The 54,049-nt window shown below is 70.2% G+C and carries 55 protein-coding genes, 1 tRNA gene and 1 pseudogene (1 of these 57 running past the window's edge); 25 read left to right on the top strand and 32 right to left on the bottom strand.

Annotated elements, in window-relative coordinates; translation table 11 throughout:
- The 5 genes from ACZ4EG_RS00765 to ACZ4EG_RS00745 form a co-directional block, all read left to right on the top strand.
- Window positions 1-1,806, top strand: the 3' portion of a protein-coding gene (locus ACZ4EG_RS00765) for a dynamin family protein (protein WP_467789045.1). It extends 75 nt beyond the left edge of the window; the window shows 1,806 of its 1,881 coding nt (coding positions 76-1,881); its start codon lies off the left edge, out of view; its stop codon occupies window positions 1,804-1,806.
- An 85-nt stretch (window positions 1,807-1,891) separates the two neighbouring features.
- Window positions 1,892-2,215, top strand: a complete 324-nt coding sequence (locus ACZ4EG_RS00760) for an antibiotic biosynthesis monooxygenase (protein ID WP_467789044.1) — start codon at window positions 1,892-1,894, stop codon at window positions 2,213-2,215.
- 142 nt (window positions 2,216-2,357) lie between these two features.
- Window positions 2,358-3,101: an SDR family oxidoreductase gene (locus ACZ4EG_RS00755; protein WP_467789043.1), complete on the top strand. Its 744-nt coding sequence runs from the start codon at window positions 2,358-2,360 to the stop codon at window positions 3,099-3,101.
- Window positions 3,102-3,112: 11 nt separating this feature from the next.
- Window positions 3,113-4,135: a sigma-70 family RNA polymerase sigma factor gene (locus ACZ4EG_RS00750; RefSeq protein ID WP_467789042.1), complete on the top strand. Its 1,023-nt coding sequence runs from the start codon at window positions 3,113-3,115 to the stop codon at window positions 4,133-4,135.
- A gap of 37 nt (window positions 4,136-4,172) precedes the next feature.
- A complete protein-coding gene (locus tag ACZ4EG_RS00745) occupies window positions 4,173-4,475 on the top strand; it encodes a hypothetical protein (RefSeq protein WP_467789041.1) in 303 nt (100 codons plus the stop codon).
- A 23-nt stretch (window positions 4,476-4,498) separates the two neighbouring features.
- On the opposite strand, the gene ACZ4EG_RS00740 is transcribed toward ACZ4EG_RS00745, so the two are convergent.
- Window positions 4,499-5,473, bottom strand: a complete 975-nt coding sequence (locus tag ACZ4EG_RS00740) for a GlxA family transcriptional regulator (RefSeq protein WP_467789040.1) — start codon at window positions 5,471-5,473, stop codon at window positions 4,499-4,501.
- A 154-nt stretch (window positions 5,474-5,627) separates the two neighbouring features.
- On the opposite strand from ACZ4EG_RS00740, the gene ACZ4EG_RS00735 reads away from it, so the two are divergent.
- Window positions 5,628-6,077: a hypothetical protein gene (locus tag ACZ4EG_RS00735; RefSeq protein WP_467789039.1), complete on the top strand. Its 450-nt coding sequence runs from the start codon at window positions 5,628-5,630 to the stop codon at window positions 6,075-6,077.
- 40 nt (window positions 6,078-6,117) lie between these two features.
- Complete coding sequence (locus ACZ4EG_RS00730; RefSeq protein ID WP_467789038.1) at window positions 6,118-7,590, top strand: alginate lyase family protein; 1,473 nt, start codon at window positions 6,118-6,120, stop codon at window positions 7,588-7,590.
- A gap of 222 nt (window positions 7,591-7,812) precedes the next feature.
- Here the strand turns inward: ACZ4EG_RS00730 and ACZ4EG_RS00725 are convergent, their stop codons facing one another.
- Window positions 7,813-9,075 (bottom strand): DUF445 domain-containing protein, encoded by a 1,263-nt coding sequence (locus ACZ4EG_RS00725; protein ID WP_467789037.1) that lies wholly within the window; start codon window positions 9,073-9,075, stop codon window positions 7,813-7,815.
- 266 nt (window positions 9,076-9,341) lie between these two features.
- Here ACZ4EG_RS00725 and ACZ4EG_RS00720 point away from each other — a divergent pair, with 266 nt between their 5' ends.
- Window positions 9,342-10,679 carry an SGNH/GDSL hydrolase family protein gene (locus ACZ4EG_RS00720; RefSeq protein ID WP_467789036.1) on the top strand — a complete coding sequence of 446 codons (1,338 nt, stop codon included), beginning with the start codon at window positions 9,342-9,344 and terminating at the stop codon, window positions 10,677-10,679.
- Window positions 10,680-10,748: 69 nt separating this feature from the next.
- On the opposite strand, the gene ACZ4EG_RS00715 is transcribed toward ACZ4EG_RS00720, so the two are convergent.
- Genes ACZ4EG_RS00715 through ACZ4EG_RS00700 form a run of 4 tightly spaced genes read right to left on the bottom strand, consistent with a single transcriptional unit; the run spans window position 10,749 to window position 14,236 of the window.
- Window positions 10,749-11,591, bottom strand: a complete 843-nt coding sequence (locus ACZ4EG_RS00715; RefSeq protein ID WP_467789035.1) for a DUF1707 SHOCT-like domain-containing protein — start codon at window positions 11,589-11,591, stop codon at window positions 10,749-10,751.
- A gap of 33 nt (window positions 11,592-11,624) precedes the next feature.
- A complete protein-coding gene (locus tag ACZ4EG_RS00710) occupies window positions 11,625-12,614 on the bottom strand; it encodes an ABC transporter ATP-binding protein (RefSeq protein ID WP_453557272.1) in 990 nt (329 codons plus the stop codon).
- A 7-nt stretch (window positions 12,615-12,621) separates the two neighbouring features.
- Complete coding sequence (locus tag ACZ4EG_RS00705) at window positions 12,622-13,413, bottom strand: ABC transporter permease (RefSeq protein ID WP_467789454.1); 792 nt, start codon at window positions 13,411-13,413, stop codon at window positions 12,622-12,624.
- 22 nt (window positions 13,414-13,435) lie between these two features.
- Window positions 13,436-14,236 carry an ABC transporter permease gene (locus ACZ4EG_RS00700; protein WP_467789034.1) on the bottom strand — a complete coding sequence of 267 codons (801 nt, stop codon included), beginning with the start codon at window positions 14,234-14,236 and terminating at the stop codon, window positions 13,436-13,438.
- 1,152 nt (window positions 14,237-15,388) lie between these two features.
- Between ACZ4EG_RS00700 and ACZ4EG_RS00695 the strand changes: the two genes are divergently transcribed.
- Window positions 15,389-17,647 (top strand): transglycosylase domain-containing protein, encoded by a 2,259-nt coding sequence (locus tag ACZ4EG_RS00695; protein ID WP_467789453.1) that lies wholly within the window; start codon window positions 15,389-15,391, stop codon window positions 17,645-17,647.
- A gap of 4 nt (window positions 17,648-17,651) precedes the next feature.
- On the opposite strand, the gene ACZ4EG_RS00690 is transcribed toward ACZ4EG_RS00695, so the two are convergent.
- The 3 genes from ACZ4EG_RS00690 to ACZ4EG_RS00680 all read right to left on the bottom strand — a co-directional run bounded on the left by ACZ4EG_RS00690 (window position 17,652) and on the right by ACZ4EG_RS00680 (window position 18,897).
- Window positions 17,652-17,972: a DMT family transporter gene (locus tag ACZ4EG_RS00690; protein WP_453557268.1), complete on the bottom strand. Its 321-nt coding sequence runs from the start codon at window positions 17,970-17,972 to the stop codon at window positions 17,652-17,654.
- Between the two features lie 194 nt (window positions 17,973-18,166).
- Window positions 18,167-18,469: a GroES family chaperonin gene (locus ACZ4EG_RS00685; RefSeq protein WP_467789452.1), complete on the bottom strand. Its 303-nt coding sequence runs from the start codon at window positions 18,467-18,469 to the stop codon at window positions 18,167-18,169.
- Between the two features lie 98 nt (window positions 18,470-18,567).
- Complete coding sequence (locus ACZ4EG_RS00680) at window positions 18,568-18,897, bottom strand: DUF3618 domain-containing protein (protein WP_263209192.1); 330 nt, start codon at window positions 18,895-18,897, stop codon at window positions 18,568-18,570.
- 92 nt (window positions 18,898-18,989) lie between these two features.
- Here ACZ4EG_RS00680 and bcp point away from each other — a divergent pair, with 92 nt between their 5' ends.
- Together bcp and ACZ4EG_RS00670 are read left to right on the top strand one after the other, a co-directional pair.
- The gene (gene bcp / locus ACZ4EG_RS00675; RefSeq protein ID WP_467789033.1) at window positions 18,990-19,457 is read left to right on the top strand and encodes a thioredoxin-dependent thiol peroxidase; all 468 of its coding nucleotides are present in this window, start codon (window positions 18,990-18,992) and stop codon (window positions 19,455-19,457) included.
- Between the two features lie 39 nt (window positions 19,458-19,496).
- Window positions 19,497-19,583 (top strand) — tRNA-Leu (locus tag ACZ4EG_RS00670).
- A gap of 5 nt (window positions 19,584-19,588) precedes the next feature.
- On the opposite strand, the gene rdgB is transcribed toward ACZ4EG_RS00670, so the two are convergent.
- From rdgB to ACZ4EG_RS00650, 4 genes are all read right to left on the bottom strand, one after another.
- Window positions 19,589-20,194, bottom strand: coding sequence for an RdgB/HAM1 family non-canonical purine NTP pyrophosphatase (rdgB, locus tag ACZ4EG_RS00665; protein WP_390706837.1), 606 nt, complete (start codon window positions 20,192-20,194; stop codon window positions 19,589-19,591).
- A gap of 78 nt (window positions 20,195-20,272) precedes the next feature.
- Entirely contained in the window at window positions 20,273-20,680 is a 408-nt protein-coding gene (locus ACZ4EG_RS00660) for a hypothetical protein (RefSeq protein WP_467789032.1), read from the bottom strand.
- A 145-nt stretch (window positions 20,681-20,825) separates the two neighbouring features.
- The gene (gene rph, locus ACZ4EG_RS00655) at window positions 20,826-21,584 is read right to left on the bottom strand and encodes a ribonuclease PH (protein WP_453557262.1); all 759 of its coding nucleotides are present in this window, start codon (window positions 21,582-21,584) and stop codon (window positions 20,826-20,828) included.
- A 78-nt stretch (window positions 21,585-21,662) separates the two neighbouring features.
- On the bottom strand, window positions 21,663-21,896 hold the full coding sequence (locus ACZ4EG_RS00650) for a PTS sugar transporter subunit IIB (RefSeq protein WP_067243776.1): 234 nt from the start codon (window positions 21,894-21,896) through the stop codon (window positions 21,663-21,665).
- A gap of 186 nt (window positions 21,897-22,082) precedes the next feature.
- Between ACZ4EG_RS00650 and ACZ4EG_RS00645 the strand changes: the two genes are divergently transcribed.
- Together ACZ4EG_RS00645 and ACZ4EG_RS00640 are read left to right on the top strand one after the other, a co-directional pair.
- The gene (locus tag ACZ4EG_RS00645) at window positions 22,083-23,381 is read left to right on the top strand and encodes a PTS transporter subunit EIIC (RefSeq protein WP_453557259.1); all 1,299 of its coding nucleotides are present in this window, start codon (window positions 22,083-22,085) and stop codon (window positions 23,379-23,381) included.
- Between the two features lie 111 nt (window positions 23,382-23,492).
- The gene (locus tag ACZ4EG_RS00640) at window positions 23,493-24,746 is read left to right on the top strand and encodes a PTS transporter subunit EIIC (RefSeq protein ID WP_453557257.1); all 1,254 of its coding nucleotides are present in this window, start codon (window positions 23,493-23,495) and stop codon (window positions 24,744-24,746) included.
- Between the two features lie 70 nt (window positions 24,747-24,816).
- On the opposite strand, the gene ACZ4EG_RS00635 is transcribed toward ACZ4EG_RS00640, so the two are convergent.
- The gene (locus tag ACZ4EG_RS00635; protein ID WP_467789031.1) at window positions 24,817-25,569 is read right to left on the bottom strand and encodes an MBL fold metallo-hydrolase; all 753 of its coding nucleotides are present in this window, start codon (window positions 25,567-25,569) and stop codon (window positions 24,817-24,819) included.
- 218 nt (window positions 25,570-25,787) lie between these two features.
- On the opposite strand from ACZ4EG_RS00635, the gene ACZ4EG_RS00630 reads away from it, so the two are divergent.
- Window positions 25,788-26,246 carry a type II toxin-antitoxin system PemK/MazF family toxin gene (locus tag ACZ4EG_RS00630; RefSeq protein ID WP_467789030.1) on the top strand — a complete coding sequence of 153 codons (459 nt, stop codon included), beginning with the start codon at window positions 25,788-25,790 and terminating at the stop codon, window positions 26,244-26,246.
- An 8-nt stretch (window positions 26,247-26,254) separates the two neighbouring features.
- Here ACZ4EG_RS00630 and ACZ4EG_RS00625 read toward each other — a convergent pair whose 3' ends face one another.
- The 9 genes from ACZ4EG_RS00625 to clpS all read right to left on the bottom strand — a co-directional run bounded on the left by ACZ4EG_RS00625 (window position 26,255) and on the right by clpS (window position 33,960).
- Entirely contained in the window at window positions 26,255-26,773 is a 519-nt protein-coding gene (locus ACZ4EG_RS00625; protein ID WP_467789029.1) for a hypothetical protein, read from the bottom strand.
- 124 nt (window positions 26,774-26,897) lie between these two features.
- The gene (locus tag ACZ4EG_RS00620; protein ID WP_467789028.1) at window positions 26,898-28,955 is read right to left on the bottom strand and encodes a putative Ig domain-containing protein; all 2,058 of its coding nucleotides are present in this window, start codon (window positions 28,953-28,955) and stop codon (window positions 26,898-26,900) included.
- Window positions 28,956-29,174: 219 nt separating this feature from the next.
- Window positions 29,175-30,125 carry a PLP-dependent cysteine synthase family protein gene (locus tag ACZ4EG_RS00615; RefSeq protein WP_467789027.1) on the bottom strand — a complete coding sequence of 317 codons (951 nt, stop codon included), beginning with the start codon at window positions 30,123-30,125 and terminating at the stop codon, window positions 29,175-29,177.
- A 17-nt stretch (window positions 30,126-30,142) separates the two neighbouring features.
- Complete coding sequence (locus ACZ4EG_RS00610; RefSeq protein WP_453557246.1) at window positions 30,143-30,421, bottom strand: MoaD/ThiS family protein; 279 nt, start codon at window positions 30,419-30,421, stop codon at window positions 30,143-30,145.
- Between the two features lie 120 nt (window positions 30,422-30,541).
- Complete coding sequence (locus ACZ4EG_RS00605) at window positions 30,542-30,637, bottom strand: putative leader peptide (RefSeq protein WP_312025360.1); 96 nt, start codon at window positions 30,635-30,637, stop codon at window positions 30,542-30,544.
- Between the two features lie 86 nt (window positions 30,638-30,723).
- Window positions 30,724-31,146, bottom strand: a complete 423-nt coding sequence (locus ACZ4EG_RS00600) for a M67 family metallopeptidase (protein WP_467789026.1) — start codon at window positions 31,144-31,146, stop codon at window positions 30,724-30,726.
- A gap of 132 nt (window positions 31,147-31,278) precedes the next feature.
- Window positions 31,279-32,703 (bottom strand): amino acid permease, encoded by a 1,425-nt coding sequence (locus ACZ4EG_RS00595; RefSeq protein WP_453557239.1) that lies wholly within the window; start codon window positions 32,701-32,703, stop codon window positions 31,279-31,281.
- A gap of 321 nt (window positions 32,704-33,024) precedes the next feature.
- On the bottom strand, window positions 33,025-33,630 hold the full coding sequence (locus ACZ4EG_RS00590) for a DUF2017 domain-containing protein (protein ID WP_467789025.1): 606 nt from the start codon (window positions 33,628-33,630) through the stop codon (window positions 33,025-33,027).
- A gap of 12 nt (window positions 33,631-33,642) precedes the next feature.
- Window positions 33,643-33,960, bottom strand: a complete 318-nt coding sequence (gene clpS, locus ACZ4EG_RS00585) for an ATP-dependent Clp protease adapter ClpS (protein WP_363295421.1) — start codon at window positions 33,958-33,960, stop codon at window positions 33,643-33,645.
- A gap of 57 nt (window positions 33,961-34,017) precedes the next feature.
- Between clpS and ACZ4EG_RS00580 the strand changes: the two genes are divergently transcribed.
- Both ACZ4EG_RS00580 and ACZ4EG_RS00575 read left to right on the top strand, forming a co-directional pair.
- Window positions 34,018-35,364 (top strand): nicotinate phosphoribosyltransferase, encoded by a 1,347-nt coding sequence (locus ACZ4EG_RS00580; RefSeq protein ID WP_467789024.1) that lies wholly within the window; start codon window positions 34,018-34,020, stop codon window positions 35,362-35,364.
- A gap of 103 nt (window positions 35,365-35,467) precedes the next feature.
- Window positions 35,468-36,052, top strand: a complete 585-nt coding sequence (locus ACZ4EG_RS00575; RefSeq protein ID WP_453557233.1) for an isochorismatase family protein — start codon at window positions 35,468-35,470, stop codon at window positions 36,050-36,052.
- Window positions 36,053-36,093: 41 nt separating this feature from the next.
- Here the strand turns inward: ACZ4EG_RS00575 and ACZ4EG_RS00570 are convergent, their stop codons facing one another.
- On the bottom strand, window positions 36,094-36,444 hold the full coding sequence (locus tag ACZ4EG_RS00570; RefSeq protein ID WP_467789023.1) for a hypothetical protein: 351 nt from the start codon (window positions 36,442-36,444) through the stop codon (window positions 36,094-36,096).
- Window positions 36,445-36,565: 121 nt separating this feature from the next.
- Entirely contained in the window at window positions 36,566-38,917 is a 2,352-nt protein-coding gene (locus tag ACZ4EG_RS00565; RefSeq protein ID WP_467789022.1) for an immune inhibitor A domain-containing protein, read from the bottom strand.
- 402 nt (window positions 38,918-39,319) lie between these two features.
- On the opposite strand from ACZ4EG_RS00565, the gene ACZ4EG_RS00560 reads away from it, so the two are divergent.
- Window positions 39,320-39,604 (top strand): hypothetical protein, encoded by a 285-nt coding sequence (locus ACZ4EG_RS00560; protein ID WP_467789021.1) that lies wholly within the window; start codon window positions 39,320-39,322, stop codon window positions 39,602-39,604.
- A gap of 60 nt (window positions 39,605-39,664) precedes the next feature.
- On the opposite strand, the gene ACZ4EG_RS00555 is transcribed toward ACZ4EG_RS00560, so the two are convergent.
- Window positions 39,665-40,411 carry an RDD family protein gene (locus ACZ4EG_RS00555; RefSeq protein ID WP_467789020.1) on the bottom strand — a complete coding sequence of 249 codons (747 nt, stop codon included), beginning with the start codon at window positions 40,409-40,411 and terminating at the stop codon, window positions 39,665-39,667.
- Between the two features lie 63 nt (window positions 40,412-40,474).
- The gene (locus ACZ4EG_RS00550) at window positions 40,475-41,860 is read right to left on the bottom strand and encodes an RDD family protein (RefSeq protein WP_467789019.1); all 1,386 of its coding nucleotides are present in this window, start codon (window positions 41,858-41,860) and stop codon (window positions 40,475-40,477) included.
- 240 nt (window positions 41,861-42,100) lie between these two features.
- On the opposite strand from ACZ4EG_RS00550, the gene ACZ4EG_RS00545 reads away from it, so the two are divergent.
- Window positions 42,101-42,514, top strand: a complete 414-nt coding sequence (locus ACZ4EG_RS00545; protein ID WP_453557221.1) for an SsgA family sporulation/cell division regulator — start codon at window positions 42,101-42,103, stop codon at window positions 42,512-42,514.
- Between the two features lie 16 nt (window positions 42,515-42,530).
- Here the strand turns inward: ACZ4EG_RS00545 and ACZ4EG_RS00540 are convergent, their stop codons facing one another.
- Window positions 42,531-43,937 carry an FAD-binding oxidoreductase gene (locus ACZ4EG_RS00540; protein WP_453557219.1) on the bottom strand — a complete coding sequence of 469 codons (1,407 nt, stop codon included), beginning with the start codon at window positions 43,935-43,937 and terminating at the stop codon, window positions 42,531-42,533.
- A gap of 92 nt (window positions 43,938-44,029) precedes the next feature.
- On the opposite strand from ACZ4EG_RS00540, the gene ACZ4EG_RS00535 reads away from it, so the two are divergent.
- Window positions 44,030-45,514: a tetratricopeptide repeat protein gene (locus tag ACZ4EG_RS00535; protein WP_467789018.1), complete on the top strand. Its 1,485-nt coding sequence runs from the start codon at window positions 44,030-44,032 to the stop codon at window positions 45,512-45,514.
- Window positions 45,515-45,568: 54 nt separating this feature from the next.
- Here the strand turns inward: ACZ4EG_RS00535 and hppD are convergent, their stop codons facing one another.
- Window positions 45,569-46,714: a 4-hydroxyphenylpyruvate dioxygenase gene (gene hppD / locus ACZ4EG_RS00530; RefSeq protein WP_467789017.1), complete on the bottom strand. Its 1,146-nt coding sequence runs from the start codon at window positions 46,712-46,714 to the stop codon at window positions 45,569-45,571.
- A 122-nt stretch (window positions 46,715-46,836) separates the two neighbouring features.
- Between hppD and ACZ4EG_RS00525 the strand changes: the two genes are divergently transcribed.
- The 6 genes and pseudogenes from ACZ4EG_RS00525 (at window position 46,837) to ACZ4EG_RS00500 (ending at window position 51,248) form a co-directional block, all read left to right on the top strand.
- Window positions 46,837-47,316, top strand: coding sequence for an Lrp/AsnC family transcriptional regulator (locus ACZ4EG_RS00525; RefSeq protein ID WP_467789016.1), 480 nt, complete (start codon window positions 46,837-46,839; stop codon window positions 47,314-47,316).
- A gap of 27 nt (window positions 47,317-47,343) precedes the next feature.
- The gene (locus ACZ4EG_RS00520; protein ID WP_453557213.1) at window positions 47,344-47,991 is read left to right on the top strand and encodes an ABC transporter permease; all 648 of its coding nucleotides are present in this window, start codon (window positions 47,344-47,346) and stop codon (window positions 47,989-47,991) included.
- Window positions 47,992-48,005: 14 nt separating this feature from the next.
- Complete coding sequence (locus ACZ4EG_RS00515) at window positions 48,006-49,217, top strand: betaine/proline/choline family ABC transporter ATP-binding protein (protein WP_467789015.1); 1,212 nt, start codon at window positions 48,006-48,008, stop codon at window positions 49,215-49,217.
- Window positions 49,214-50,077 (top strand): ABC transporter permease, encoded by an 864-nt coding sequence (locus tag ACZ4EG_RS00510; protein WP_453557209.1) that lies wholly within the window; start codon window positions 49,214-49,216, stop codon window positions 50,075-50,077. The genes ACZ4EG_RS00515 and ACZ4EG_RS00510 overlap by 4 nt, the downstream gene beginning before the upstream one ends.
- 14 nt (window positions 50,078-50,091) lie before the next feature.
- Window positions 50,092-50,280: pseudogene (locus tag ACZ4EG_RS00505) on the top strand (ABC transporter permease); the annotation flags it as partial.
- A gap of 86 nt (window positions 50,281-50,366) precedes the next feature.
- Window positions 50,367-51,248, top strand: coding sequence for a glycine betaine ABC transporter substrate-binding protein (locus ACZ4EG_RS00500; RefSeq protein WP_467789451.1), 882 nt, complete (start codon window positions 50,367-50,369; stop codon window positions 51,246-51,248).
- Window positions 51,249-51,252: 4 nt separating this feature from the next.
- Here the strand turns inward: ACZ4EG_RS00500 and ACZ4EG_RS00495 are convergent, their stop codons facing one another.
- Genes ACZ4EG_RS00495 through ACZ4EG_RS00485 form a run of 3 tightly spaced genes read right to left on the bottom strand, consistent with a single transcriptional unit; the run spans window position 51,253 to window position 53,992 of the window.
- Entirely contained in the window at window positions 51,253-52,044 is a 792-nt protein-coding gene (locus tag ACZ4EG_RS00495; RefSeq protein ID WP_467789014.1) for a S16 family serine protease, read from the bottom strand.
- A 53-nt stretch (window positions 52,045-52,097) separates the two neighbouring features.
- Complete coding sequence (gene menC, locus ACZ4EG_RS00490; protein WP_467789013.1) at window positions 52,098-53,234, bottom strand: o-succinylbenzoate synthase; 1,137 nt, start codon at window positions 53,232-53,234, stop codon at window positions 52,098-52,100.
- Entirely contained in the window at window positions 53,231-53,992 is a 762-nt protein-coding gene (locus ACZ4EG_RS00485; RefSeq protein WP_467789012.1) for a chorismate synthase, read from the bottom strand. Before ACZ4EG_RS00485 ends, menC begins: the two co-directional genes overlap by 4 nt.
- Window positions 53,993-54,049: the final 57 nt, after the last annotated feature.

Genomic DNA, 54,049 nt, shown 5'->3' with positions numbered 1-54,049 from the left:
GAGGTACCGACCGCCGACGGTCACACGGCGGACAAGTTCGTGGGCCTCCTGCCTTCATCCCCCGTCCCCACCACTGCGTGTCCCGCCAGTGTGGTTCCGGTGGACGACCAGTCCAGCTTCGACGCCTCGGGCACTGGCTATCTGCGGGTGCGTTTCACGGATTCCGGCGAGGACAGGTGGGAGGAGGTGGGGAACTCCCCGGCCCCCTCTGTGGTCGCGGCGTATGCGATGCAGGATGCGGATGTGACCGACCGGCTCAGGCCTCACCGCGGACGCGAGGTGGCCGAACTCGAGATCATGCTCGCCAGCGCCAAGCTTCCGGCGAAGCTCTACGACCTGCCCGGCTATGGTTCCCCGAATCCGGTCCACGACATGATCGTCCGGACCGCGATGGCCGACGCGGACTGCTTCATGTACGTGTCGCATGCCAGCCGCACCCTCTCGGAACGTGACCTTGATCTGATCCGCTTCCTGTACGACCACTACCTGTTGTCGGGGAAACGGGTGGTGTGGGTGGTCACCGCCATCGACGCGGCAGCCAATCTCGACCTCCGGAACATCCCGGAGTGGAAGGCGACGATCGCCCGCAACAACACTTACCTGCGAGACAATTTCACGCTGCCGAACGGCCAGCCGGATCTCGGCTTCATCGGTGAAGGCTTCCTGCCTGTCTCCCCCGCTTTGGAAGCACGTGCGGACAAACTCGGCGCAGAGGGAGCGGAGGCCGCGGCACAGCGGCAGCGTGCCGAAAGCCGCATGGAGACACTGCGCCAGGCGATCGAGGACCTGATCAGTACCGGGACCGGCGCCCGGCACATCGCCGCGGTGGCGACGGAGGCCCGGATCCTCATGACCCCGCGGCACCAGGCGCTTGCCGTGCGGCTGCGCGACGAACGCCTTGAGATCGACGAGCTCAAAGAGTTGCTGAAGAGCGAGCGGCAGCGACTGGAGCTCCTCGACACTGCATTGCCGCGCATGCGCGAGGACCTTGAGCGCAAACTCCACAACCGCATCGCGCGGACCGTTCGCCCCTTCACCCGCCTGTCCGCCCATCTCCACGCCGAGCTGGACGATGTCATCAGGGCCACGGACCTCAACAAGCCCACCAAAGCGAACCAGATTCAGGTGTCGAAGGCCCAGGCGCTCCGTACATGGATCGAAGGGCCGGCCGGTCCGGCGACGCTCTGGACCGAGGAGTTCGAGGGCTTCAAGAAGGACCTGGTCCAAGCGGTGGACCAGGTCTTCGGCGACAAGGATCTCGCGGGACGGCTTCCGGACTTCACTCTTGATGTGAACAGCCTCTCGCTTCCCCAGCAAAGCCGGCGTTCGACCACCCGCCACGACGTGGTGCAGCGGGCAGCGGCGCTGGTCGGCATCGTCACACCCGTCGCAGCCAGCGGGGGCTGGCTGTACGGTCTGGCCGCGGCCGGCACGCTCTTCCCGCCCGCCGGCCTTGTCGCCGGAGTCGCCGCTCTGGTCTTCATCGGTGTCCAGCGCCGGAAGGGCCGGATCAGTTCCCTGCAAGTTCTCCAGGACGAGTGGATCAGCGCGATGGATGCCGAAGTCGCCGCGATCAAGGAGCAGTTCACGCTTGCAACAGGTGTTCAGGGAACCGATGTCGTCGATCATCTGATGGATAATTTGGCGCAATACCGGGAGCAGCTCGAACAGTCCCGCGATCGCATCAAAGAGCGCATCACGAACCCTGAGAACCAGGTCCGGCAGGAACTCATCGACCAGCTCGAACCGCTTTGCGCCGAAGCGCACATTCTCGTCGAGTCCCTCCGGGTTTTGGAGGCGCTCTGACCGGACGGCGACATGCGCGTCGCGACGACCCCGGCCCGGGCCGAATCCCGAACAGGGCGTCGCGAGTTCGCCCTGGACTCCGCCCGTGATCTGTCGTCCGTGGCGTGGCTGGGCCACGGGGGCGGGCGCCGAGGCGTACGAGCGCATCGTCCGGGCGCAGGTCATCCCCGGAATCGAAGAGCGGCGCATCCCGGGGTTCCAGTCGATCGACCTGATCCGGCGCGAGCGCGAAGGCGAGGTCGAGTTCATGACCCTGATGTGGTTCGACGGCCTGGCCTCTGTAGAGCCGTTCATGGGAGCGGACTACGAGAAGGCGCACGTGCCGGCGGCCGCCCAGGCCGTGCTCTCGGACTTCGAAGAGCGGTCAGCCCACTGTGAGGTACTCGACCACCGCCAGCAGTCACACTGAGCAGATCCTGCGCACCGACACCCGGAGCGGGTTGGTCCTTGCAGCAGAGCTGCACCCAATCTCTTTGGGGTTCGGCGACGGATTTTCCGGTGGCGGCTGGTCTTGATGTGGAACGCACGCTGCTACCCACTGGGAGTGCCCGATGTCCGAGACAACCTTTGAGACCGCCGTCGTCACCGGTGCCAGCCGTGGCTTCGGGCGGGCCATTGCCGCCGCCCTCGTTGCCGGGGGGACCCGTGTCGTCGGTGTCGCCCGTGACGAGGGGGAGCTGGGTGCCGTACGTGAGGCGCTTGGTGAGGGGTTCACGGCCGTCGTCGGCGATGCCACCGATGAGGGTCTCGTGCGGGACGTGATCCGTGAGTACCGGCCCGGGCTGCTCGTGCTCAATGCCGGGGCCACCCCGCACATGGCTCCCCTGCAGGAGCAGACCTGGGAGACGTTCAGTCGGAACTGGCACGTCGATGCCCGGCATGCGTTCCTCTGGATGCGGGCCGCGCTGCTGGAGCCGCTGGCGTCGGGGAGTGTCGTCGTCGCCATGTCGAGTGGGGCCGCTCTGGCCGGGTCTCCGCTGAGTGGTGGGTACGCCAGTGCCAAGCAGGCCATCCGGTACATGCGGGGGTATGCGGCGGAGGAGTCGGAGAAAGGTGGGCTTGGTATTCGGTTCGTTGCGCTGCTTCCGCAGCTGACGCCGGCCACCGGGCTCGGCTCCGTCGGGGTCGCGGGGTATGCCGCCCGGCAGGGGGTCGACCCGGACACCTTTGTAGAAGGGCTTGAGTCGATTCTCAGTCCTGAGCAGGTTGCCAAGGCCGTCATCCACGTCGCCGGGGACTCCGGCAGCGCTGCGGAGTACCGGGTCAGCGGTGCCGGGCTGCGCCCGCTCGACTGAATCGCGTGACAATGGAATTCGCCGCACCACGGGGAGTGGCCGCGATGCCGTCCCACACCGACTTCGCCACCCTGGCCGAGCCCTATCGGCCCGAGCTGCTCGCGCACTGCTACCGGATGCTTGGGTCGATTCATGACGCCGAGGACGTGGTGCAGGAGACCTATCTGCGGGCCTGGCGGGGGTACGGGCGGTTCGAGGGGCGCTCCTCGGTGCGGCGGTGGCTTTACAAGATCGCGACCATGGCCTGTCTCACGGCCCTGGAAACACGGTCCCGGCGGCCACTCCCGTCAGGGCTGGGTACGCCCTCGGACGATCACCGGGTTGCCGTGGCCGACCGTGATCCTTCGGTGCCATGGCTCCAGCCGGCGCCCGACTCGCTGTTCGGCGCCGGAGACCCGGCCGCCGTCGTGGCCGGGCGGAGCGGAGTGCGGCTCGCCTTCATCGCCGCGCTTCAGCTGCTGAGCGCGCGGCAGCGGGCCGTGCTGACCCTGCGCGACGTGCTGGCCTTCCGGACGGTCGAGGTCGCCGAGATTCTCGATACGACGACCGCCGCCGTTGACAGTGCGCTGCGTCGGGCTCGAGCCCGGCTGGCCGAGGCCGGGCCGGTCGAGGATGACTTGGGCGAGCCTGATGAGGGGGCGCTACGGGAGCTGCTCGACCGTTATGTCGATGCGTTCACCCGCGCCGACGCCGACGCGCTGGTGGAGCTGTTGCGGGCCGACGTCGAGATGGAGATGCCGCCGATCCCTACCTGGTTCACCGGGCGGCAGGCCGTCATCGGCTTCCTGAGCGGTCGGGTCCTGCGCGCGGGCCGGTGGCGGATGGTGCCCACCCAGGCCAACGGGCAGCCCGCCCTCGTCGTCCACAAGCATGTGGGTGGCGGTCTGTACGAGGCTTACGGTGTCCAGGTTCTGACCCTGATCGGGGGGCGGATCGCTCGTATCACGGCCTTCAACGATCCAAGTCTGGTGCGCGTCTTTGCCCGGTCCGGTCCGTCCGCGCCCGTGGACGGTGCGGCCCCGCGTCGGCGTTAGCCTCGGGGCACCGGAACAAGGACAGAAGGAGGCAGGCATGGCTAAGGTTGCCAGCTCGGTGATTGCCGCGGGCGGGCTCGTCGGTGGGTACGGTGTCGCCCGCTGGACCAAGAAGCGGCCGCTGGGCGGGGTCGTACTGGCCGTCGCCGGGGCGGCCGCCGCTCAGCAGTGGCGGGCGCAGGCCGGTGCGAAGGCCGCGGGGGCGCTGAGCGCCGCCTATGTCGCCGCCTTCGCCGGGTCGCACCCGCTGGCCAAGAAGGTCGGCGCCTGGCCGTCCGTCCTCGGCGTCGCGAGCGCCGTCGCCCTGGCCTCCTGGGCCGTCGCCGACCGACGGGCCTGACAGCAAGGCGTGACAACAGGGGCTCAGGCGGTCGGTAGCGGCTCGCCCTCCGTCCGCTTGAACGCCCGTCGGTACGCCTGCGGGCTCGTTCCCACCACCCGTCGGAACCGTTCCCGGAAGGCCGTCGGGGAGCCGAAGCCCGCCTGGGCGGCGATGCGTTCGACGGGGTGCGCGGTGCTCTCCAGCAGGTACTGCGCACGCCGCACCCGCGCCCGGTGCAGCCACTGCAAGGGCGTCGTGCCGGTCTGTTCTCGGAAGCGGCGGTTGAGGGTACGGGTGCTCATGCCCGCCCGAGCGGCGATCTCGTCCAGGGTGAAGTCCCGGTCGCAGTTGTCCTCCAGCCAGCCCAGCAGCGGCTCCAGGGTCGCGCCGGCCGGGGCCGGGGGCTGGTCGTGGACGATGAACTGGGCCTGCCCGCCCTCCCGTTCGAGGGGCATGACGCACATGCGGGCGGCGTGCGCGGCGACCGCCGAGCCATGGTCCGTACGGATCATGTGCAGACACATGTCCATCGCGGCGGCCGCGCCCGCCGAGGTGAGGAACTGACCGTTGTCGACGTACAGGACGTTCGGGTCGACGGTCACCTCCGGGTGCATCGCGGCCAGGTCCCGGGCCGCGGCCCAGTGCGTCGTCGCGCGCAGTCCGTCCAGCAGGCCCGTCGCCGCGAAGACGAACGCGCCCACGCAGATCGAGGCGATGCGCGTGCCGTTCGCCGCCGCGGCGCGCACCGCCTGCGCGACCTCCGGCGGCAGCGGGACCGTGGGGTCGGCGACCCCGGGCAGGATGATCGTGTCGGCCTCGGCCAGCTCCTCCAGCCCGTACGGCGCCCGCACCGTGAACGCCCCGGCCGCCGCGCTCACCTCCTCCGCGGGCGAGCACACCCGCACCCGGTAGGCGGGCCGGCCGTCCGGCAGCCGGGCCCAGCCGAAGGCGTCGATCGCGGCGGTGAGGTCGAACGGGATGACCTGGTCCAGCGCCAGTACGGCCACGGTGTGCATGGCAAGAAGTTAGCCCTACGACGGATTGTCGCCAAGTGGGACGGCCTCAGGACGGCCTCTGCCTTGGTCCGGGACCGTCAGGGTGGCGAGAATCCGTTGGCCCCTGGCAGTACTGCCACTTCTGCAAGATCCACGTGCCGCCTAGCGTCACCCCGTGACCAAGTTCCTCCTCGCCGTGCACGTGCTCGCAGCCATCGTCGCCGTCGGACCCGTCACCGTCGCGGCCGGCATGTTCCCGCCCGCCGCCCGCCGTGCCCTGGAGTCCCCGGACGATCCCCGGGCGGCGGAGACCGTCGGGCTGCTGCACCGGATATGCCAGGTGTACGGCGTCGTCGGCGTCGTCGTTCCCGTCTTCGGGTTCGCCACCGCGAGCAATATGGGTGTGCTCGGCGATGCCTGGCTGATCGTGTCGATCGCGCTGACCGCCCTCGCCGCGCTCGTGCTGGTGGCGCTGGTGCTGCCCCGGCAGAGCGCGCTCGTCGAGGGCGGCGGCACGCGGGGGGCGACCGTACGGCTCGCGATGTTCACGGGGCTGTTCAACCTGCTGTGGGCCACGGTCACGATCCTGATGATCGTGCGGCCGGGGTCGACCACGGGCGCCTGAGTTTCCGTTATCGGCTCCCGCCCCGGCCCGTCTCCCCGGCATGCACGTGACTCGAGAGATCAGCCGCCGGAGCATGCTGAAGGCCACGGGAGCCGGGGCAGCCGCCATGGGTGTCACGGCCGGTGCGGCCAGTGTGACCGCCACCCCTGCCGCGGCCGCGAACGCCGGGAGCGCCTTCGCACACCCCGGCCTGCTGCACACCCGTACCGATCTGGACCGCATGGCCGCCAAGGTGAAGGCGGGAGCCGCGCCCTACACGGCGGGCTTCGCCAAGCTGACCGCCAACCGGCATGCGCAGAGCGGCCGGCGGGCCAATCCGCAGGCGACGGTGTACCGGGGAGCGGGCAGCCCGCAGAACTACGCGATCCTCTACAACGACATCCACGCTGCCTACCAGAACGCCCTCCGCCACCACGTCAGCGGCGACAGCGCGCATGCCGACACCGCCGTTGCGATCCTCAACGCCTGGTCGGCGAAGCTGACTTCGATCGGCGGGTCCGCGGACCGGTTCCTCGCGGCGGGACTGTACGGCTACCAGTTCGCCAACGCCGCCGAACTCGTCCGCGACCACCCGGACTTCGACCTCGGCGCGGCGAAGAAGGTGCTGCTCGACGTCTTCCATCCGCTCAGTGAGTCCTTCCTCGCCCGGCACAACGACGCCGTCGTCACCAACTACTGGCCCAACTGGGACCTCACCGCCCTCGCCTGCGTACTGGCCGTCGGCATCTTCTGCGACGACCACGCCAAGGTGGAGCGGGCGGTGGAGTACTTCAAACACGGTGCGGGGATGGGGTCCGTCCGCAACGCGATTCCGGTCGTGTACGACGACGGGCTCGCCGAGTGGGTGGAGGCCGGGCGTGACCAGGGGCATGCGCTGCTGGGTGTTGGGCTGATGGGCACCGTGTGCGAGATGGCCTGGAATCAGGGGATCGATCTGTACGGCTATGACGACAGCCGGTTCCTCAAGGGGGCGCAGTACGTGGCCAAGTGGAGTCTTGGTGGCGATGTGCCGTATACGCCCAACACGCGGAAGAAGGGGGCCCTGCATGGGTGGTCGGGGACTGAGAGCGCCGGTGCGGCGGCGGGTGTGGATCCGGCGATGACTCGGCCCATCTGGGCCATGATCGCCAACCATTACGCGAAGCGGCGAGGGGTGTCCGCGTCGTATGTCACCCGGATCGCGGCCAAGGCTTCGCCCGAGGGTGGGGGTGGGGACTATGGGCCCAACAGCGGGGGGTACGACCAGCTTGGCTTTGGGACGTTGGCGTTCTCGCGGGATCGGGGGGCGGTGGCGGCGGGGGAGGCTTCGGGGGGTGGCTCGGGGGGTGGTGCTCGGGCGCAGTCGGGGGGTACTCCGTCGGCTGCCGCGGCCGGAAGCGGTGGTGGACGTGACCTTGCCGCCACCGGGTCCGGGGGCGGCTTGGGCTGGACCGCCGCGGCGGGGGTCACCGCCGTTGCTGGAGGGCTGCTTCTGCTGCGGCGGCGGGGGCGGGGTGGGCGCTCGGCTGAGTAGGTGCCCTGTGCTGGTGCCGGGCGGGGGTGGGTCGCGCAGCCCGGCGCTGTCGGGGTGCCTCCCCCAAGCTCTCGGCTTCGCTCGAGCAGGGGGACCCCCATCGCCCACCCGTGCCGCCTGGGGGTCCCCCTGCTCGAAGAGCTTGGGGGAGGCACGACTGCCCGCAGTCGGGCGGTCCAGGCCGCCGCAGTTCGGCGGCGTTGGTCACCGCAGCTGGGAGCCCTATGCCCCTAGGCCCCGCGAGATCGTGTAGATCAGCAGGCCCGCCAGTGAGCCGACCACCGTGCCGTTGATTCGGATGAACTGGAGGTCGCGGCCGATGTGGGCCTCGATCTTGCGGGTGGTGTGTTCGGCGTCCCAGCTCGCCACCGTGTCGGTGATCAGGGAGGTGATCTCCTTGCGGTAGGTCTTCACGACGTGTACCGCTGCGCCCTCGACCCAGCTGTCGACCTTGTCATGAACCTTGGGTTCGGTGGCCATCCGGGCGCCCAGGGACAGGAGGGAGGCGCGGACTCGTAGGCGCAGCTCGCTGCGCTCGTCCTCGGCCGCGGAGACGATCATGGATCGTACGGCCGTCCAGGCGGACGCGATCAGGTCCTGGACCTCGCCGCGGCCCAGCACCTCGCCCTTGAGCCGCTCGACGCGCGCGCGGGTGTCGGTGTCGGACTGGAGGTCGAAGGCGAAGTCGGTGAGGAAGCGGTCGAGGGCGCCGCGGGCGGGGTGGGAGGGCATGTCGCGCATCTCGGCGCAGAAGCGGAGCAGCTCCTTGTAGACGCGTTCGCCGACCTTCTTGTCGACGAAGCGCGGGGTCCAGCCGGGGGCGCCGCCCTGGACGGCGTCCATGACCTGGTCGTCGTGCAGGACGAGCCAGTCGTGGGCCCGGGTGACGACGAGATCGACGAACCGTTTGTGGCCGCCGTCGGCGACGACCTTCTCCAGCATCTTCCCTATGCCGGGCGCGATCTCCTGGGCGTCGGCGCGGCGGGTGATCGCCTCGCCGACCACCGCCTGGACGTCGGAGTCGCGCATGACCGTGAGAGCGCCGCGCAGGGCCGTGGCCAGCTCGGCCGTCACCCGGTCGGCGTGCTCCGGTTCCGCCAGCCAGGCGCCCAGGCGGCTGCCGATGCCGACGGCGCGCAGCCGCTGCCGTACGACGTCCTCGGAGAGGAAGTTCTCGCCGACGAATTCGCCCAGGGAGACGCCCAGCTGATCCTTCTTGTTGGGGATGATCGCGGTGTGCGGAATGGGCACGCCGAGGGGGTGGCGGAAGAGCGCGGTGACCGCGAACCAGTCCGCCAGGGCGCCGACCATGCCGGCCTCGGCGGCCGCGGCCACGTAGTCCGCCCAGGGGCCGGCGCCCCGGCCGGAAGCCCATTTGGCGAGGGCGTACACCACCGCCACGAACAGCAGCATCCCGGTCGCCGTGAGTTTCATGCGCCGTACCCCGCGCTGCCGCTCCTCGTCGGCGGGGGTGAAGGCGCTCATGGATTTGTAGGACGGGGCGCTGGTGCGTGGTGCCGTTGCCACTTCCGTTTCCGTCGTTTCCGTACGTTCCATCTGCTCCACCCGTTCGGTGATCCCTCACACATTGTCCCTTCCTGACCGACTCCTGGAACGGAACAGGAGTTCCCGGCGTCTGTCAGAAAGGGGGTTTGGACAGGGTCCTGTCAGTTCTCCCGGACCCATGTCGCATCATGGACACAACAGATCGGAGCCCCGGGCTCCCAGTGCCCGAGGAGAACAACACCAGCATGACCAGGCGTCATGGCTATGCCCTGCTCAGTGCCGTGCTAGCGCTGGTCGTGGCCCTGTGCGCCGCCATCTTCGTCACGGTCGCGGCCGACGACGGCGTCCCGCCCGCCGGCGCCGGCGCGGGCCGCCCGCACCACGACGCCTCGGCCGCTCCCGCCTCCACCGGCACCTGGGTCGGCTCCTGGTCCACCTCCCCGGCCGGCGCCGAGCCGGGCACCGAGACCGACGGACTGGCGGGGCGTTCGGTGCGCAACGTCGTGCACGCGAGCGCCGGGGGTACGAGTGCCCGGATCACGCTGTCCAATCTCTACGGCCAGGCGCCGCTGACCGTCAGCCACGCCTCGATCGCGGTCGCGGCCGGCGACGACACCGCGGCGGCCGCGGCACAGACGATGCGCCGGCTCACCTTCGGCGGCAGCCCCGACGTGGTCATACCGGCGGGCGGGCAGGTGCTGAGCGACGCGGTGCGCATGGCGATACCGCGCGAGACGGACGTGCTGGTCACCACGTACTCCCCCGTCCCGTCGGGACCGGTCACCTACCACCCGCACGCGCGGCAGGTGTCGTACGTCGCGCAGGGCGACCACACGGAGGACCCGGCCGCCGCCCCGTACACCGAACAGACGCCGTACTGGCGCTATCTGACCGCCCTCGACGTGCTGAGCAACGAGTCCGACGGCACGGTCGTCGTGCTCGGCGACTCGATCACCGACGGGATCACCTCCACCGAGGGCGCCAACCACCGCTGGACGGACGTCCTTTCGGAGCGGCTGCGCACGGCGCTCGCCGACGGCCGCCGGGACCTGCCCCGCTACAGCGTCGTCAACCAGGGCATCAGCGGCAACCAGGTGCTCGCGAACGGACTCGGGCGGCCCGCCGACAACCAGAGCGGGCTCGGCCGCTTCGGCCGGGACGTGCTCTCCCGTACGAACGTCAAGGTCGTCGTCATCGAGCTGGGCGTCAACGACATCCTCAGGAACCCGCGCCTCGCCGACCCCGACCGGATCACCGACGGCCTGCGCACCCTCGTCCGCCAGGCCCACGCCCGCGGCCTCAAGGTCGTCGGTGCCACCCTGATGCCCTTCCAGGGCCACCGCGGGTACTCGCCGGCCCGGGAGGCGGTACGGCAGCAGGTCAACGCCCGGATCCGGGCCGGGCAGGTCTACGACGCGGTGGTCGACTTCGACCACGCCCTGCGTGACCCGTACAACCCGCGCAGGCTCCGCCCCGACTACGACTCGGGCGACCATCTCCACCCCAGCGACGAGGGCTTCCGGAAGATGGCGGAGGTCTTCGACCTGCGGGAGCTGAAGGGTGCGGGGCAGGCGGAGCTGTAGCCGGTACGGCGGCCCCGCTCAGCAGTCCCTTCGCGCCTGCGGCGCCTCGGTGGTCCCCGCGCCCGCCTCTCACCAGTCCCCGCGCCTGCGCCGCCGCTCCCGCTGGCGCTCACGGCGCTCCTCGTGCCGCTCGCGGCGCTCTTCATGGCGCTCCCGCAGCAGGTCACGGTGACCATCGAACATCCTGCGGTGGGCATCCTGGATGTCGTCCCGGAAGGAGTTCTCCAGTTCCTTGCGCGCCGTCTTGCGGTCCAGCTTCTCCTGGCGGCGCTCCTCCTTCAGCCGCTGCCGCTCGGCCCGCGTCACCTTGCGCTCCACCCCGACCCCGCCCCAGAAGGCGAAGCCGCTCACGATCACCCGCGGGGCGCCCGGCTCGCCCCCCACGCCCTCCTCGCGGTGGTCGAAGCCGCCCATGATGCCGATGCCCCGCACGACGACCTCGACCCCGGGCGGCACGATGACCTGCATCCCGCCCATGATCGCAACGCAGTTGATCTCCACCTCGCGGTCCGCGAAGTCCGCCTCCCGCAGATCGATCTCGCCGCCGCCCCAGAAGGCGAAGCAGTTGAGCCGCTTCGGCATGGTCCAGCGGCCCTTGCGCTGGAAGCCGGACATGATCGCGACCGCCCAGGCGGTCGAGCCCTCGCCGCCGGTGATCCGGCCCGCCCAACTCCCGCTCTCCACGGGGTCCTTGCGCAGGGACACCACGGGAGGGGCCGCCACGTCCGGACCCGGCAGGTCCCGGGTGATGGGCGCCAGCTCGCGGTAGGTCCGCGCCTTGTACGTCGCCTCCAGCCGCTCCTCGAACTCCTCCATGTCGAGCCGCCCTTCCGCGAGGGCGTCCCGCAGGACCTCGGCGACTCGTTCACGATCGGCGTCGGAGGCACGCAGTTCCGGGGCATCGTCGGTCATGGAGAGCAGCCTACGAGTTCCCCGCGCCGGGCACTATGCGGTGGCCTTGTCGGCGTACATCTTCGCGATCACCGCCTCGATGTCGGGCTCCCGCACCGACAGGTCCACCAGCGGATACTCCGCCGCCACCCGCGCCACCAGCGGCGCCGCCGACTCGGACGCCGGGAAGGCCAGCCACTGCCGCGGGCCCTCCACCTTCACCACGCGGGCCGGCGGCACCTCGACGGGCGGCAGCTCCCGCTCCAGGTCCACCACCAGCGTCCGCTCGCTCGCCCCCACCTCGTGCAGCCCGGCGAGCGGGCCGTCGTACATCAGCCGGCCGTGGTCGATGACCATCACCCGGGAGCAGAGCTGCTCGATGTCCTGGAGGTCGTGCGTGGTCAGCAGCACCGTGGTGTCGCGCTCGGCGTTCAACTCCCGCAGGAAGCCGCGGACCTTGGCCTTGGAGATGACGTCCAGGCCGATCGTCGGCTCGTCGAGGTAGAGCACCTCGGGGTCGTGCAGCAGCGCCGCCGCGATGTCGCCGCGCATGCGCTGGCCGAGGGAGAGCTGGCGGACGGGGACGTCCAACAGGTCGGCGAGTTCGAGGAGTTCGACACAGCGGTCCAGGTTCTCGCGGTAACGCCGGTCCGGGATCCGGTACATGCGGTGCACCAGCCGGTAGGAGTCGATCAGCGGCAGGTCCCACCACAGCGTGGTCCGCTGCCCGAACACCACGCCGATACGGTGCGCCAGGCGGGCGCGTTCACGGGAGGGGTCGATGCCGGCCACGCGCAGGCGGCCGCCGCTCGGGGTCAGGATGCCCGTGAGCATCTTGATCGTCGTCGACTTGCCCGCGCCGTTGGGGCCGATGTAGCCGACCATCTCGCCGCGCGCCACGGTGAAGGAGATCGAGTCGACCGCCCGCACCTCCCGGCGCTCCCGCTTGAGGAAGCCGGCCTTCTTCCGCACCTCGAAGACTTTCTCGACGCGGTCGAGTTCGATGAAGTTCACGATCGAGTCCTCGGTGAAGTCACTGTCCATGGTTCCCTCAGCTCCCCGTACTCCGATACGACCGAAGCCCCGCCCGCCATGCCGCTCCCGCCAGCGCGCAGCACCCCACCGCCACGAGCGGCGGCGCGAAGGCCGTCCACCGCGGCAGGTGCAGCGGATACGGCAGCCCCAGGACGTAGGTCGCGGGCAGCCAGTTGACGAAGGCCAGCGGCAGCACGAAGGTCACCCCGCGCACCAGGTCCTTCGCGAAGACGGTGGGCGGGTACTGCAGCAGCGTGGTGCCGCCGTAGGTGAACGCGTTCTGCACCTCGGAGGCGTCCTGCGCCGCGAACTGGAAGGCCGCGCCGGCCACGAACACCGCGCTGAAGATCGCGGCGCCGCTGATCACCATCACCGGCATCAGCAGCAGCTTCAGCGGGGTCCACTCGATGTCCACGGCCGTCAGCGCGTAGCCGAGCACCAGGGAGCCCTGCGTCACCCGGCCCAGGCGGCGCAGCGCGAACCGGTCGGCGGCCAGCTGCGCCAGCACCGGCGCCGGACGGACCAGGAGGGTGTCGAAGGTGCCGTCGCGCACCCGGCGCCCCAGCCGTTCCATCGAGCCGATCACCAGATCGGCCAGCCCGAAGGCCGTACTGGACAGCCCGTACAGGAAGGCGACCTCGGGCAGCGAGTAGCCGCCGAGCGCGTCCACGCGGGAGAACATCAGCAGGATCGCCACGAAGTCGAGGGCGGTCGCGGTGAAGTTGGCGACCGTCGTCATCACGAAGGACGTCCGGTACGCCATCGTGGAGCGGATCCACATCGCGGCGATCATCCGGTAGGCGCGCATCCCGTCGGCGACCCGGTTGATTTCAGCCACCCTGCACCACCACCCGCCGCGTCGCCATCGACTGCACGAGCCGCCCCAGCGCGAGCAGCGCCGCCGCCCAGGCCGCCTGGAAGAGGAAGACGCCCCAGGGATCGGCCTGCCCGAGCAGTACGTCGGCCGGGGCCTGCAGCAGCGAGGACCAGGGCAGGGTCCGTACGACCTCGCCGATCGCGCCCGGGAAGACGTTCAGCGGCAGCACCATCCCGGAGCAGAAGAAGCCCGTGATCCACGCCGCCTGCGCCACCCCGGTGCCGTCCAGCAGCCAGAACGCGCTCAGCCCCACCAGGAAGCGGATCCCGAAGCCGACCAGCATCGCCAGCAGGACGGCGACGAGGAAGGCGGCCCAGGTTCCCGCGTCCGAGGGCAGCGCCACCGGGAAGAACAGCGCGCCGAAGACGAAGGGGATCGCTCCCCGGCCCATGAGTTGGAACAGAGCCCTGCCCAAGTCTGCGGACAGCCACCACAGTTGCAGGTCGGCGGGGCGGTACAGGTCGATCGCGATGTCACCCGTACGAATGCGTTCCATGAGCTCGTCCTCGACGCCACCACCCCCGATCGCCAGCGTCGACAGCAGCGCCTGACCCAACCACACGTAGGTGATCGCCTGCGCCTGGTCATAGCCTCCCAGGTGCGGTTTCTCGTCCCACAGGGCGAGATAGGTGTAGACGAGGATCAGGCCGAAGACGGTGTTGGTGAACACCCCTGCCGCAGTGGCCGCCCGATACGTCGCGTACCGTCTGAAACCCCCCGCAGCGACGGCCCCGTACAACCGTCCCGCGCCCACGCCAGTCAACCTCCCCGACCGCACGACACCGAAGCGCAGGAGCCTAGTCCGGGACCGACGCGGCGTGCCACGCATTTTCTGTCCCGGACGCGTGCCGGAATCCGGGAACGGAACGCTTGGTGCGAGAGTCTTCATCCGGGGGCGCAGATGGCGTATGAGGGCGTACGGCAACGTACGAGGCGATAACAGGAGTCCGTGCACGACATGAGCGACGAGCCGCAGCCGCAGCCGCAACAGCCGAACGAAGGCGGTGCGACGACGCAGCCGACGGCGGCCGAAGAGCCCGCCGAGCAGGGGGGCAAGCCGGCCGAGGAGGCCGGTACGGTCCCGAAGGCACGGGCCGCGGAGCCCTCCGGGCCGGGCAACGTCGACACCAGCCGCCTCGCAAGGATCAAGGAGAACGCCCCGACAGCCCAGCCCCCACTGACGGACGAGACGACCCGGCTGACGCCGATCAAGGACGACCCGCCGTCCGCCAAGGCCCCCGGGGCTGCGGGCAACGCCGGCAACGCAGCGCGCGCAGCCGGCGCGGCAGGTGCTGCGGGCTCGGCAGGTGCTGCGGGCCCGGCGAGCGGCTCGGGCTCGGCAGGCGCACCGCGCGGCCCGGGCGCGGCAGGCGCGGCACACGGCGCTGGAGCGGCAGGCACAGCTGGCGCGACAAGCCCCGGCGCCGCCGACACCACCCAGCTCGCGCGGATCAAGGAAAGCGCCCCGACAGCCAAGCCGCCGCTGACGGACGAAACCACCCGGCTCACGCCGATCAAGGACACCCCGCCGACCGGCAAGGCCCCCGGTACCGCGGGCAACGCCGGCAACGCGGCGCGCGGCGCGGGCGCAGCCGGCGCGGCCGGCTCGGGCATCGTGGGCGAGGCAGGCGCAGCGCGCGCAGCCGGCGTGGCAGGCGGCGTGGCAGGCAGCGCGGCGCGCGGTGCGGCAGGCGCCGTCAACGCACGGTCCGGCGCCACCCCCGTGACCGCGGCAGGCGCACGGACCACCGCCAACCCCGCGACCGCGGCAGGCGCGGCGAATGCGCGGAGCGCCACCGCCCCCGCCGGCCCGGTGGCCCCGGTGGCCCCGGAGGCCCCCGGCAAGGGCAAGAAGCCCAAGCGGCCCAAGCGGACCGGGTGGCGGCGGATCATTCCCACCTGGCGGATGGTGCTCGGTACCTTCCTCATCGGTGTGCTGCTGATCATCGGGCTGTTCTTCCTCGGCTATTCGATGGTGAAGATCCCGCCCGCCAACGCGCTCGCCACCAAGCAGAGCAACGTCTACCTGTACGCGGACGGCTCCCAGCTGGCCCGTGACGGCGAGATCAACCGGGAGAACGTCACCCTCGCGCAGATCTCCAAGGACGCCCAGCACGCCGTACTGGCCGCCGAGGACCGCGACTTCTACACCGAGTCGGCCATCGACCCCAAGGCGATGATCCGCGCGGCCTGGAACACCGCGACCGGCAAGGGCAAGCAGTCCGGCTCGACGATCACCCAGCAGTACGTGAAGAACTACTACCTGGCCCAGGAACAGACGGTCACCCGTAAGGCCAAGGAGTTCTTCATCTCGATCAAGCTGGACCGCAACAAGTCGAAGGACGACATCCTCGAGGGCTACCTCAACACCAGCTACTTCGGCCGCAACGCCTACGGCATCCAGGCGGCGGCCCAGGCCTACTACGGCGTGGACGCCACCGACCTGGACCCGGCCCGCGCCGCCTACCTCGCCGCGCTCGTCAACGCGCCCAGCGAGTACGACGTCGTCGCGCACCCGGAGAACAAGTCCGCGGCCGTGGCCCGCTGGAACTACGTCCTGGACGGCATGGTCACCAAGGGCTGGCTCGGCAAGTCCGAGCGGGCCGGCATGAAGTTCCCGATGCCGAAGGAGCAGACCGTCTCCACCGGCCTGTCGGGCCAGCGCGGCTACATCGTGGACGCGATCAAGCACTACCTCACCGCGAACAAGATCATCGACGCGGACGCCCTGGAGGGCGGCGGCTACCGCATCACCACGACCCTGCAGAAGGACAAGCAGAACGCCTTCGTCAAGGCGGTCAACGACCAGCTGATGGACAAGCTGGACAAGAAGAACCGCAAGGTCGACAACTACGTCCGCGCGGGCGGCGCCTCCGTCGACCCGAAGACCGGCAAGGTCGTCGCGATGTACGGCGGCGTCGACTACGTGAAGCAGTACACGAACGGCGCGACCCGGGGCGACTTCCAGGTCGGCTCCACGTTCAAGCCCTTCGTGTTCACCTCGGCGGTGCAGAACGCCTCCACGACCCAGGACGGCCAGCCGATCTCGCCGAACACGTACTACGACGGCACCAACCAGCGGCCCGTCCAGGGCTGGAGCGGTGGCGCGTACGCCCCCGAGAACGAGGACTCCAAGTCGTACGGGCAGATCACGGTGCGGCAGGCCACCAACCTCTCGGTCAACTCGGTGTACGCGCAGATGGCCGTCGACGTGGGCCCCGCCAAGGTCAAGAAGACCGCGGTCGACCTCGGCATCCCGTCCGACACCAAGGACCTGAACCCCTACCCGTCCATCGCCCTGGGCACCGCCACCGCGAGCGTGCTGGACATGGCGGAGGCGTACGCCACGCTCGCCAACCACGGCAAGCACGGCACGTACACGATGATCGGGAAGATCACCAAGGACGGCAAGGACGAGGTCGAGCTGCCCGGGCAGGAGACCGGGCAGGGTGTCAGCCGTGAGGCCGCCGACACCACGACGTCGATCCTGCAGAGCGTGGTCCAGACGGGCACCGCGACCGCCGCGCAGAACGCCGGCCGCCCCGCGGCGGGCAAGACCGGCACCGCGGAGGAGGACACGGCGGCCTGGTTCGCGGGCTACACGCCCGATCTGGCCACGGTCGTCTCCGTGATGGGCCAGGACCCGGTGACGGCCGCCCACAGGTCGCTGTACGGCGTGATGGGGCTGCCGCGCATCAACGGCGGCGGGGCGCCCACCGACATCTGGGCCCAGTACACGAAGACCGCGCTGGAGGGGAAGCCCGCCACCGAGTTCGACCTCCAACTGCAGCAGGGCGCCGAGGTCCAGGCCCCGAGCTCGCAGGCGCCCACCCAGCCCGGCACCACCGGCAGCCAGGACAACGGCGGCACGACCGACGGCGGCCAGGACCAGGGGCAGACGCAGGGCCAGGACAACGGCGGCGCGACGGCGACCCCCACGGACGGCACGGCCACCGGCGGCACCACCACGACCGGCGGCGACACGACGGGAGGCACGGCCGACGGCGGGACGACCACCGGCGGCACGACCGGAGGCACGGCCGACGGCGGCACCACCACTGGCGGAACCACCGGCGGCACGGACGCGGGCACGACCGGCGGAACCCCGGGAGGCACCACGGGCGGCACCGTTGCGGGCCCGCAAGCCGCGACGAGGAGGCAGTGACCGGTCAGTGACCGGAGGTCGCCTTCAGCCCCACCACGGCGACCAGCAGCAGACACACGAAGAAGATCCGGGCGGCGGTCGCCGGCTCCCCCAGCACCACCATGCCGAGCACCGCCGCACCGGCCGCCCCGATGCCCACCCACACGCCGTAGGCGGTACCGATGGGCAGGGACCGGGCGGCGTGGGACAGCAGCAGCATGCTGGCGACGATGCCGGCGCCGGTGAGGACGCTGGGGACGGGCCGGGTGAAGCCGTCGGTGTACTTCATTCCGACCGACCAGCCGACCTCCAGCAGACCGGCGACGACGAGCAGGACCCAGGCCACGGGGGCACCTCCGGGGCGTACGTGCTGACGGACAGGGGGTGCGTCGTCTTTGCGTACATCCATCCCGGTACGGCGCGTCTCGTCGGGCTTCCTTTCGACGATAACAAGGGAACGAGAAGAGGGCTGGTGACCATGGTCACCAGCCCTCTTCGCCGTTGATTCAGAGGCTCAGGCCCGTCAGCGGCGCAGGTCCCTCAGAGATACAGACCCATGGAGTCCTCCGACCCCTCGAACCGGTCCGCCGCCACGGCATGCAGATCGCGTTCCCGCATGAGCACGTACGCGGTGCCGCGCACCTCGACCTCGGCCCGGTCCTCCGGGTCGTACAGGACGCGGTCGCCCGGCTCCACCGTCCGTACGTTCTGCCCGACCGCTACCACCTCGGCCCAGGCCAGCCGCCGCCCGACCGCCGCCGTGGCGGGGATCAGGATGCCGCCGCCCGACCGCCGCTCGCCCTCACTGGTGTCCTGCCGCACGAGCACGCGGTCGTGCAGCATGCGGATGGGCAGCTTGTCGTGGTGGGTGCTGGGGACATTTCTGTTGGCGCTCACGCCTTCGAACCTACCTGCCTTTTACGCCTGCGTGCGCGACCGGGTCAGCTCTTGCGGCGCCGGGTGCCGAACGCGAGCAGCCCCACGACCCCGACGGCAAGGAGCGCGACCGGCACGATGCGCTCGACCCGGGGCGCGCCCTCCTCGTCCACGAACTGCGCCCGCACCTCGCTCACCACGCGGTTGACCTGGACGTAGGCGCGGCCGAGGGTGTGGTCGACGTTCGCGACGACCTTCGCCTTGGCGTCGCCCACGATCGTCTTCGGGTGCACCCGCACCCCGATCTCGTCCAGCGTCTCCGCCAGCACCTCGCGACGGCGCTTGATGTCCGCCTCGATCTGCGCCGGGGTTCTGGTGTCCGACGTCTCCGCCACCGTACGGCCTCCGAAGTCTTCGATGCTGTTCTGGACAGTCTGTCAGCTTCACACGCCGCCGCACTGTCAGGACCCCCCGTTACTCTGGTCCGATGAGCGAGCGACTCCAGCCCGGGGACGTGGCCCCCGACTTCACCCTGCCCGACGCCGACGGCAACGAGGTGTCCCTGGCCGACCACAAGGGCCGCAAGGTCATCGTGTACTTCTACCCCGCGGCCCTCACTCCCGGCTGCACCAAGCAGGCCTGCGACTTCACGGACAACCTCGAGGTCCTGGCGGGCGCGGGCTACGACGTGATCGGCATCTCCCCCGACAAGCCGGAGAAGCTGGCCAAGTTCCGCGAGAAGGAGTCCCTGAAGGTGACCCTCCTCGCCGACCCCGACAAGCAGGTCCTGGAGTCCTACGGCGCCTTCGGCGAGAAGAAGCTGTACGGCAAGACGGTCGTCGGAGTCATCCGCTCCACGGTCGTCGTCGACGAGGAGGGCAAGGTCGAACACGCCCTGTACAACGTGAAGGCGACGGGCCACGTGGCGAAGATCATCAAGGATCTGGGCATCTGACCGCGCTGCCCGGCCGCTAGCATGGCCGGGCAGCACCGGGCGGCCGTGGTGGAATTGGCAGTCACGCTGGGTTTAGGTCCCAGTGGGGTAACTCCCGTGAGGGTTCGAGTCCCTCCGGCCGCACCAGCTCCTTACCGACCGAGCAACTCCCTTACGACGGGCACCAGGGCGCGGAACGCCTTGCCCCGGTGGCTGATCGCGTTCTTCTCCTCGGGGCTCAGCTCGGCGCACGTCCGCGACTCCCCCTCCGGCTGGAGGATCGGGTCGTATCCGAAGCCATTGGTGCCGCTCGGAGTGTGCCGCAGGGTCCCGGTCAACCGGCCCTCGACCACCCGCTCCGTCCCGTCCGGCAGTGCGAGAGCCGCGGCGCAGGCGAAGTGGGCGCCCCGGTGTTCGTCGGCGATGTCCGAGAGCTGGGCCAGCAGGAGGTCCAGATTGGCCTTGTCGTCGCCGTGGTTGCCGGCCCAGCGGGCGGAGAAGATGCCGGGGGCGCCGCCCAGGACGTCCACGCAGAGGCCGGAGTCGTCGGCCACCGCCGGCAGACCGGTGGCCCGGGCCAGGGCGTGGGCCTTGAGGAGGGCGTTCTCGGCGAACGTCACTCCCGTTTCCGGGACATCGGGGATGTCGGGGAACGCGTCGGCTCCGACCAGCTCGTGCGGCAGGCCTGCTGCGGCGAGGATCGAGCGGAGCTCGGTGATCTTTCCGGCGTTGCGGGTGGCGAGGATCAGGCGGGTCATGGGGTTCAGTATCCCTGGCCCCACGACCTGCCCTGCGGGGTGCAGACCTCTGGTGCCACGGCGTGCGGGTGTGTGGTGCTACGGGGTGCAGACCTTGGTCAGTTCGCCCGCCGCGTCCGTGACCGGGCCGATGTCCGGGGTCTCGTCGCCGTTCTTGATCGCCTGACGTACGTTGTCGACCGCCTTGCGGAGGTCGTCGACCGCCTTGTTGACATCGGCGTTGTCCGTCTTGTCGCCGATCTTGTCGAGGTTCTTCTGGATCGAGTTGAGGGACTCGTCGGCCTGCGCCGGATCGTTGGCCGCGTTCTCCACCGCCTGCTGGAGGTCGGTCACGCTGTCCGCGATGGAGTCGGCGGTCTGGACGCAGTCCAGGGCCTTGTTGACGGCGTCGCAGCCGGTGGTGAGGCCCGCGGTGAGCGCTACGGCGGCCACGGTGGCGGCGATGGCGGTGATACGGCCTCGACGTCGGTGTCGGCTCGCGCCCATGGTGTTGGTCCCTCTCCCTCGTCGGCCGAGCGCACGGCGGTGTGCCGTGCGCCCGTACCCATAGGGACGCCGGGGAGGCCGACCGGGTTGCCGTCCGCCGCCTCGTCTTTTGAGGCTCCCTTTACTTCTTCTCCAGGGGCTGCTTCTACTTCTTCCCCAGGGTCTGCTTCGTCTCCAGGGTCGCTTCCAGTGCCGCGCGCTGGAGGAGGGAGAGCTCCGTGCAGCCGGTCACGGCCAGGTCGAGCAGGGCGTCGAGCTCCTCGCGGGCGAAGGGCTCGGCCTCGGCGGTGCCCTGGACCTCGACGAAGCGTCCGTCGCCGGTGCAGACGACGTTCATGTCGGTCTCGGCCTTCACGTCCTCGTCGTAGCAGAGGTCGAGGAGGGGGACCCCGCCGACGATGCCGACCGAGACCGCGGAGACCGTGCCGGTCAGCGGCTGGCGGCCGGCCTTGATCAGCTTCTTGCCCTGGGCCCAGGTGACCGCGTCGGCCAGTGCCACATAGGCGCCGGTGATGGCCGCCGTACGCGTGCCGCCGTCGGCCTGGAGGACGTCGCAGTCCAGGACGATGGTGTTCTCGCCGAGCGCCTTGTAGTCGATGACCGCCCGCAGGGAGCGGCCGATGAGGCGGGAGATCTCATGCGTACGGCCGCCGATCCGGCCCTTGACGGACTCGCGGTCGCCGCGGGTGTTGGTGGCGCGGGGCAGCATGGCGTACTCCGCGGTGACCCAGCCCTCGCCGCTGCCCTTGCGCCAGCGGGGGACGCCTTCGGTGACCGAGGCTGTGCAGAAGACCTTGGTGTCGCCGAAGGAGACGAGGACGGAGCCCTCGGCGTGCTTGCTCCAGCCACGTTCGATGGTGACCGGGCGGAGCTGATCGGGGGTGCGGCCGTCGATTCGAGACATGGCGACGAGCCTAGCCGCACAGGAGGAAGGGGCCCCTCCCCCCATCGGAAAGAGCCCCTTCGAGGTGAGCGGCGCGGCTCACATCATGTCTTCGATCTCCGCGGCGATCGGGTCGGCGTCGGTGCCGATGACGACCTGGATGGCCGTGCCCATCTTGACGACGCCGTGGGCGCCGGCGGCCTTCAGGGCGGCGTCGTCGACCAGCGAGGGGTCGGAGACCTCGGTCCGCAGGCGGGTGATGCAGCCCTCGATCTCCTCGATGTTGTCGATGCCGCCGAGCCCGGCGACGATCTTCTCAGCCTTGGTGGCCATGATCCTTCTCCCTGATCCGAACCGCTTTGTCGCAGTAACCCACAGTTGGCCCATCTTTGCGAGCGGTCATGTCGTACGTCCCGAATGATGGCGTTCACGACAGCGGAACCGTCCGCCAACTGGTCTACACCACCCCGGGGACGGTCGCCAAACCCGCCTCTTCGCCGAGCGGCCCGGAGGACGCGCATGAGCGCCGACAGCAGCGCCGAAGGCACGGTCAGCCCCGGCCGCGCCCGCTGGAACACCCTGTTCCAGGGCCTGCAGAAGATGGGCCGCAGTCTCCAGCTCCCCATCGCGGTGCTGCCGGCCGCCGGCATCCTCAACCGGCTCGGCCAGCCCGATGTGTTCGGCAAGGACGGCCTGGGCTGGACCGCCGTCTCGAAGGTGATGATGGGCGCGGGCGGCGCACTGCTCGACGGCTCGCTCGGTCTTCCGCTGCTGTTCTGCGTCGGTGTCGCCATCGGGATGGCGAAGAAGGCGGACGGCTCGACCGCGTTGGCGGCGGTGGCGGGCTTTCTCGTCTACTACGGGGTGCTGCACCAGTTCCCCGAGCCCTGCCCGGAGGGCTCGAAACCGGTCTCCATCGGCTGCCAGGTGTCCGACGGGACGGTGTCGACCTTCACCTTCCAGAACCCGGGGGTCTTCGGCGGCATCGTCCTGGGTCTGATGGCAGCGTTCTTCTGGGCCCGCTACCACCGCACCCGGCTGGTGGACTGGCTGGGCTTCTTCAACGGGCGCCGGCTGGTGCCGATCATCATGGCGTTCGCCGCCATCGTGTTCGCGGCGCTGTGCCTGTGGGTCTGGCCGCCGATCGGCGGCGCGCTGGAGAGCTTCAGCAACTGGCTGAGCGACTTGGGCGCGTGGGGTGCGGGGGTCTTCGGTGTGGCGAACCGAGCGCTGCTGGTCGTGGGCCTGCACCAGTTCCTCAACGTGCCCATCTGGTTCCAGTTCGGCAGCTACACCAAGCCCGACGGGACGGTCGTGCACGGCGACATCAACATGTTCCTGGCGGGAGACCCGAACGCGGGTCAGTTCACCTCGGGCTTCTTCCCCATCATGATGTTCGCGCTGCCGGCCGCCGCGCTGGCGATCACCCACTGCGCCAAGCCGCATCGGCGCAAGGAGATCGGCGGGCTGATGCTCTCGGTGGCGCTGACCTCGTTCGTCACCGGGATCACCGAGCCCCTCGAGTACTCGTTCCTCTTCGTGGCCCCCCTTCTGTATGTGGTGCACGCGCTGCTCACCGGTGCCTCGATGGCGGTGACCTGGGGGCTCGGGGTGCACGACGGCTTCAGCTTCTCCGCGGGCCTCATCGACTACGTCATCAACTGGAACCTGGCCACCAAGCCGTGGGCGATCATCCCGATCGGCCTGTGCTTCGCCGCGGTGTACTACGTCGTCTTCCGCTTCGCCATCACGACGTTCGACCTGAAGACACCGGGACGGGAGCCGGAGGAGCAGGTGGAGGACACCACCAAGGCGTAACCGAACGCACTTCCTCCATCACGGGAATCGCGGGTTCCTTATCTCACCTTCATCGTGCTACAACAGGTCTACACCACTGAGTGGTGTAGACCACCACCCGATGGAGGAACCATGAGCACCGCCACCGCGTCCTCGGCGGCTCCCGCAAAGAAGCGGGGATCAGGTCTGTTCCAGGGCCTGCAGAAGGTCGGCCGCAGTCTGCAGCTTCCGATCGCCGTGCTTCCGGCGGCGGGCATTCTGCTTCGGCTGGGCCAGCCCGATGTGTTCGGCAAGGACGGCCTCGGCTGGAACAAGGTCGCGGCGGTGTTCGCCACCGCCGGCGACGCCGTCTTCAGCAACCTGCCCCTGCTGTTCTGCGTGGGCATCGCCATCGGCTTCGCGAAGAAGGCCGACGGCTCCACGGCGCTGGCGGCGCTGGTCGGCTTCCTGGTCTACAAGAACGTGCTGACCGCGTTCCCGATCACCGAAGCGAAGATCACCAAGGGCGCGGACGTCGCCGCCACGTACAACGACCCCAAGGTGCTCGGCGGCATCGTGATGGGCCTGATAGCCGCGGTCACCTGGCAGCGCTTCCACCGCACCAAGCTCCCCGACTGGCTGGGCTTCTTCAACGGCCGCCGACTGGTCCCGATCCTGATGGCCTTCATCGGCACCGGCGTCGGTGTGGTCTTCGGTCTGGTCTGGGAGCCCATCGGCAACGTCATCACCGACTTCGGCCAGTGGATGACCGGCCTCGGCGCCGTCGGCGCGGGCATCTTCGGCGCCATCAACCGTGCGCTGCTGCCGGTCGGCATGCACCAGTTCGTCAACACGGTTGCCTGGCAGGAGATCGGCTCCTTCAAGGACTCCTCCGGCACCGTCTGGCACGGTGACCTCCCGCGCTTCTTCCACGGCGACCCGACCGCAGGCCAGTTCATGACGGGCTTCTTCCCGATCATGATGTTCGCCCTGCCGGCCGCCGCGCTGGCGATCACCCACTGCGCCCGCCCCGAGCGCCGCAAGGCCGTCGGCGGCATGATGCTCTCGCTCGCGCTGACCTCGTTCGTCACCGGCATCACCGAGCCGATCGAGTTCGCGTTCATGTTCATCGCCCCGGTGCTCTACGTCATCCACGCGCTGCTCACCGCCCTCTCGATGGCGGTCACCTGGTCCCTGGGCGTGCATCACGGCTTCAGCTTCTCGGCCGGCGCGATCGACTACTTCCTCAACTGGGGCATGGCCACCAAGCCGTGGATGATCATCCCGATCGGCCTGGTCTTCGCCGCCCTCTACTACTCGGTCTTCCGCTTCGCCATCACCAAGTGGAACCTCCCCACCCCGGGCCGCGAGCCCGAGGAGGAGCTCGAGGACCTCACGAAGGCGTGAGTCCCCGTACGACATGACGAAGGCCCCGGAACCGAGCAGGTTCCGGGGCCTTCGTGTGTGTATGGGGGGTTCAGATCTGGTACGTCACCCTGGGCACCGCCAGTTCCACCGGGCCGTCGAAGACCTCGCGGGCGTCGGCGAGGTTGACCATCGGGTCGGTCCACGGGGGGATGTGGGTGAGGACCAGGCGGCGGGCGCCTGCCCGGGTCGCCGTCTCGCCCGCCTCGCGGCCGTTGAGGTGCAGGTCGGGGATCTTCTCCTTGCCGTGCGTGAACGCGGCCTCGCACAGGAACAGGTCGGTGTCCCGGGCCAGCGCGTCGAGCGCCTCGGTGACACCCGTGTCGCCGGAGTACGTCAGCGACGTCCCACCGTGCTCGATCCGGATGGCGTACGCCTCCACGGGATGGCGGACCCGCTCGGTGTGCACCGTGAACGGGCCGATGTCGAACGTCGACGGCTTGACCGTGTGGAAGTCGAAGACCTCGCTCATCGACGACGCGGTGGGGGTGTCGGCGTAGGCGGTGGTCAGCCGGTGCTCCGTGCCCTCGGGTCCGTAGACGGGGATCGGGTCGCAGCGGCCGCCCTCGTGGCGGTAGTAGCGGGCCACGAAGTACGCGAGCATGTCGATGCAGTGATCGGCGTGCAGATGGCTCAGGAAGATCGCGTCGAGGTCGTAAAGACCGCAGTGGCGCTGCAGCTCGCCCAGGGCGCCGTTGCCCATGTCGAGGAGCAGCCGGAAGCCGTCGGCCTCGACGAGGTAGCTCGAACAGGCCGATTCCGCGGACGGGAACGACCCCGAGCAGCCGACGACGGTGAGCTTCATGAAGCAGAAACCTCCGTTGGCGGGAAAAGAGTCGGGAAAGGGGCAGACGGGGGTCGTGCGGTTCGTTGAGCGTAAGGCGCAAAAGGGCCGGTCGCTCCTCCGCCAGGGGCCGTTGTGGGCGAACTCACCTGTGCTGTCACCGGTTCGGCTGGACCCGGGGCGCAATGGGCTTGGAAGAGGGCGCGCAATGGGGATCGCACGCCGGTAACGTCGTTCGTATGGACACGTCGTGGTGGCTTGCGCTGGTGGCGGTGGTGCTGCTCGCGCTGGTCGCCACGCTCGTCGACGGCTGGGGACGGGGACACCGTCCGGAGGGACGCAGGAAGCGGCCGCCGGGCCGTCCGGAAGGGCCCCGGGGCCGTGCGGAGCGGCCGCGGCCCGGGGACATCTGGTGGGCGAACGTGCCGTTCGAGAACGGTCCGGGCACCAAGGACCGGCCATGTCTGGTTCTCGCCGTGCGCGGCAAGCGGGCGACGGTCGCGAAGATCACCAGCAAGTACCACGACGAGCGCTCCGGGGTCATCCCGCTGCCGCCCGGCTCCGTCGGCGACGCCCACGGCCGCCCGAGCTTCCTGGAGACCGACGAACTGCGCCAGGTCTCGGTGTGGGACTTCCGCCGCCGGGTGGGCGTGGTCGACCCGGTCCTGTGGGACCAGGTACGGCATCTGGCGGGCTGAGGCCGGTCTCAGCGCACCTGGACGGTGACCGTCCACTCCTCGATGCCCTTGCAGGACACCCGACCCGGGCTCGGGCTCTCGGCGCAGAGCGGGCGGGACGAGGAGAGCTTCGCGGTTCCGGGGGCCACCGCGTCGTAGGCGGCGACGGCGTCGCCCGGCAGGATGACGATGCCCGGGTTCGCGGCCCTCAGCGTGTCGCCGGTCACGGTGACCGGCTTCCAGGGCCGCTCCTCGGTTCCGTCCAGGGTGAGCCGGACCTGGCCGCCCTTCGGCATACAGATGGTGCGGCCGTTGTCGGCGGCGGTGAGCTGGAAGTGGCGCGCGCAGTCCGCGGCGGTCGCGGTCGGGGACGGTGACCCGCTGGGGGACGGCGAGCCGCTCGGGGACGCCGTCGTGGTCGGGGACGGTGAGACCGTGCCGCCGTTGCCCGCGGCCGTCCCCCCGCCCTGCGAGCCGCAGCCCATGAGGAGGAGCGTCGCTGCCGCGACGGTGGTGACCGTCGTGTGGTGGAGCGTCGTACGGCGCATGGGGGGACCGCCTTTCCGCCGGGACCGGACCTGATGCAGATGTGACGTTCCACCTGCGCCCGCGGATCCCGGAAGGACCCCGGCCGACTCGCACGGCCGGGGTCCCCCGCTCAGCGGAACGTGATCAGCTGGTCGTCACGGCGGTGTCGTCCACGACGAAGCTGGTCTGCAGCGAGGAGTCCTCGACCCCGCTGAACTTGATCGTGACCGTCGAGCCCGCGAACGAGGACAGGTCGAAGGTCTTCTGGGAGTAGCCGGAGGCGGCGTTGAGGTTCGAGTACGTCGCCAGCGTCGTCGAACCAGCGGTCACCGTCAGCTTGTCGTACTGGGTACTGCTGGTGGTCTCCGCGGTGTCGACGTGCAGATAGAAGGTGAAGGACGCCTTGCAGCCGGACGGGACCGTCACCGACTGGGAGAGCGTGTCGGTGTGCGAGGAGCCGTAGCCGTCGAGCCAGGCCTTGTACGAGCCGCCGTGGGCCGCCTCACCGGTGTCGTTGGTGATGACACCACTGCTCGCGGTCCAGGTGGTGTTGCCCGATTCGAAGCCCGGGTTGCCGAGCAGCTGCGCGGACGAGCAGGTGCCGCCGGAGGAGCCGACGGTCCAGGTGAAGGACGCCGAGCCGGAGGCGCCGGTGGAGTCGGACGCGGTGACGGTCACGCTGTACGTCCCCGCGGTGGACGCCGTACCGGAGATCAGGCCGGTCGAGCTGTTGATGGACAGGCCGGTGGGCAGACCGGACGCGCTGTAGGTGAGGCTTGCGCCCGCGCTGTCGCTCGCCGATATCTGCAGGCTGACCGAGCCGCCGGTGGTGGTCGACTGGCTGCCGGGGTTGGTGACGGTCACCGTGTTGCCGCTGCTGGAGCCGGAGGTGAAGGCGGCGGTGCCGTTCGGGGTGCCCCAGCCGGTCGGGCCGTCGTAGCCGGTGCCGGCGGTGCAGAAGTACGAGGTGGAGCAGGAGCCGTTGTTGCCGCTGGTCACGTCGTACAGGTTGGAGGTGTGGGAGTAGGGGTACTTCGCCGGGTAGTCGCTGGAGCCCGGGGTGCCCGCGAGGGCGTAGACGCCGGCGACGATCGGGGCGGAGGCGCTGGTGCCGCCGTAGACCGCCCAGCCGGAGCCGCCGTAGGTGTCGTAGACCGCCACGCCGGTGGCCGGGTCGGCGACCGCGGAGACGTCGGCCTCCATGCGCTTGGAGCAGCCGCTGTCGGTCTGCCAGCTGGGCTTCGGGTCGTAGGCGGAGCAGCCGGAGCCGGTGCCCTCGGTGGAGCTGGTCTTCCAGACGGACTCGGTCCAGCCGCGCGAGTTCGACGACGTGGACAGCGCGGTGCCGCCGACGGCGGTCACGTACTGGGAGGTCGCCGGGTACTCGGCGCCGTAGGCGGAGTCGCCCGAGGAGACGGTGATCGCGACGCCCGGGTGCTTGAAGTACTGGGTGTCCTCGCTGGTCTGGGAGGAGGACTCGGAGCCGCCCCAGCTGTTGGAGACGAACTTGGCGCCGAGCGCGACGGCCTCGTTCTCGGCGGTGCCGAGGTCGGTGTCGTTCGCGGAGTTGGCCTCGACCAGGATGATGTTGCAGTTGGGGCAGACCGCGCTGACCATGTCGATGTCGAGCGCCTCTTCACCGGCCCAGCCGGTGTCGTTCGTGGGCAGCGAGGTGGTCGAACCGGTCTGGCTGACCTGCTTGAAGCAGCCGTTGGCCTTGGTGCAGGCGGACAGGCCGTACGTCGAGCGGTAAGTGGCCAGGTCCGACTCGGCGTTGGGGTCGTTGTAGGCGTCGACGACGGCGACGGTCAGGCCGGAACCGCCGGTCGAGGGCAGGTTGTAGGCGCTGTGCAGGTTGGCCGGGCCGAGGCCGGAGGGGGCGGCGGCGAGGGCCGCGGCCAGACGCTGCTTGATGTCGGTGCGGCGCTGGGCGAAGCAGGACGCGTGGCCCGGCTTCGCGGTGGCGCACAGGTGCTTGGTCGGCACCTTCTGACCGGCCTTGCCGGTGGTGTGGAAGGTCTGCCGGTGGGGGTCGGTCAGGGCCTTCGCGTTCTGGGTGGCCCGAGTGGTGTGGGTGGGGGGCTGTGCCCCGGCCGTCGGTGCCGCGACGAGTCCGGCGACGGTGAGGGCCAGGGCGGGAACGGCAACGGCCAGGAGTCTTCGCAGACTTCGGCGGCGCCTGCTCGGGCGTGAATCACGCATGGGGTACTGCCTCCATCGGTGGGGTCGAACTGGATGGGCAGGCCCGTGACGCGCGTAGCGGCGGGAAACCGCGCAGCCATGAGCATGACACTCAGGGGAGTGCGCGAGGACCGTAGCCCCGGCGTGAGGGCGCAGGCAGTACCGCAGGGAGATCTTTGCCGCTCCGTGGGCAGCGTTTAGCCCCCTCATGAGAGGGGGCTGGCGGCTGCTTGATGAGCCCTATGCCCAGAGCTGACCCTGGAGCGTCTCGATGGCCTCCTCGGTGGTGGCGGCCGTGTAGACGCCCGTCGAGAGGTACTTCCAGCCACCGTCGGCCACGATGAAGACGATGTCGGCGCTTTCGCCCGCCTTGACGGCCTTCCTGCCTACGCCGATCGCGGCGTGCAGCGCGGCGCCCGTGGAGACGCCCGCGAAGATGCCCTCCTGCTGGAGGAGTTCACGGGTGCGGGTGACCGCGTCGGCCGAGCCGACCGAGAAGCGGGTGGTGAGGACGGAGGCGTCGTAGAGCTCCGGTACGAAGCCCTCGTCGAGGTTGCGCAGGCCGTAGACCAGGTCGTCGTAGCGCGGTTCGGCGGCGACGATCTTCACGTCCGGCTTGTGCTCGCGCAGATAGCGGCCGACGCCCATCAGGGTGCCGGTGGTGCCGAGGCCCGCCACGAAGTGGGTGATCGACGGCAGGTCGGCGAGGATCTCCGGGCCGGTGGTCGCGTAGTGGGCGCCCGCGTTGTCCGGGTTGCCGTACTGGTACAGCATCACCCAGTCGGGGTGCTCGGCGGCCAGCTCCTTGGCCACGCGCACGGCGGTGTTGGAGCCGCCCGCGGCCGGCGAGGAGATGATCTCGGCGCCCCACATGCCGAGCAGGTCCCGGCGCTCCTGCGAGGTGTTCTCCGGCATCACGCACACCATGCGGTAGCCCTTGAGCTTGGCCGCCATGGCCAGCGAGATGCCGGTGTTGCCGGAGGTGGGCTCCAGGATGGTGCACCCGGGGGTCAGACGGCCGTCCTTCTCCGCCTGTTCGATCATGTGCAGCGCGGGACGGTCCTTGACCGAGCCCGTGGGGTTGCGGTCCTCCAGCTTGGCCCAGATCCGGACCTCGGGGGACGGCGACAGCCGCGGCAGACGCACCAGAGGTGTGTCGCCCACCGCGGCCAGCGGGGAGTCGTAGCGCATCGCTGATCAGCGGCCGATCAGGCCATGCCGCCGGCGACAGCGGGGAGGATCGTCACCGCGTCACCGTCGGACAGCTTGGTGTTGATGTTGTCGAGGAAGCGGACGTCCTCGTCGTTCAGGTAGACGTTGACGAAGCGGCGCAGCTTGCCTTCGTCGACGATGCGGGCCTGGATGCCCGTGTGCCGGGTCTCGAGGTCGGCGAGCAGCTCGGCGAGGGTCTCACCACTGCCCTCCACCGCCTTCTGACCGTCGGTGTACGTGCGGAGGATGGTGGGGATGCGGACCTCGATGGCCATGGGTGCGGGCTCCTGTCGGAAGTAGTCAGGTCGGTGGGCGCGCGGCGGCGCGGGGGGGGCGTACTCGTACGCGGGTCAAGAGCGCCGCGGCTCACGGCCGTACGGCGGCAGTGTTCGGCGTCAACAGATGGCGCTGGCGAGCCTGCACAGGTCGACGTGCAGCCGCGCCACGAGCAGCATGCCCGGCGTCTTTTCGCTCACGTCGTGGAGAACCATGGGCTCATCGTATCGATTCCCGGTCCGGATCCTGGAGTGTGATCTCGCATCGTGGATGAATTCTGACCGAACTGCGGGATTCCCCCTCAGTACGCCGCCACGACCTTGACCTCCTCCTCCGTGACCTCGCCGTCCTGGATGCGGAAGGAGCGGAACTGGAACTCGCCGAGGCCGTCGGTGTCGGCCGTGGAGACCAGCACGTAGTGGGCGCCGGGTTCGTTGGCGTAGGAGATGTCCGTGCGGGACGGGTACGCCTCGGTCGCCGTGTGGGAGTGGTAGATCACCACCGGCTCCTCGTCCCGGTCGTCCAGCTCTCGGTAGAGCTTGAGCAGGTCGCCCGAGTCGAACTCGTAGAAGGTGGGCGACATGGCCGCGTTCAGCATCGGGACGAAGCGCTCGGGGCGGTCCGAGCCCGCCGGGCCCGCAACGACGCCGCACGCCTCGTCGGGGTGGTCCTTGCGGGCGTGCGCGACGATCTGGTCGTGGAGGGCCTGGGTGATGGTCAGCATGTCGGTCAGGATAAGCAGAGGGCCGTCCCGTACCGAAGGCTGGTACGGGACGGCCCATATGCCGGACGCCCTGAGCGGCGGCCGCATGGAGCGCCACGAGTGCTCCCTGCGACGGGACGTCCTTCGGTGAGGTCAGCCGACCTTCTCCAACACCCGCTCGCGGCGCTCGGTGACCTGCGGGTTGCGGGCCTTGAGGACGACCCAGCCGACACCGAGGGCGGCGGCCCAGCCGGCCATCACGTACAGGCAGACGCGGGAGTCGGCGTCGTACGCGATCAGGCCCGTGACGAAGAGCAGGAACACGATGGCGATCCAGCTGCACACCGCGCCGCCCGGCGCCGGGAAGGCGGAGGCGGGCAGCCGGCCCGCGACGACCGCGCGGCGGTACCGCACATGGCTGATCAGGATCATCAGCCAGGTCCAGATGCCGGCCGCGGTGGCGACGGAGGTGACGTAGCCGAACGCCTTCTCCGGGACGATGTAGTTGAGGACCACGCCGATGCCCATGAAGAGCACCGAGACGGTGATGCCGAAGGCGGGCGTCTTGGTGGAAGACAGCTTGCTGAAGCCGCGCGGGGCCTCACCGTTGTCGGCCAGGGTGCGCAGCATGCGGCCCGTTGAGTACATGCCGGAATTGCAGGACGACAGGGCCGCGGTCAGCACCACGAAGTTGACGATGCCCGCGCCGGCCGGGATGCCGATCTTGGCGAAGGCGGCGACGAAGGGGCTCACGCCGGGCGCGAACTCGGTCCACTTCACCACGCACAGGATGACCGTGAGGGCGCCGACGTAGAAGAGGGCGATGCGCCAGGGCAGCGTGTTGATCGCCTTGGGGAGCGTCTTCTCCGGGTTCTCCGACTCGCCGGCCGTGACACCGACCAGCTCGACGGCGAGGTAGGCGAACATGACGCCCTGCAGGGTCATCAGGGACGAGCCGATGCCCTTGGGGAAGAAGCCGTCGAACTGCCAGAGGTTGGACACCGCGGCCGTGTCACCGGCGGAGCTGAAGCCGAAGGTCAGCACGCCCAGGCCGATCACGATCATGCCGATCAGGGCGGTGACCTTGACCATCGAGAACCAGAACTCCAGCTCGCCGAAGAGCTTCACGGAGATCAGGTTGACCCCGAAGAGGACCACCAGGAAGACCAGGGCGGTCACCCACTGCGGGACGGCCGGGAACCAGTAGTTGACGTAGATCGCGGCGGCCGTCAGCTCGGCCATGCCGGTCACGACCCACATCAGCCAGTACGTCCAGCCGGTGAAGTAGCCGAAGAAGGGGCCGAGGAACTCGCGGGAGTACTCCGCGAAGGAGCCCGAGACCGGGCGGTACAGCAAGAGCTCGCCGAGCGCCCGCATGATGAAGAAGACGATGGCGCCCGCGAGGGCGTACATCAGGATGAGGCTGGGGCCGGCCTTGGCGATGTTCGCCCCGGCTCCCAGGAACAGGCCGACGCCGATGGCGCCGCCGATGGCGATCATCTGGACCTGACGGCTGCCGAGTCCGCGCTCGTAACCCTCTTCGGAGGTCTTCTCCGTGTCGACCTGAGCGGAGGTCATGTGTCGTGTGCGCCTTTCTCCATGCCGACCCGGGCCTCTCGTCGGCCTCGGATCGGGTTTCGATCCCCCCGGATTGATGGAGCTGTTGCCTGGCCGGCGGTCGTCGGCTCGGTGGCGCACCCGGCCGAACATGGGTGGTGTTCGCCGGGCGGTCGTGAAGATCTATCACGGCCGCAACAATGATCAACTGTGCCCGCTGTGGCGCACGACACAGGAAGAAGCGGACAAAGAACACCCAGAGGGCGCATATCAGTCCGCAGTGGTAACGCGATCGTTATCCGGATTTGAGCGTCCTCTGAGCGAACGCGAAACCGGTGTGAATCAGGACATAAGGGTGGCTACCAGAGTCTCCTGGAGCCCGCCCAGCCACAGATACGCCATCACCATCGGCTTGCGCGGGTCCTCGTCGGGGAGCCGGTAGAGCAGATCGGTGTCGTCCTCGTCCGTGATCTCCAGCCGGGAGCCGATCGCAAGACGCAGGTCGTTGAGCGCGCCCAGCCACTGCCGGGACTCCTCGGGGGAGAGCTTGAGGACCGCCCCCTCCTCCCCCACCGGAGCGAGCGCGTCCAGCGAGCCGATCACCGCGAGCGCGCTCTCGCGCTTGCCGGCCCGCAGGTCGTTCTCGGTGTAGCGGCGGAACTCCGCGGAGTGGGCCCGCTGCTCCTCGGCGTCCTTCGGCGAGTCCGGGGCCAGCTCCGGGTCGCAGTAGGCGTCCGGGAAGAGCCGGCGCAGCACCGGGTCGGCGGGCGGCTCGCTCGGGCCCTCGGCGAACAGTTCGGCGAGCGGGTCCGCGGGGGCGTCCTCGCCGGGGCCGGGGCCGATGAGCTCCAGGAGCTGGACGGCCAGCGACCGGATGATGGAGATCTCGACATCGTCGAGCGCGACGGCCGCGCCGCCGCCGGGGAGCGGTTCGAAGGTTCCGGGCATGGAGGAGATTCGCTACTTCCGGTCCTGCTGGAGGGTGGCCCACAGGCCGTAACCGTGCATCGCCTGCACGTCGCGTTCCATCTCCTCGCGACTGCCGCTGGAGACGACCGCCCGGCCCTTGTGGTGAACGTCGAGCATGAGCTTGGTTGCCTTGTCCTTCGTGTACCCGAAATACGCCTGGAAGACATAGGTCACGTAGCTCATGAGGTTGACCGGGTCGTTGTGGACGATCGTGACCCAGGGGACGTCGGGCTCGGGTACGGCGAAGGCCTCTTCCGCCGATTCGGTGCGTTCGATCTCTACGGGAGCGGGTGACGTCACAGGGCCCATGCTGCCACGCACACCACAAATCGTCACACTGACGAAATGGGGGTACCATCGGTTGCCATGAACACAGCGGACCTTGGGCTGCCGGTGGACGTTCCCTCAACGGCGCTTTTCACGGACCAGTACGAGCTGACGATGCTGCGGGCCGCCCTGAAGGCGGGTACCGCCGAACGGCGCAGCGTGTTCGAGGTCTTCACCCGGCGGCTGCCCGAGGGCCGCCGCTACGGCGTCGTGGCGGGCACCGGGCGCGTCCTGGACGCCGTCGAGAACTTCCGGTTCGACGCGGGGGTCCTCGGCTTCCTGCGCGAGCGGCAGATCGTCGACGAGGAGACCTTGGAGTGGCTGGCCGGCTACCGGTTCAGCGGTGACATCTGGGGCTACCCCGAGGGCGAGGTGTACTTCCCGGGCTCGCCGATCATGCGGGTGGAGGGCACCTTCGCCGAGTGCGTGCTCCTGGAGACCGTGATCCTGTCCATCCTCAACCACGACTCCGCGATCGCGGCCGCCGCCTCCCGTATGTCCTCGGCCGCCGGGAGCCGGCCGCTGATCGAGATGGGCGCCCGCCGCACCCACGAGCTGGCCGCCGTCGCCGCCTCACGGGCCGCCTACCTCGGCGGCTTCGCGAGCACCTCGGACCTGGCGGCCGGCTTCCGCTACGGCATTCCGACCGTCGGCACCTCCGCGCACGCCTTCACCCTGCTGCACGACCGCGAGCGGGACGCCTTCCGGGCCCAGGTCGACTCCCTGGGCCGGGGCACCACGCTGCTCGTGGACACGTACGACGTCACGGAAGCCGTCCGTACGGCCGTCGAGGTGGCCGGACCCGAGCTGGGCGCGGTGCGTATCGACTCCGGCGACCTGCTCCTCGTCGCGCACCGGGTGCGCCAGCAGCTGGACGAGCTGGGCGCCACCGGCACGAAGATCGTCGTGACCTCGGACCTCGACGAGTACGCCATCGCCTCGCTCGCCGCCGCGCCCGTGGACGCGTACGGCGTCGGTACGCAGCTGGTGACCGGTTCCGGGCATCCGACCTGCTCGATGGTCTACAAGCTGGTCGCCCGCGCCCAGTCCGCCGACCCCGGGGCACCGCTGGTACCGGTGGCGAAGAAGTCCACCGGCGGCAAGACCTCCATCGGTGGCCGCAAGTGGGCCGCGCGGCGGCTGGACGCGGACGGGGTGGCGGAGGCCGAGGTCCTCGGCACCGGGCCGATGCCCGCCGATCTGGTCGACCGGCAGCTGCTCGTCGAGCTGGTCAAGGGGGGCGAGGTCGTCGCCCGCGAGCCGCTGGACGCGGTCCGCGACCGGCACACGGCCGCCCGCGCCAACCTTCCGCTGTCCGCGACCCAGCTGTCCCGAGGGGAACCCGTCCTTCCGACGGAGTACGTCCACGGGGACTCGGGTAGCTAGAGCAGGTGCCCTCTCCCACACCGCCGCCGAAGTCTCTAGGCTCGTAAGTTCACTCTCCCCCGCGCTCCACGAGCGGGGGGACCCCAGTCGAAGGACACCGACCATGCGCCGCGCCTTGATCGTCGTTGACGTGCAGAACGACTTCTGTGAAGGGGGCAGCCTCGCGGTGGCCGGGGGTGCCGATGTGGCCGCCGCGATCACCGAGCTGATCGGGCAGGCCCCCGCCGGCTACCGGCACGTCGTGGCCACCCGCGACCACCACATCGCGCCCGGCGGCCACTTCGCCGACAACCCCGACTACGTCCGCTCCTGGCCGGCGCACTGCGTCGCGGGGACGGAGGGCGTGGGCTTCCATCCGAACTTCGCCCCGGCGGTCGCCTCCGGCGCGGTCGAGGCCGTCTTCGACAAGGGGGCGTACGCGGCCGCGTACAGCGGTTTCGAGGGCGTGGACGAGAACGGCGTCCCGCTGGCCGACTGGCTACGGGCCCGGGAGATCGACGAGGTGGACGTGGTCGGCATCGCCACGGACCACTGCGTACGCGCCACCGCGCTGGACGCCGTGCGGGAGGGGTTCCGCACGAACGTCCTGCTCGACCTCACCGCGGGAGTGGCCGAGGACACGACCGAGCGAGCCCTGGAGGAGCTGCGGGGGGCGGGCGTGGAGCTGTCGGGCAAGCCGGTCGTCTGAGCCCGCCGCCCCGTCGTCCGGGGCCCCAGCCCGTCGTGTGCCTAGGTCTGCGCCGGCGCCTGCCGTCTCAGCAGGGCTCTGATCGGGCGCCACAGCTCGGTCACCGGTTCGAGTTCGAGTGCCGGGACACCGTTGTCGGGAGCCGTGCGCCATATCAGGCCGTCCGGGTGGTGCAGGACCGCGGTGATCTCGTCCGGGGTCGGCGGCGCCGCGTTGCCCCGCAGGTAGACCGCGCGCATACCCAGATTGCGCAGTCGTGTCAGGGCGCGGGCGCGGTTGTGGGCATGGACGAGAACGCGCACGCTGCCGGAGCCGTCGGTGGTGGGACGGGGCAGGTTCAGTGCCACCACCACCGTTCCGTTCGGCAGCTTGCAGAAACCTCCTGCGGCCATGCGGTCACACCCCCGTGTGCGTCGGTGTCAATAAGAGGACCACAGGACGCACCTAAACACGATCGGCGGCGACCCGCCAGGGGGTCACCGCCGATACGCTTCTGACCTGCGAAAACGCGAACTACTTCACCGCGGGTCCAACCTGGAGCAAGATCGTGGAGCCATTCTTGGCCTCCTTGACGATCTTGATCTTGGTGTTGGTGTCAGTGATCTTGACGCCACCGGTCGGGTTCGACTCGTCGTAGTAGGTGCTCGTGTGGTCGTTGAAGACCGACACGCCCTTCGACGGCTTGATCTTGGTCGCGACGTCCGCCTTGTGCAGCGTGATGCCGTCCGTGCCGTACAGGCTGAACGGCGAGTCGTAGGCCTGCATGCGGTTGCGCATCAGCGTGCCGTCGGCCCACTTCAGCGCCTTCGGGTGCGCGTCGATCGGCAGGACCAGGCCGACGCCCGGGTGCTGGCTGGTGTTGTTGTCCGCCTGGGAGGTGTCCCACTTCCAGATCAGCAGACCGTTCTGGTACGGGTAGTGCTCCACCCAGTCCGGACGGGTCGTCGAGAAGCCGAAGTTGTACGGGCCGACCTTGAGGGTCTTGTCGTACGACACGTACTGGCGGTTCTCCGCGATGTAGTACTGCGCGTAGTCCTTGGTGAAGGACGCGCCGATGCGGGAGAAGCCGTTCGTGGTCCAAGCGGCGTCCGCGGACTCGGCGTTGTCGGAGAACACGGTCGCGCCGTCGGCGGTCAGCGTGATCTCGTCGGCCGCGAAGCCCTTCTGGGCCACGCCGCCGTCGGTCGCGTAGCGGAAGCGGACGTCGATCTTCTTGCCCGCGTAGGCGTCCAGCGAGTACGACAGCTTCTTGTAGCCGTCGACCGTGCCGGTCAGCGCCGGGGCGTTGCTGGCGTCGCGCGGGATGGCCTGGCCGTCCACCGTGCCGTCGAGCGCGGTCCAGTTGGCGCCGCCGTCGGTCGACACCTCGGTGTAGAGGTAGTCGTAGTTGGCCTCGATGTCGTACCAGCCGTCCATGCTCAGCGTGGCCGAGGATTTGCCGGTGAGATCGACGGAACGGGTCAGCGTGTTCTTGAGGTTGTCACCGCTGCCGCTCCACCACTGGGTCGCGCCCTCGGCCGGGGTCACGATGGTGGTGGTGACCGCCTTGTCGGGCAGGGAGACCACGAGGGCCTGCTTGTCCCAGGTGTTGTACTCGGCGACGCCCAGCTTGTGGGTGGACTGCTTGCCGGCCTTGGCCGTGTCGTAGTTCAGCCAGCCGAGCTGCAGCTTGTCCCAGGCGCTGAAGTCGCCCGGCAGGTCGCCGATGGAGTCCTTGCCCCGGCCGAGCCAGGAACCGGAGGACATCAGGGTCCAGAAACCGGTGGAGTTGTCGCCGCCGGTGGTGTCGTAGTGGTCCGGCAGACCGAGGTCGTGGCCGTACTCGTGGGCGAAGACGCCGAGTCCGCCGTTCTCCGGCTGGATGGTGTAGTCGCCGACCCAGACACCGGTGTCGCCGATCTGGGCCCCGCCCAGCTTGTTGCCCGTGGGGCCGGCGGCGCCGGCGTCGGTGCCGAAGGCGTACCAGCGGTGGGCCCAGATCGCGTCCTTGCCCTGGACGCCGCCGCCCGCGGACTCGTCCTCACCGGCGTGCACGATCTGGAAGTGGTCGATGTAGCCGTCGGGCTCGTTGAAGTTGCCGTCGCCGTCGTAGTCGTAGCGGTCCCACTGGTCGAACTTCGCCACGTCCGTCTTGATCTGCGCGTCGGTGCGGCTGGCCGCCTTCTGCTGGGCGACCCAGGCGTTCAGGCCGTCGCTGACGACGTTCCACACGCTCGGGCAGTTGGTGGAGCCGCAGGCGTTGTTGCCGTAACGAGCCTCGTTGTAGGGGACCTTGACCCAGTCGGCGACCTCGCCGTCGACCGAGTAGCGGCCCGAGGACTCCTTCTCGTAGAACTTCTTCATCGACTCGGTCTTCTTGCCGGTGCCGAAGTAGAGGTCCTGGAAGTGCTTCTGGTTGTAGTCCTTCTGCCAGGCCGTCGAGTTGTCCTTGGCCCGGTCCGGCGCGGCTATCTTGTTGTGCAGCGGGCCTGCCGTGCCGCCGTACTTCGGGTCGGTCTGGTCGCCGAACTCCACCAGGATCGTGAAGATCTTGTCGGTCTTCTCGCGGCCGAGCTCGACGTACTTGCTGTCGCCCTTCTTGCTCTTGAGCTGGACGACCTGCGAACCGTTACGGTTCTTGACCTTGGCCTCGCCGGATATGACCTGGTTCAGGGCCTCCTGGCGCTGGGCCTCCTGGGTCTTGCTGAGCGGACCGTCGAGGTTGTGCTCCTGCTGCTTCACCGGCGCCGGGTCGTGCCGGTTCGCGGCAGCGGACTTGGCCGTCGTGCCGGCCTCCGCCACGGCGAACGTCGAGAACGTGGCGGTGGCCGCCGCGAGTGCCACACCGATCGCGGCCGCTCTGAACGTCCAGGGTCTGCTGATCACTTGCTTCCTCCCCCGCGTCCGGGCACACGGAAGGGGGTCCTGGTCATGGAGAGGTCCGTGCGCGCCTGATCAACGCGTGTAGTCAAGTGACGACATTTGACTAGAGGTTTAAAAGAAAAGACAGACCTTGACTTGGACAGGACAAGTGCACTATGCGGAGCGGGAGTTCGCTTTACGAACGCCTCGCATACGACTTGACGGGCGCGCGAGTCCGTCCACTTGGCGGACCCCATGACTCCGTGCGCCCCCTGTGCACCGGTACCGTGGGTTAGGTCACGCTTACCGGCCGTTCCACTCGGGCATGCACGCGATTAGAGTCGAATGGTGGAACGCCCGGAAGTCGGCGGAAAGCCAGGCCGGTTACCCGTCTCACCCCCAATATCTTCCGAGGACACGATTGCCATGCCTCGTCCGACTGCCGCACAGCTCGCCTACGGTTCCTGCACCGTGATCTTCTCGACCCTCGCCATGCTGCTGCTGTCACAGACGAGTTCGGGTCTGGGGATCGCGGTCATCGCGTTCTCGGCCCTCGCCCTCGGGCTGCTGGTCGCCATGACGGTGCCACTGCCCAGGACGCGTACGGTCGCGGCACCGCAGCCCGCCCCGGTCGTCCAGCAGCGGGTGCCCGCACCGCGGGAGCCCGTGGCCGCCACGGCCGAGCCGATACGGGAGCCGAGCGCACCCTGACAGCCCAGAACGGCGGGTCCGTGAGACTTACGGGCCCGCCGCCTGCTGTGTGGTGCCTTCTCAGCCGGTGCTGACCACCACGGTCTTGGCGGCCTTGTCGTGCAGGCCCTGCTTGTAGGGCTTGTCGAAGAAGCTCCAGCCGCCGGCGATCGCGGTCCAGATGCACGCGCAGCAGAAGGCGAACGGGATCCACAGGACCAGCGCGCGGGTCAGCGACGTCTGGGTGGAGGGCGTGGAGCCGTCCTCCAGGTTGGCCACCCGCATGCCCAGCCACTTCTTGCCGAGGGTCTGTCCCGTCTTGGCGATCAGGAGCGTGTCGTAGGCCACATAGAGCACCGCGACGATGATCGACTGCGCGAACCCCTTGCCCACCTCGATCCGGTCGCTGCTCATCTGGAGCTCGTTCACCCGGAAGATCAGGGTGACCAGCCAGACAACGATGCCCACCAGGACCATGTCGATGATGCGGGCGAGCGTGCGCTTGCCGCTGTCCGCGAGCGGGGGCATGCCGGCCAGCGGGTCGGCGGGGGTGCCGCCGCTTCCGTAGGGGCCACCGCCGTAGGGCGGGGGCTGGCCGCCGGGCGGGACGTCGTACGGCGAACCCGGACCCGGCGGTCCCTGACCTGGCGGGGTGTCATAGGGCGAGCCCGAGCCCGAACCGGACCCCGGACCCGGCCCCTGACCCTCGCCCTGGCCCGGTGGGGTGTCGTACGGCGAGCCCGCCCCCCGGCCCGGTGGGGGCTGCTTCCTGAACGGGTCTTCTTCCGGTGGCTGCTGTCCTGAGCCGGGGGGCGGTTCGGTGCTCATGGCCCGAGTGGACCGCGAAGAACCCGGCACCGCATCCGGCGGGCCGCCGTACGGGGGACCGGCTCAGCTTGTGACGAAGGTGTGCGCCGCCTTGTCGTGCCAGCACTGGCGCCACGGGCGGTCGAACACGCACCAGGCGAGGCCGACGAGTCCGATGCCGAGCAGGCTGGGGACGGTGCAGACGAGCCAGCGGCGCAGGGCGAGGCCGAAGGTGGGCGGCTCGTGCGCCTCGATGTCCCGGACCTCCAGACCGCACACCTTCTTGCCCAGGGTGCGGCCCCACTTGGCGGTGGGCAGCACCTCGTAGAGGAGTCCGGAGACGAGGAGGGCGGCGAGGACGATGCCGAGATACGTCCCTGTCGTACCGTCGAGCAGCCAGACGGTGACGGTACGGCCGGAGAGCCTGGCCTCGTCGATCTTCCCCTGGATGTGGTCGACCGCCTTGCCGCCGAACGGCACGGCGGCCGCGGCGGTCAGGGTGGCGACGACCAGGCTGTCGATGAGCCGGGCGGCCAGCCGTCTGCCGAGTCCCGCGGGCCGCGCCGCCGCCTGCCGCCGGACAACCGCCTGGAACGGGTCCTCCACCGGCGGCTTCCACGGCACCACGGGCTGGTCGTCCCCGGCCCCGGCGAGCCGGTGCACCTGCTGGGCCCAGGAGGACTGCCCGCCACCGGCGCCGCTGGCCATGGGAGTTGCGCCGCCCGACTGCTGGGGTACGGAGGGAGCGGGAGCGGACGCCTGGGCGACCGGCGCCCCTGCCGCCGCCCGGGCCGCCTCGGCCTGCGCCGCGGCAGCACGGTCCGCGGCGGCCTTGCCGGCACCGAACCCGGGGCGAGGGGAGCCACCCGAAGAACCGGAGACACCGGAGGAACCCGAGTCCCCCACGCCCACCGGCCCCTGGGCGGCGAAGCCCGGCGTGCTTCCGGCCTGCGCCCCCGGCGCCCCGTCCTGCTGACCCGTGCGCGGGGAGGGCGCGCGGAACGGGGGGTTGGCGTCGGAGGACGCGGTCGGCCTGCGGAAGACGAAGGTGCCGTCGGACGGCACGTCGGACAAGTCCGCCGGAGGGATCGTCGCCGTCCCGTCGGTGTGGACGGAGGCGCCGTCCGGCTGGGACGGGGGGTCCGCGGGGACCCTGGGATCGGCGCCCCAGGACACGCGCCGGTCCTGGTCGCCGCCGAATCCGGACTGCTGGGCGCGGTCGGCTCCCCAGCCGGGCTCCGGCTGCGGATCCTCGTCGAAGAAGTGCGGGCCGGTCTCCTCCACGGCGGGCGCGGCCGGGCGCCCGCCGGACGGTGAGATGAGCGGTTCGCCGTCCTGCGGCGCCGGCCGGCTGGTGCCCGGCACCCAGGCAGCACCGTTCCAGTACCGGACATATCCAGGAATGGACGGGTCCGGGTAATACCCTTCACGGGGCCGGTCGTCGCCGGGGGCCGGGGTTGGGGCGCTCATGTCCGTCGTCCCGTATCTGCTCGGGGGTCGTATAGGGGCTCCACATCTATCAGACGTGCGCAACTCCCACCGCCAGTCCCGCCGGACCCGCCCCTTTCCGGGCAACGACGTGCACCCGCTTCACAGAGTCGGAAAAAAATTCGCCGAACCCGCGTAATGATCGCGCCCTTACGTCCTCTCCCCTCGTGCGAGGCCGGCCGCACGGCCCCGCACACCCGACCGAGAGAGGAAACCGACGCCATGCACTCCACCGTGGTGGAACGCGAACTGGAGCTGAGGCTCGTCCTGTCGCCGGAGCGCAGCATCCCGGTCCCGGCCCGGCTCAGCTACCGCACCGCCGACCCGTACGCCGTCCACATCACCTTCCACATCAACTCCGAGCACCCGGTGTACTGGACCTTCGCCCGCGAGCTCCTCGTGGAGGGGGTGTTCCGGGCGTGCGGGCAGGGGGACGTACGGGTGTGGCCGACGAAGACGGAGGGCCGCAGCGTCGTCCTCGTCGCGCTCAGCTCGCCCGACGGCGACGCCCTCCTGGAGGCGCCCGCCGCCCAGGTGTCCGCGTGGCTGGAGCGGACGCTGCGCGTGGTGCCCCCTGGGACCGAGGCCGGGCAGCTCGGGATCGACGACGCGCTCGACCAACTGCTCGCCCGGTGACGGCCGGCGGGCGGGCTCAGAACAGCTTGCCCGGGTTGAGGATGCCCAGCGGGTCGAAGACCTGCTTCACCGCGCGCTGCATCTCGACCCCGACCGGGCCGATCTCCCGTGCCAGCCACTCCTTCTTCAGGACGCCCACGCCGTGCTCGCCGGTGATGGTCCCGCCGAGTTCCAGGCCGAGGGCCATGATCTCGTCGAAGGACTCCCGGGCCCGCCGGGACTCGTCGGGGTCCTGCGCGTCGAAGCACACGGTGGGGTGTGTGTTGCCGTCCCCGGCGTGGGCGCAGACTCCGATGGTCAGCCCGAACTTCCCGGCGATCCGCTCGATGCCTTCGAGCATCTCGCCCAGCCGCGAGCGGGGCACGCACACGTCGTCGATCATCGTCGTGCCCTTGACCGCCTCCAGGGCGGTGAGGGACAGCCGGCGCCCCTGGAGGAGGAGTTCGGACTCGGCGGCGTCCTCGGCCGGGACCACCTGCGTGGCACCGGCGGCCTCGCACAGCGCGCCGACGGCGGCGAGGTCGGCGGACGGGTCCGGGGTGTCGAAGGCGGCGAGGAGGAGGGCCTCGGTCGACTCGGGCAGGCCCATGTGGGCGAGGTCGTTGACCGCCTTCACCGTCGTACGGTCCATGAGTTCGAGCAGGGAGGGCACATGGCCGCCCGCCATGATCCGGCACACGGCGTCGCAGGCGGCGGCCGCGGAGGCGAACTCGGCAGCGAGCACCAGTTGCTGCGGCGGCTTGGGCTTCAGCGCCAGGACGGCCCGCACGACGATGCCGAGCGAGCCCTCGGAGCCGACGAACAGACGGGTCAGGTCGTAGCCCGCGACGCCCTTCGCCGTGCGGCGGCCCGTGGACATCAGACGGCCGTCGGCCAGCACGACGTCCAGACCGAGGACGTACTCGGCCGTCACCCCGTACTTCACACAGCACAAACCGCCGGAACCCGTCCCGATGTTGCCGCCGATGGTGCACATCTCCCAGCTGGAGGGGTCCGGCGGGTAGTACAGCCCGTGCTCCTCGACCGCGCGGGAGAGGGTGGCGTTGATGACGCCCGGCTCGACCACGGCGATCCGGTCGACCGGACTGATCTCCAGAATGCGGTCCATCTTGGTGAGGGACAGCACGATGCAGCCCTCGGAGGCATTGGCGCCGCCGGACAGACCGGAGCGGGCGCCCTGCGGAACGACCGGGACGCGCAGTTCGGTGGCGATCCGCATGACGTGCTGGACCTGTTCGACCGTGCGCGGCAGGACGACCACGGCCGGTGCGCCCGCCGGGCAGAAGCTCGCCATGTCATTGGCGTACGAGGCGGTGACGTCGGGATCGGTGAGGACCGCCTCGGCCGGCAGGCCCGCGAGGAGCCGGTCGCCGAGGTTTCCCTGGGCTTCGTCGGGTGCGGCTTGGATACGGCTCATGATCACAGCGTCGCACCCGCGGCCATCGGTGTGAACCCCGTCCGTGACGCGCCTTGAGCTGACCGTATGGCTTGTCGTATTAGCGCACAGTGAGCGCCATGGAGAACGAACAGTCCCGCCCGGGTACGTCCCTGCTGGCGGAGCAGCCGCCCCGCCGCTCCCGAAGGCTGCGGCGCGCACTGATCGTCTCGGTCGCGGCGGGCGTCGCGGCCGGTGCCGCGGTCGGCGGAGTCCTGATGCTGCTCCCCTCGTCGCCCCGGGCCAGGCCGCCGGTGCCGGGGTCCGGGCCGCAGGCGCTGACGGCGGTCAACGCGGGGGTGCCGGCCGCGCTGCCCGATCTGGCCGCGCTGATCGGGCAGCAGGAGAGGCATCTGCGGAGGCATCCGCAGGACGCGCCGGCCTGGGCCGTGCTGGGCACGTCCTATGTGGAACAGGGGCGGCGGACCGCCGACGCCGCGGACTTCCCGAGGGCCGAGCGGGCGCTGCGGACGTCGCTCAGGGTGCTGGGCGAGGACAACCCGCAGAGCGCGCCGGCGCTCGGTGGGATGGCCGCGCTGGCGAACGCGCGCCGGGACTTCGCCGAGGCCAAGCGCTGGGGCGAGCAGGCGCTGGACGCGGAGCCGAAGCGGTGGTCGACGTATCCGCTGCTGATCGACGCGTACACCGGCCTCGGCGACTACAAGGCGGCCCGGGAGACGCTGGAGAAGCTGGTGGGGCTGAAGGTCGAGGCCGCCCGGCGGCCGGCCGTGATGGCGCAGGCGGCCGCCGTCTACCGCGACCGGGGCTGGCGCGAGGACGCGGCGGCACAGCTGGCGGACGCCTCGGCGGCCGCGCGGACGCCCACCGAGCAGGCGGTCTATCTGGAGCAGGCGGGACAGCTGGCCTGGGAGCGCGGCGACCGCGAGGACGCGCTGCGGCACTTCGAGGCGGCCCTGCGTCTCGACCCCGGCCAGGCGACCGCCCTGGCCGGGCGGGGGCGGGCGCTCGCCGCACTGGGCCGCACACAGGAGGCCCTCAACGCCTACCAGGAGGCGCTCGCCAACCAGCCCAGTCCCCAGTACGCCCTGGAACTGGGCGAGTTGTACGAGTCGCTGGGGCAGCGGCCGGAGGCCCGGGTGCAGTACGACCTGCTGCGGGTGCGGGTGGCCCAGGACACGGCGGGCGGGGTCGACGACGAGCTGGTGCTCGGGCAGTTCGAGGCGGACCACGGCAACCCGCAGGATGCCGTGCAGCGGCTGGAGGCCGAGTGGGAGCGGCAGCCGGGGATCGAGGTGGCGGACGCGCTGGGGTGGGCGCTGAACCGGGCGGGGGACGCCGAGAAGGCGCTGGAGTACGCAGAGATCGCCACGGACAAGGTCAACGGCGGCGGAGTGCGCAGCGCCCTGTACGCGTTCCACCGGGGCATGATCGAGCGGGAGCTGGAGCTGGAGGGACCGGCCCGGCGGCACCTGGAGGAGGCGCTGCGGATCAGTCCGTACTTCTCGCCCCTGCAGGCGCCCGCGGCCAAGACGGCGTTGCGGGAGCTGGGCGAGCCGTCGGCCGAGGAGCCCGTGTTCGACGACGCGAAGGCACCAAAACGGTGAGTGGGTCGTCGGGTCCTGCGGGTGCCCCCGAGGCACTCGCAGGACCCGGGCGGGTCACAGGTTTCCGCGCCGCTCCTGCTCGCGCTCGATCGCCTCGAACAGGGCCTTGAAGTTGCCCTTTCCGAAGCCCATCGAGCCGTGCCGTTCGATGATCTCGAAGAAGACGGTCGGGCGGTCCTGGACCGGCTTGGTGAAGATCTGCAGGAGGTAGCCGTCCTCGTCGCGGTCGGCGAGGATCTTCAGCTCGCGCAGGGTGTCGATCGGGACACGGGTGTCGCCGACCCACTCGCCGAGGGTGTCGTAGTACGAGCCGGGAGTGTCCAGGAACTCGACTCCGGCCGCGCGCATGGTCCGTACCGTCTCGACGATGTCGTTCGTGTTGAGCGCGATGTGCTGGACGCCCGCGCCGCCGTAGAACTCCAGGTACTCGTCGATCTGGGACTTCTTCTTGGCGATGGCCGGCTCGTTGATCGGGAACTTGACCTTCAGGGTCCCGTCCGCGACGACCTTCGACATCAGCGCGCTGTACTCGGTCGCGATGTCGTCGCCCACGAACTCCTTCATGTTCGTGAAGCCCATGACCTTGTTGTAGAAGCCGACCCACTCGTTCATCCGGCCGAGTTCGACGTTGCCGACGCAGTGGTCGATGGCCTGGAAGGTGCGGCGGGCGGGCGGCTCGACGATCGGGGCGGCCGCGACGTAGCCGGGGAGGTACGAGCCGTCGTAGCCGGAGCGGTCGACGAGGGTGTGGCGGGTCTCGCCGTACGTGGCGATCACGGCGAGGACGACGGTGCCGTGCTCGTCCTTCAGCTCGTACGGCTCGGCCACGGAGCGGGCGCCGTGCTCGATCGCGTAGGCGTACGCGCGGCGCGCGTCCGGGACCTCGATGGCCAGGTCGATGACGCCGTCGCCGTGCTCGGCCACGTGCCGGGCGAGGAAGGCGCCCCACTCGGTGCTCGGCTTGACGACCGAGGTGAACACGAAGCGGGCGGAGCCGTTCTCCAGGACATAGCTCGCGGTCTCGCGGCTGCCCGTCTCCGGTCCGGAGTAGGCGACCAGCTTCATGCCGAAGGCGGTGGAGTAATAGTGCGCCGCCTGCTTGGCGTTGCCCACGGCGAAGACGACCGCGTCCATTCCCTTGACCGGGAAGGGGTCGGCCTGCCGGGCGGTGTCGGGAGTGTGGTGTGTGGTCTGCGTCATGGCGGAAGACTGGCTCCGCTCTGCAAGGTGCGCAATAGTTTCCGTATCGACTGGACAATATGTTCAGTACTACGGCCGTATCTGCGGACCTTCTGTACAGGATGACCAACCCGGGAGACGACATGGCGATCGATCATCTGGACGGGCGCATCGTCCTGCTGCTGGCCCGGGAGCCACGGCTCGGGGTCCTGGAGATGTCACGCCGGCTGGGGGTCGCCCGGGGGACCGTGCAGGCGCGCCTCGACCGGCTTCAGTCGAACGGAGTCATCCGCGGATTCGGACCGCAGGTCGATCCGGCGGCCCTCGGCTATCCGGTCACCGCGTTCGCCACGCTCCAGATCCGGCAGGGACAAGGGCCCGACGTCCGGGCCCACTTGGCGACCGTGCCGGAGGTACTGGAACTGCACACCACCACGGGCACCGGGGACATGCTGTGCCGGCTGGTGGCCCGCTCGAACGCCGATCTCCAGCGGGTGATCGACCGGGTTGTCGGTTTTGATGGCATCGTCCGGGCCTCCACGGCGATCGTCATGGAGAACCCCGTCCCGCTGCGGATCATCCCGCTGGTGGAGCAGGCGGCGGAGGACCGGGACGGAACCTGACCCGACCGAACCGGGGGTGAGCAGGGCGTGGGCTTCTGGGAGTACCTGGGCGACCGGCATCAGCAGTTGCTCACGGACGCCTACCAGCACGCCAGTGTCGTCTTCCAGTGCATGGTCGTGGCGACCCTGCTCGGAGTGCTGATCGGGGTCCTCACCCACCGCAGCGAATGGGCCGGGAACCTCGCCACCACGGCCACCGCCACCGTCCTGACCATCCCGTCCCTCGCCCTGATCGGCCTGCTGATCCCGGCCGTGGGCCTCGGCGTGCCGCCGACGGTGATCGCGCTGACGCTGTACGGGCTGCTGCCGATCGTGCGGAACTCGGTCGTGGGCCTGCGCGGAGTCGATCCGGTGCTGCTGGACGCGGCGCGCGGCATCGGCATGTCCCGTCGCGCCCGGCTGCTGCGGGTGGAGCTGCCGCTGGCCTGGCCGCCGATCCTGACCGGCATCCGGATCTCCACCCAGATGCTGATGGGCATCGCGGCCGTCGCCGCCTATGCCTCCGGGCCCGGTCTGGGCAACGAGATCTTCCGCGGGATCGCCTCCCTGGGCAGCAGGAACGCGCTCAACCAGGTACTCGCGGGCACGCTCGGGATCGTCGTCCTGGCGTTGCTGTTCGACGCCGCGTACGTGCTGGTCGGACGGCTGACGATTGCCAGGGGGATCCGTGGCTGATTCCAGGGGTGTCCATGGCTGAGCTTCCGGGCGGATCCGTGGCCGAATCCGGCGGCAGCACCGGCACGCACGGCGCCTCGATCGAGCTGGAGCACCTCACCAAGCGCTATCCAGGCAGCGCGGACCCCTCCGTGGACGACGTGACCATGCAGATCGGGGCGGGCGAGACCGTCGTGCTCGTCGGCCCGTCCGGCTGCGGCAAGTCGACCACCCTGAGGATGATCAACCGGCTGATCGAGCCGACCGGGGGCCGTATCCGGATCGACGGCGCGGACGTCACCGCCATGGACCCGGTGCGGCTGCGCCGGAACGTCGGGTACGCGATCCAGTCGTCCGGGCTGTTCCCGCACCTGACCGCCGCCCAGAACATCGCGCTCGTACCGAGGATGCTCGGCTGGCCGAAGCCACGGATCAGGCGGCGGGTGGAGGAGATGCTCGTCCTGGTCGGTCTCGACCCCGGCGAGTTCCACGACCGCTATCCGCGCGGGCTCTCCGGTGGCCAGCAGCAGCGCGTCGGGGTGGCCCGGGCCCTGGCCGCCGATCCGCCGGTCCTGCTGATGGACGAGCCGTTCGGCGCGCTGGACCCGATCACCCGCGACCGGCTCCAGGACGAGCTGATCCGGCTCCAGCGCGAGCTGCACAAGACGATCGTCTTCGTCACCCACGACTTCGACGAGGCGATCAAACTGGGCGACCGGATCGCGGTGCTGCGCGAGCGCTCGCGCATCGCCCAGTTCGACACCCCGGAGGCGATCCTCACCGGGCCGGCGGACGACTTCGTGTCCGGGTTCGTGGGCGCGGGGGCGGCGCTCAAGCGGCTCAATCTGACCCGCGTACGGGACGTGGGGATCGCCGGCTGTCCCACCGCCACCGAGGACACCCCGCTGCACGAGATCCTCGACCGGCTGCGGGGAAGCGGTACGGACGAGATCCTCCTCCTCGACCGGCAGCGCCGCCCCGGCAGCTGGCTCAGGCGCGGCGACCTCGTGCGGTCGGGGGACTCGCCGGCGCGCACGGGCACACCGGTGCGGCGCACCGTGCCCCGGGACGCGACGCTGCGGGACGCGCTGGAGGCGCTGCTGACGGACAGCGCGGGCCGGGTCGCGGTGACCGGGGCCGACGGGGAGTACGCGGGCGTCGTCGACGTGGGCACGCTGATGCGTTCCGTGCACGAACTGCTGGCGGCCGACCGGCCGGCGGACGCCGGGGCGAAGAGCACGCCGTGACCACGCCGGGCCGCCTGGACGAGGTGGATGGCCCGGCCGGGCTGCGGGAGCCGACGGCCGGGACCGGGTCCGCGGATGCCATCGGCCCGAAAGGTCCCCGGACCCCGCCGCCCCGGCCACGCCGCCGGCTCACCTGGCAGAAGCTGACCGTCATGCCGGCCGTGCTGACGACGGTCCTGCTGGCGACCCTGCTGTGGTTCCGGCGGGCCGACCTGGACGCGGTCTCCCGGAACGCGCTGTCCGGCGGCCAGGTGTCCAAAGCCCTGTGGCAGCACGTCGAACTCACCGTGATCTCGACCTTCTTCGTGCTGGTCATCGCGATCCCGCTGGGCATCCTGCTGACCCGCGCGGCATTCCGGCGGGCCACCCCGGTCGTGATGGCGATGGCCAACACGGGCCAGGCGACACCGGCGATCGGGCTGCTCGCCCTGCTGGTGATCTGGCTCGGCACCGGCATGAAGGCGGCCCTGATCGGCATCACCGCCTACGCCCTGCTGCCGGTGCTCGCGAACACCGTCACGGGCCTGAAGGCGAACGATCCGACCCTGCTCGAAGCGGCCCGCGGCATCGGCATGTCCTCGCCGGGTGTGCTGGCCCGCGTGGAACTCCCCCTCGCCGTCCCGCTGATCCTGGCCGGCGTACGCACGGCGCTGGTCCTCAACGTCGGCACGGCCACCCTCGCCGCGTTCGGCGGAGGCGGCGGCCTCGGCGTGCTGATCACCGCCGGAATCACCACCCGCCGCATGCCGGTACTGATCCTGGGCTCCATCCTCACCGTCACCCTCGCCCTGCTGGTCGACTGGCTGGCCTCACTGGCCGAGTTGCTGCTGCGGCCACGCGGACTGGCGGTGGAGACGTGAACCGCGGCGCCCGCCTACGGCCGGCCCGCGGCACCGGCATGTCCTCGCCGGGTGTGCCGGCCCGCATGGAACTCCCCCTCGCCGTCCCACTGATCCTGGCCGGCGTACGCACGGCGCTGGTCCCCAACGTCGGCACGGCCACCCTCGCCGCGCTCGGCGGAGGCGACGGCCTCGGCGTGCCGATCACCGCCCGGGTCACGGCGGTGGAGACGTGAGTCGCCGCGCCCGTCTGCTGCTGGTCGGGGTGCTGGTGGCGGTGTCCGGGTGTGGGCTGAGCAGTGGGTCCCCGATGGTCGACGACGTCCGGCCGGGGTCCATCGGGCAGGGGCGGCCGCTCGAGGGTGCCCATCTCACGGTGACGTCGAAGGCGGACACGGAGAGCCTGATCCTCGGCGCGATGATGGGCATCGCCTTCCAGGCGGCGGGCGCGGATGTCCTCGACCGGACCGGCGTCCAGGGCTCGATCGGGGCGCGGGAGGCGGTCAGGAGCGGGGACGCGGACGCCATGTACGACTACACGGGCACCGCCTGGATCACGTACCAGGGCAACAGCGAACCGGTCCCCGACCCGCACAAGCAGTGGCAGGCGGTGCGCGACGCCGACCTCGCCAACGGGCTGACCTGGCTCACGCCCTCGCGGCTGGACAACACCTACGCCCTCGCCGTGAACCGGGCCGGCGCCAGGAGGTACGGCACCCGCACCCTGTCGGACGTGGCCGCGCTGACCAGGTCGCGTCCCGGGGCCGTGACGCTGTGCGTGGAGGGCGAGTTCGCCAACCGGGCGGACGGGCTGCGGGGGATGCAGAAGGCGTACGGGATGAAGGTCCCGGCGTCGGACATCACACAGATGGACACCGGGATCATCTACACCGAGACGGCGAAGGGGAGTTGCACCTACGGGGAGGTCTACACGACCGACGGGCGGATCCGTGCCATGGGCCTGGAGGTGATGGCGGACGACCGGAAGTTCTTCCCCAACTACAACGCGGCCCCCGAGCTCAACTCCCGCACCCTGAAGGAGTGGCCGGCCATCGCCGGCGTACTCGACCCCGTCACGGCGAAACTCGACAACGCCGTGGCACAGACGCTCAACGCGAAGGTGGACGTCGACGGGGAGGATCCGCACCAGGTGGCTCTGGACTGGATGAAGGCGCAGGGGTTCGTGAAGTAGGCGGCTAGCAGCTCGGTACCGAGCCCTGCCCCTTCTCCAGTGCCACCAGGGAGTCCACCGCCCCCTTCAGGGTGGTCACCGGAACCAGTCGCAGCCCCTTCGGGAGTTCCGACTTCGCCTCGCGGCACTCTTCCTTCGGCACCAGGAAGACGGTCGCCCCGTCCCGCCGCGCGGCCTGTGTCTTCAGGGCCACGCCGCCGACCGCGCCGACGGTGCCGTTCGTGTCGATGGTCCCGGTGCCGGCGACGGTGCGGCCGCCCGTGAGGTCGCCGCCGCTGCCGTTGCCGTCCAGCTTGTCGATGATCCCGAGCGAGAACAGCAGCCCCGCGCTGGGCCCGCCGACGTCGGCCAGCTCCAGCGAGACCTTGACGTCCTTGTCGCTCAGCTTCAGGTACTTCAGCGCCGCCTGGGTCGCCGCGTCCTGGGACTGCCGCATCTGCTCGGCGTTGTGCTGCTCGATCTCCTTGACGCTGTTGCCGGTCGGGTAGACCGCGTCGCGCGGCATCACCGCCCGGTCCGTGCGGAACCAGCTGTCGACCACGTCACCGAGCGGTACCTCCGCGTCCGGGCCGGTCGCCTCGATGGTCGTCATCCGCAGCTGCCCGTTGGTGTTCCTGGTCGGCGCCCCGGAGATCGTGATCACCTCGGTGCCCCGGTTCTTGCCCAGCACGTTCGCCGTCATCCCGGGCTGCGCCACCGAGAACGGCAGCGGCGCGAACGCCGCCGTGGCGAGCAGGGCCACGACGGGCAGGGCGCAGACGGCGACGGCCTGGAGGCGCGTGAGACGAGAGAGCACGAGGTCAATCTAACGTGGCGGGCACTTCCGGCCACCGGCACGGGGCGGCCGGTTCAGCACGGGCCGGCGGGTCGGCCCGGGCCGGTCCGGTACAGGTCCCGGCGCTCCCGGGTGAAGCGGCGCAGGGCCTCGGGGAGCGGCGCGATGCCGATGCCCGGCGCGGTCGGGACGGGCAGATGGCCGTCCTGGAGCACGAAGGGCTCGGTGATGTCCTCGGCGAAGTAGCGGGAGGACGCCGAGGTGTCACCGGGGAGGGTGAAGCCGGGCAGGGCGGCCAGGGCCAGGTTCGGGGCGCGGCCGATACCCGTCTCCAGCATGCCGCCGCACCACACCGGCACGCCGTGTGCGTGGGCCACGTCGTGGATGCGACGGGCCTCCAGATAGCCGCCGACCCGGGCGGGCTTGACGTTCACGACCCGGCAGGCGTCCAGGGAGATCGCGGAGGCGGTGTCGGCGGCGTTGTGCAGGGACTCGTCCAGGCAGACGGGGGTGCTGATGCGCTGCTGGAGGCGCGCGTGGGCGTACAGGTTGTTCTCCTCCAGCGGCTCCTCGATCAGCAGCAGCCCGAAGTCGTCGAGACGGCGCAGATGCTCGGCGTCGGCGAGGGTGTACGCCGTGTTGGCGTCGACCTGGAGGGGCAGTGCCGTGCCGAAGCGCTCGCGCACCGCCCGTACCGGCTCGACGTCCCAGCCGGGCTCTATCTTCAGCTTGATGCGGACGTACCCCTCGGCGAGATAGCGCTCGACGTCGTCCAGCAGCTCGGCCAGGGAGTCCTTGATGCCGACCGAGACTCCGGCGGGGACCCGGTCGCGTACGGCGCCCAGGTAGGTCGCCAGCGGCATGCCGTGCGCGCGCAGCTCCGCGTCCAGGACCGCCGTCTCCAGCGCGGCCTTCGCCAGCTCGTGCCCCTTGATCTTCGCCATCGCGGGGGCCAGCGCGGCCGTGGTGAGGTGCGGGAGTGCGGCGACGCGCGGCAGCAGGAAGTCGCGCAGCACGATCTCGGCGCCGGCGGTGAACTCCGAGCAGTACAGCGGCTCGGGGTCGGCGGCGAACTCCGACCAGCCCTCGGCCGCGTCGGTGACGACGTGCAGCAGGAAGGTGTCCTTGGTCGTCATGGTCCCGAAGGAGGTGCGGAAGGGGGTGACGAGCGGGATCGCGACGTGGACGATCTCTACGCGCTCCAGCTTCATGCCGCTTCCTCCGTCCGGGTGAGCGTGTACCAGCCGTCGCGGGACATTCCGGTGGCCGTGAATCCCTCGGCGAAGGCCTCGGTGAAGACCTCGCGCACGGCGTGCCGCCAGCGCAGCGCCAGCACGGGGTCGGCGGTGCGCAGTTTCACGATGTCGTCCGGGACCCGGCAGTGCACCTGCCGGTCGGCGAGGTCGCGGCGGGCGAGGGCGTCGCCGTCGGGGGCGGTGTGGGTGGCCGGCGCCGCCTCGCGGTCGTCCGCCGTGTCGTACGACGGGGTCGGGGCCGTCAGGTTCCAGGTCACCGTCAGCCGGTCGCTCTCGTCGCCGTCGTTCACGCCGTCCGCCATCGGGCCGTAGAAGTCGACGAGGTACTCGGTGCCGGCCGCGCCCAGCTTGGCCAGGTTGAAGCGGGCGTTGCGGCCCACCAGCGGGTCGAAGGTCCAGCGCATGGTGCGGGCGCCGAGGTCCAGCGCCCAGGCGCGCTGGGCCTGCTTCACCGCGTACCCCAGGCCCCGGTCGGCGGCCGCCACCAGCGAGTAGGTCTCCTGGCCCGGGCCGAACACGGCCACGGACGCCCCCGCCGGCCGCTCCCCGTCGTAGACGGCATGCACGGCGCCGCCCGCGTGCACGAGGCTGTGCAGCACCTCGGCCGGGTAGGGGGGCGCGCTGCGGGGTGTCTGCCAGACGTCGCTGAAATAGGCGCTCACGGCGGCAAGCCCGGTGACGTCGTGGACGGTACGGATGGTGACTCCTGTCATGGTCAGAGTCTCGGAGGCGGAGGACCGGCGCGTGTTGTGCGAGTGGACAACACATGC

Source organism: Streptomyces sp. NPDC025638 (genome assembly GCF_055558775.1).
This window is presented reverse-complemented; position numbering and strand designations above follow the sequence as displayed.

Bases quoted from the DNA above. Each gene is read 5' to 3' on its own strand.
- ACZ4EG_RS00755 (WP_467789043.1), top strand. From the start codon at position 2,358: ATGTCCGAGACAACCTTTGAGACCGCCGTCGTCACCGGTGCCAGCCGT.
- ACZ4EG_RS00610 (WP_453557246.1), bottom strand. From the start codon at position 30,421: ATGGCCATCGAGGTCCGCATCCCCACCATCCTCCGCACGTACACCGAC.
- rph (WP_453557262.1), bottom strand. From the start codon at position 21,584: ATGTCTCGAATCGACGGCCGCACCCCCGATCAGCTCCGCCCGGTCACC.
- rdgB (WP_390706837.1), bottom strand. From the start codon at position 20,194: ATGACCCGCCTGATCCTCGCCACCCGCAACGCCGGAAAGATCACCGAG.
- ACZ4EG_RS00515 (WP_467789015.1), top strand. From the start codon at position 48,006: ATGGCTGAGCTTCCGGGCGGATCCGTGGCCGAATCCGGCGGCAGCACC.
- ACZ4EG_RS00525 (WP_467789016.1), top strand. From the start codon at position 46,837: ATGGCGATCGATCATCTGGACGGGCGCATCGTCCTGCTGCTGGCCCGG.
- ACZ4EG_RS00730 (WP_467789038.1), top strand. From the start codon at position 6,118: ATGCACGTGACTCGAGAGATCAGCCGCCGGAGCATGCTGAAGGCCACG.
- ACZ4EG_RS00590 (WP_467789025.1), bottom strand. From the start codon at position 33,630: ATGCCCGGAACCTTCGAACCGCTCCCCGGCGGCGGCGCGGCCGTCGCG.
- ACZ4EG_RS00750 (WP_467789042.1), top strand. From the start codon at position 3,113: ATGGAATTCGCCGCACCACGGGGAGTGGCCGCGATGCCGTCCCACACC.
- ACZ4EG_RS00645 (WP_453557259.1), top strand. From the start codon at position 22,083: ATGAGCGCCGACAGCAGCGCCGAAGGCACGGTCAGCCCCGGCCGCGCC.
- menC (WP_467789013.1), bottom strand. From the start codon at position 53,234: ATGAAGCTGGAGCGCGTAGAGATCGTCCACGTCGCGATCCCGCTCGTC.
- ACZ4EG_RS00550 (WP_467789019.1), bottom strand. From the start codon at position 41,860: ATGAGCGCCCCAACCCCGGCCCCCGGCGACGACCGGCCCCGTGAAGGG.
- ACZ4EG_RS00635 (WP_467789031.1), bottom strand. From the start codon at position 25,569: ATGAAGCTCACCGTCGTCGGCTGCTCGGGGTCGTTCCCGTCCGCGGAA.
- ACZ4EG_RS00745 (WP_467789041.1), top strand. From the start codon at position 4,173: ATGGCTAAGGTTGCCAGCTCGGTGATTGCCGCGGGCGGGCTCGTCGGT.
- ACZ4EG_RS00640 (WP_453557257.1), top strand. From the start codon at position 23,493: ATGAGCACCGCCACCGCGTCCTCGGCGGCTCCCGCAAAGAAGCGGGGA.
- ACZ4EG_RS00630 (WP_467789030.1), top strand. From the start codon at position 25,788: ATGGACACGTCGTGGTGGCTTGCGCTGGTGGCGGTGGTGCTGCTCGCG.
- ACZ4EG_RS00560 (WP_467789021.1), top strand. From the start codon at position 39,320: ATGCCTCGTCCGACTGCCGCACAGCTCGCCTACGGTTCCTGCACCGTG.
- clpS (WP_363295421.1), bottom strand. From the start codon at position 33,960: ATGGGCCCTGTGACGTCACCCGCTCCCGTAGAGATCGAACGCACCGAA.
- ACZ4EG_RS00535 (WP_467789018.1), top strand. From the start codon at position 44,030: ATGGAGAACGAACAGTCCCGCCCGGGTACGTCCCTGCTGGCGGAGCAG.
- ACZ4EG_RS00620 (WP_467789028.1), bottom strand. From the start codon at position 28,955: ATGCGTGATTCACGCCCGAGCAGGCGCCGCCGAAGTCTGCGAAGACTC.
- ACZ4EG_RS00685 (WP_467789452.1), bottom strand. From the start codon at position 18,469: ATGCTGCACGACCGCGTGCTCGTGCGGCAGGACACCAGTGAGGGCGAG.
- ACZ4EG_RS00555 (WP_467789020.1), bottom strand. From the start codon at position 40,411: ATGAGCACCGAACCGCCCCCCGGCTCAGGACAGCAGCCACCGGAAGAA.
- ACZ4EG_RS00575 (WP_453557233.1), top strand. From the start codon at position 35,468: ATGCGCCGCGCCTTGATCGTCGTTGACGTGCAGAACGACTTCTGTGAA.
- ACZ4EG_RS00725 (WP_467789037.1), bottom strand. From the start codon at position 9,075: ATGAGCGCCTTCACCCCCGCCGACGAGGAGCGGCAGCGCGGGGTACGG.
- ACZ4EG_RS00605 (WP_312025360.1), bottom strand. From the start codon at position 30,637: ATGGTTCTCCACGACGTGAGCGAAAAGACGCCGGGCATGCTGCTCGTG.
- ACZ4EG_RS00695 (WP_467789453.1), top strand. From the start codon at position 15,389: ATGGTGCTCGGTACCTTCCTCATCGGTGTGCTGCTGATCATCGGGCTG.
- ACZ4EG_RS00545 (WP_453557221.1), top strand. From the start codon at position 42,101: ATGCACTCCACCGTGGTGGAACGCGAACTGGAGCTGAGGCTCGTCCTG.
- ACZ4EG_RS00615 (WP_467789027.1), bottom strand. From the start codon at position 30,125: ATGCGCTACGACTCCCCGCTGGCCGCGGTGGGCGACACACCTCTGGTG.
- ACZ4EG_RS00740 (WP_467789040.1), bottom strand. From the start codon at position 5,473: ATGCACACCGTGGCCGTACTGGCGCTGGACCAGGTCATCCCGTTCGAC.
- ACZ4EG_RS00720 (WP_467789036.1), top strand. From the start codon at position 9,342: ATGACCAGGCGTCATGGCTATGCCCTGCTCAGTGCCGTGCTAGCGCTG.
- ACZ4EG_RS00600 (WP_467789026.1), bottom strand. From the start codon at position 31,146: ATGCTGACCATCACCCAGGCCCTCCACGACCAGATCGTCGCGCACGCC.
- ACZ4EG_RS00580 (WP_467789024.1), top strand. From the start codon at position 34,018: ATGAACACAGCGGACCTTGGGCTGCCGGTGGACGTTCCCTCAACGGCG.
- hppD (WP_467789017.1), bottom strand. From the start codon at position 46,714: ATGACGCAGACCACACACCACACTCCCGACACCGCCCGGCAGGCCGAC.
- ACZ4EG_RS00710 (WP_453557272.1), bottom strand. From the start codon at position 12,614: ATGGACAGTGACTTCACCGAGGACTCGATCGTGAACTTCATCGAACTC.
- ACZ4EG_RS00570 (WP_467789023.1), bottom strand. From the start codon at position 36,444: ATGGCCGCAGGAGGTTTCTGCAAGCTGCCGAACGGAACGGTGGTGGTG.
- ACZ4EG_RS00705 (WP_467789454.1), bottom strand. From the start codon at position 13,413: ATGCGCGCCTACCGGATGATCGCCGCGATGTGGATCCGCTCCACGATG.
- ACZ4EG_RS00650 (WP_067243776.1), bottom strand. From the start codon at position 21,896: ATGGCCACCAAGGCTGAGAAGATCGTCGCCGGGCTCGGCGGCATCGAC.
- ACZ4EG_RS00485 (WP_467789012.1), bottom strand. From the start codon at position 53,992: ATGACAGGAGTCACCATCCGTACCGTCCACGACGTCACCGGGCTTGCC.
- ACZ4EG_RS00715 (WP_467789035.1), bottom strand. From the start codon at position 11,591: ATGACCGACGATGCCCCGGAACTGCGTGCCTCCGACGCCGATCGTGAA.
- ACZ4EG_RS00660 (WP_467789032.1), bottom strand. From the start codon at position 20,680: ATGGGCGCGAGCCGACACCGACGTCGAGGCCGTATCACCGCCATCGCC.
- ACZ4EG_RS00625 (WP_467789029.1), bottom strand. From the start codon at position 26,773: ATGCGCCGTACGACGCTCCACCACACGACGGTCACCACCGTCGCGGCA.
- ACZ4EG_RS00500 (WP_467789451.1), top strand. From the start codon at position 50,367: ATGGTCGACGACGTCCGGCCGGGGTCCATCGGGCAGGGGCGGCCGCTC.
- bcp (WP_467789033.1), top strand. From the start codon at position 18,990: ATGAGCGAGCGACTCCAGCCCGGGGACGTGGCCCCCGACTTCACCCTG.
- ACZ4EG_RS00595 (WP_453557239.1), bottom strand. From the start codon at position 32,703: ATGACCTCCGCTCAGGTCGACACGGAGAAGACCTCCGAAGAGGGTTAC.